Genomic DNA, 56641 nt, shown 5'->3' on the forward strand with positions numbered 1-56641 from the left:
AGAGGCGCTGCGAGAGGGCTCAGAGGCCCAGCAGGCGCGCGCGCGTGAGATGATTGCACGCCTGTCCTGAGGACTTCTCACTTTGCCGCCGCAGGGCCCCGGCTCCGCGGCGGCAAGGGGGTCAACACCCATGCACTCCGGATTTCTACTCTTGCTATGGTTCGCTGGCGTGGCGTCGGTGCAGTTTCTTGCGCCTGTCGCGCTCGCGTGCGCTGTGCTTGCCAGTCTCCTTCTGGCGCTGGTGTGCGCGCGTTCGAGGGCGCTGCGCCTGCTGCGGCGGGTGAGGGTGCTGATGCTCGCGATCCTCATCCTGTTCGGCTGGTTCACTCCTGGCGAAGCCTTGCTTGTGCACTGGCCGCAATGGTCGCCAAGCCGTGAGGGTATCGTGCTCGCCGCGCTCCATGGCGGGCGTCTGCTGGTGGTGGTGTCGGCCGTGGCGCTGTTGCTCGAGCGCTTGTCACTGGAGCGCCTTGTGGGTGGGTTCTACAGCCTGTGCCGTCCGTTTTCCCTGATCGGCCTGCGTGCGAGCGAACTTGCGCTGCGTCTGATGCTGGTCTTGCGCTTTGTCGATGCTTCGCCGCGCGGGCAGGGGGCGGTGCACTGGAAGGACTGGTTGCGCGATGATGAGCACGGCGTCGAGCTGCAGCCGATCGTGCTCATGCGTGAGCGCCTGGGGGCAAGGGATGTGGTGGTCGCGCTCGGTGTGCTCCTTGTGGTGCTGAGCTGGAGCCTGTCATGACGCGCATCGCGATGGGTGTGGAGTACGCCGGTGATGCCTTTTGCGGCTGGCAAAGCCAGGCTCACGGGCGTACGGTGCAGGATGTGCTGGAGAAGGCCCTGGCGCAGATTGCTGCTCATCCGGTCAGGCTGCATTGTGCCGGGCGTACCGACACCGGGGTGCATGCGAGTGCTCAGGTCGCCCATTTCGACACCATGGCGGATCGGCCCTTGACCGCCTGGGTGCGCGGCGTGAACGCACTGTTGCCGTCCGCCGTTGTCGTGCGCTGGGCCGCGCCGGTCGATGATGCGTTTCATGCGCGCTTTCTTGCTTATGAGCGTCAGTATCGCTACATCCTGCACAACGCGCCCACCCGCCCGGCGATGCTGGCGGGACGTGTTGGATGGTTCCATGTGCGGCTGGACGAGTTGCGCATGGCCGAAGCAGTGGCCTGTCTGGTCGGGACGCACGATTTCTCGTCCTTCCGCGCCGCCGGCTGTCAGTCCAAAACCCCGGTCAGGATCATGCGCGAGGCCCGCGTCATGCGCCAGGGTGACTATCTGCTGTTCGACTTTCGCGCCAATGGTTTTCTGCACCACATGATTCGCAAGCTCGTGGGTGCGCTCGTTTATATCGGCAAGGGGCGCTGTCCGGTAGGCTGGATGCAGGAGGTGCTCGAGGCGCGCGATCGCAGCGGGGCGGCACCGACCTTTTCACCGGACGGCCTTTATCTGTGCGGTGTCAGCTACCCATCGCGCTGGTCGCTCCCCAACGATGGGCGTATCATCGCGCTGCCCCAGCTACCCCTCGTCTGAATGTCCCGTACCCGAATCAAGATCTGCGGCCTGACCCGGGCGCAAGATGTGCGTGCGGCTGTCGCCCATGGTGCCGACGCGATCGGCTTTGTCTTCTATGCGTCCAGCCCACGTGCGGTGAGCATCGCGCAGGCCGCCGAGCTCGTTGCCTTGCTGCCCCCTTTCGTCGCTTCCGTGGGCCTGTTCGTGAACGCCACCGCAGACGAAGTAAATTGCGTTCTCGAACGCGTACCCCTGCAACTATTGCAGTTTCACGGTGACGAAGTGGAGGCTGATTGCGCCCGCTTTGGCCGACCCTGGATCAAGGCGGCGCGAATGCGTGCCGGAGTCGATCTGGTAGAATTCGCGTCCTTACATCCTGGCGCCAGTGGCATCCTCGTCGACGCCTTTGTCGAGGGCTATGGCGGCGGCGGAAAGACCTTTGACTGGTCGCTGATCCCGCGGGGGTTCGGGCGGCCGCTCGTGCTTTCCGGCGGGCTCGATGCAGACAATGTGGTCGATGCCGTGCGACGCATCCGCCCGTGGGCGGTCGATGTGTCGAGTGGTGTCGAAAGTGACAAGGGAATCAAGGACACGGCGAAGATCGCCGCGTTCATAGCCGGAGTTCGAGATGCAGATGGCTGACACGCCTTACCAGTTCCCCGATCCAAGTGGGCATTTCGGCCCCTATGGTGGCGTCTTCGTTGCCGAAACCCTGATGCCGGCGCTGACCGAGCTGAGGGAAGCCTACGCGGCCTGCCAGGCCGATGCAGCGTTCGTCGCCGAGTTCGAGCACGAACTCAAGCATTACGTTGGCCGCCCTAGCCCGATCTATCACGCCAGGCGGTGGTCGACCTTGCTCGGCGGCGCGCAGATCTACCTCAAGCGCGAAGACCTGAACCATACGGGCGCGCACAAGATAAACAACTGCATCGGCCAGGCCATGGTCGCCCGCCGCATGGGCAAGCCGCGTGTGATCGCGGAGACCGGTGCCGGCCAGCACGGCGTCGCCACCGCGACCGTCGCCGCGCGCTACGGCATGGAGTGCGTCGTGTACATGGGGGCCGAGGACGTCAAGCGCCAGGCCGCCAACGTCTACCGCATGAAGCTGCTGGGCGCTACCGTGGTGCCGGTCGAATCCGGCTCGCGTACGCTCAAGGACGCGCTCAACGAAGCGATGCGCGACTGGGTGACGAACGTCGCGGATACCTTCTACATCATCGGAACGGTGGCTGGCCCGCACCCCTATCCGATGATGGTGCGCGACTTCCAGACCGTGATCGGCAAGGAGTGTCTGGTGCAGATGCCCGAAATGGCCGGGCGGCAGCCGGACTACGTGCTGGCCTGCGTGGGCGGCGGTTCGAACGCGATGGGCATCTTCCATCCCTACATCGGCATGCCGGGTGTGAAGCTGGTCGGTGTCGAGGCGGCGGGAGAGGGCCTGGAGACCGGGCGCCACTCCGCCTCGCTGACCGCGGGCCGCGCCGGCGTACTGCACGGCAACCGCACCTATCTGCTGCAGGACGAGGACGGCCAGATCATCGAGACGCACTCGATTTCTGCCGGTCTCGACTACCCTGGCGTCGGCCCCGAGCACGCCTGGCTCAAGGACACTGCGCTGGCCGACTACGTTGGCATCACCGACGCCGAAGCGCTGCAGGCCTTTCATGATCTGTGCCGTCTTGAGGGCATCATCCCGGCGCTTGAGTCCGCCCATGCGCTGGCCTACGCCGCCAAGCTGGCGCCGACCCTGCCTGCGGACAAGATCCTGCTGGTCAACCTCTCCGGCCGTGGCGACAAGGATATGCATACCGTCGCCGAGCGCTCCGGCCTTCAGTTCTGAACCTGCCCCGGGCCGCTTTGCGGCCCGCAGTGTGATCGAGACATGTCAAGAATCCAGACCGTTTTCCAGCACCTCAAGGCCGATTCGCGCAAGGCGCTGATCCCCTTCATTACTGCCGGTTTTCCCGCGCCGGAGATGACGCTGCCGCTGATGCGTGCCCTCGTCGACGGCGGGGCGGACATCATCGAGCTCGGCGTCCCGTTCTCCGATCCGATGGCCGATGGGCCCACCATCCAGCGTGCCTCCGAGACCGCGCTCGCGCAGGGCATGAGCCTGCGCAAGGTGCTCGACATCGTGCGCAGCTTCCGTAGCGAAAATACGGACACCCCGGTGGTGCTGATGGGCTACGCCAACCCGATCGAGGCCATGGGGGTCGATACCTTTGCCGCGGCTGCACAGGCCGCCGGCGTGGATGGCGTGCTGGTGGTCGACTACCCGCCCGAAGAGTGCGTCAACTTTGCCCGCGCGGCCAAGGCCGCAGACCTGGATCCGATCTTCCTGCTGGCACCGACATCGACCGAGCAGCGTTTTACCGACGTGGCCGCGGTGGGCAGTGGTTATATCTACTACGTTTCGCTCAAGGGTGTGACCGGCAGCGCCAAGATCGATATCGATGAGGTGGCGCGCCGCATACCGCGCATTCGTGAGGCGGTCGGCATGCCCGTCGGCGTCGGTTTCGGTATCCGCGATGCGCAAAGCGCGCAGCGCGTGGGCGCGGTTGCCGACGCGGTGGTCATCGGCAGCCGGATCATCGAGGAGATCGAGCTCAGCCCGCGCGGAGAAGAGGCGGCGCGGGTCGCGGCCTTCATGCGTGAGATCCGTGCTGCGCTTGATGCGATCCCGAAAACTGGAGTGAACTCATGAGCTGGTTGGAGAAACTGCTGCCGCCGAAGATCAAGCGCAGCGACAGCAACGGACGCGGCAAGTCGTCCATTCCCGAAGGGCTCTGGAGCAAGTGCGGGGCCTGCGAAGCGGTGCTCTATCGCTCCGACCTGGACAGCAACCAGGGTGTCTGCCCCAAGTGTGGCCATCATCATCGCCTGCGTGCGCGCCAGCGCCTCGACCTCCTGCTCGATGCCGAACGCCGGTTCGAGATCGGCGCCGAGGTGGTGCCAGTCGATGCGCTCAAGTTCAAGGATTCACGCAAATACACCGAGCGCCTGTCGGCTGCCGCATCGGACACCGGTGAGGCCGATGCGATGGTGGTGATGCAGGGCTCGATCCAGGGCGTGCCGGTCGTGGTGGCCTGCTTCGAGTTCGAGTTTCTGGGCGGTTCGATGGGCTCGGTCGTTGGCGAGCGTTTCGTGCGCGGCGCCAAGGCCGCCTACGAGCAACGCGTGCCCTTCATCTGCATCACCGCCTCGGGCGGGGCGCGCATGCAGGAGGGTCTGTTCTCGCTGATGCAGATGGCCAAGACCACGGCGGCGATCACGCGCCTGGCCGAGCGTCGCCTGCCTTTCGTCACCGTGCTCACCGACCCGACCATGGGCGGCGTGTCGGCGAGCTTCGCCTTCATGGGCGACGTCGTGATTGCCGAACCCGGTGCGCTGATTGGGTTCGCCGGACCGCGCGTGATCGAGCAGACCGTGCGCGAGAAGTTGCCTGAAGGTTTTCAGCGCGCCGAGTTCCTGCTCGAAAAAGGCGCCATCGACATGATCGTTGATCGTCGCGAGCTGGGTCAGGAGCTCGCCCGCCTGCTCAACCTTCTGCTGCGCCAACCCGCCGCGTCTACCGCCTGATGGACTCATCGAACCCCGCTTTGCCGCTCACCCTCGAGGGGTGGCTGGAACTGCTCGAGCAGCGTCACACGCAAACCATTCAGCTCGGACTCGAGCGTGTCGCCGAAGTGCGCACAAGACTTGGACCCGACCCCGAAGCCGTCGTGATCACGGTCGGCGGCACCAATGGCAAGGGTTCGTGCTGCGCGATGCTCGAGGCCATCCTGCTCGCCGAAGGCTATCGAGTCGGCTGCTACACCTCTCCCCATCTGTTGCACTACAACGAACGGGTCCGCCTTGACGGCAAGGACGTCGCAGACGACGCGCTGATCGCCGGCTTTGCTGCGGTCGAGGCCGCGCGTGGTGACACGCCGCTGACCTACTTCGAGCACGGCACGCTGGCCGCATGGTCGATATTTTGCACGGCAAAGCCTGAGGTCATCATCCTCGAAGTCGGCCTCGGTGGGCGTCTCGATGCGGTCAATGTGTTCGACGCGGATTGCGCGCTGGTGACCAGCATTGCGCTTGATCACATGGATTATCTCGGCAGCACGCGCGACGCCATCGGCTTCGAGAAGGCGGGAATCTTCCGTGCCGGCCGGCCGGCGGTGTGTGGTGACCCGCAACCCCCTGCGACCCTGCTCGCTCATGCTGCGGCCGTCGGCGCGCAGTTGTGGGTGAGCGGGCGCGACTTCGGTTTTGGCGGTGACCGCCAGCAATGGGGCTACTGGCGCTACCCGGCACCGTCGGTGCACGGCGCGCTGGTCAAGCGCGGTGGCCTGGCCTATCCGGCGCTGCGCGGGGCCAACCAGCTGCTCAACGCAGCGGCGGTCATGACCGTGCTCGACAGCTTGCGTGACCGCGTTCCGGTATCGATGCAAGCCATTCGCGAAGGGTTGATGCTGGTCGATGCGCCCGGACGCTTCCAGACCCTGGCCGGTCGACCCGTGGTCGTGCTGGATGTGGCGCACAACCCGCAGGCGGCGGGTGTGCTCGCGGAGAACCTGGGCAACATGGGCTTCCATCCCGAAACCTGGGCGGTGTTCGGCATGCTCGAGGACAAGGATGTTGAAGGTGTTGTGGCGTTGATGAAGAATCGGGTTGATCACTGGTTGCTCGCAGCTCTGCCCGCGCCGCGTGGCCTGGGTGCGGAGGCGTTGGCAGGGCGCATGCGCGCAGCCGGCATCGAGGGCGACATACGCTGCCACGCGTCGCCTATGGAAGCGTATGTTGCGGCGCAGCAAGGCGCGCAAGAGGGTGATAGAATCGTCGTCTTCGGATCCTTCATGACGGTGGCTGATGTGCTTGCCGCGGTGAAGGCAGCCCGGCACTGACGAGACCTTTCCGTGAGCGACGCAGAACATCTCGAAATCAAGAAGCGCGCCCGACGCCGCCTGGTGGGGGCGATTGCGCTTGCGCTGCTGGCTGCGATCGTATTGCCGGTGATGATGGAGCAGGAACCGCGCCCGACCACGGCCGACATCCAGATCACCATTCCAGACCGCAATGCGGGCGCAGAGCCGTCGCGCCCAGCCACCGCCTTGCCCGATGGGACGAGCTTTCCAACGGTGGTTCCCGGCCCTGAGGAGCAGATGCCTGGGGCCGTGGCCGAGCCTGCGCCTGCGCCGGCTGAGCTCGTGCCGCCCACGGCGGCGACGCCAGCCCCCGACGCCGAACCGCCCAGCAAGACCGCCAGGCCCGAAGCCGGAAAGGCCGAAGCCGCCCGCGCCGAGAGTGCGGCGGCCGAGGCGGCGCGTGCGCGGGCGATCCTTGAAGGCAAGGAAGTTCCACGCGGCGACAGCTTTGTGCTGCAGATCGGGGCGTTCTCCGATGCGGACAAGGCCGAACGTCTTGCTGCCGAACTGAAGAAGCAAGGCTTTGCCGCCTACACCGAGCCCGCCGGCAAGGTCGTGCGTGTTCGTGTCGGTCCCGTCGCGGGCCGATCGGCGGCGGACAAGGCGGCGGTGCAGTTGAAGGCCCTGGGCTTCAGCACCGTCATCACGGCGCGCTGATCATTGGCCATGACGGTTTTCGACTACGTCTTCCTCGCCATCCTGGGACTCTCCGCGCTTGTCGGTCTGTGGCGTGGCTTGATCAGTGAAGTGATGGCCGTGATCGCATGGGTGGTCGCGCTTTTTGCCGCCTGGCGCTATAACGAACAGGCGGCCGAGGCCTTTGTCGGGCTCATCGCCGAGCCGCTGTGGCGGCAACTGGCGGGTGCCGCGCTGGTGGTGGTCGGTGTGCTGATTCTCGCTGGCCTCATCCGTTACCTGCTGCGCCAGTTGTTACAGGCGGCAGGCTTGGGCGCCACCGACCGTTTCTTTGGTGCGCTTTTTGGTGTCGCACGTGGTCTGCTTGTGGCCGTGGTAGTGGTCTTGATCGGTGGTGTCGCCGGTCTGTCCCGGGCGCCCTGGTGGACGCAGGCGCTGTTCTCTCCTCCGCTTGAAATGGCGGTCGTTGCCGCTAAACCCTGGCTGCCCGCTGTGGTGGCCGACAAGATTCGATTCAGATAGGCGAAATTTCCATGTGTGGAATTCTCGGGGTCGTTGCCACCTCTCCGGTCAACCAGTTGTTGTACGACGGGCTGCAGGTGCTGCAGCACCGTGGCCAGGACGCGGCGGGCATTGCCACCTCCGAAGGCGGACGCTTTCACATGCACAAGGGCTCCGGCCTGGTGCGAGACGTGTTCCGAACGCGCAACATGCGCAGCCTCGAGGGTAACTGGGGCATCGGTCACGTCCGTTATCCCACTGCGGGTTCGGCCAGCCATGCTGCCGAGGCGCAGCCTTTCTACGTCAACTCGCCCTTCGGCCTGCTTTTGGCGCACAACGGCAACCTGACCAATTCGGAAGCGCTCAAGCGTGAGATGTTCCTGTCGGACCTGCGCCACATCAACACCGGCAGCGACTCGGAGGTGCTGCTCAACGTGCTGGCGCACGAATTGCAGGCCTCCTGTAACGGGCTCAAGCTCGACGAGGACGCGGTGTTTCGCGCGGTGGCCGGTGTGCACCGCCGTTGCCGCGGTGCCTATGCCGTGGTGGCGATGATCGCGGGATACGGCTTGCTCGGCTTTCGTGATCCCTACGGCATTCGGCCGATGGTGATCGGGCGCAAGGACACCGCGGACGGCACCGAATGGCTGGTGGCGTCCGAGTCGGTGGCGCTCGATGTGCTGGGTTTCAAGCTCTTGCGTGACGTGGCGCCGGGCGAGGCGGTGCTGATCGACACCCAGGGCAATTTCCACAGCCGCCAGTGCGCGAGCAAGACCGTGCAGGCGCCGTGCATGTTCGAGTTCGTCTATCTGGCGCGGCCCGACTCGATCATCGACGGGGTGTCGGTGTACGAGTCGCGCATGAAGATGGGTGAATATCTTGCGGACAGGATGAAGCGGATGATGCCGCAGGTCGAGATCGACGTCGTCATCCCGATCCCCGACTCGAGCCGGCCGTCGGCCATGCAGATGGCAGAGCGCCTCGGTTTGCCCTTCCGCGAGGGCTTCGTCAAGAATCGCTACATCGGCCGCACCTTCATCATGCCGGGGCAGGCCACGCGCAAGAAGTCGGTGCGCCAGAAGCTCAATACCATCCACCAGGAGTTCAGGGGCAAGAGCGTGTTGCTGGTCGATGACTCCATCGTGCGCGGCACGACCAGCAAGGAGATCGTGAACATGGCGCGCGAGGCGGGTGCGGCCAAGGTCTATCTGGCCTCCGCAGCGCCCCCTGTACGCTATGCCAACGTGTATGGCATCGACATGCCGACGCGCGGGGAGTTGATCGCCTCGGGCCGCACCGAGGACGAGATCTGCCGCGAGATCGGTGCCGACGGCCTGATCTACCAGGACCTGGATGACCTCAAGGCCTCGGTGCGGGCCTTGAATCCGGCGATCAGCCTGTTCGAGACCTCGTGTTTCGACGGCTCCTACGTGACCGGCGACATCACGACCGAGTACCTCAATGGGGTCGAGAACCAGCGCGGGGAACTGAAGCCCTCCAGGGGCGACCTGCATGACGATGAGGACGGCCAGCTCGATCTCAACCTCGCCTCGGACACCGACAACTGATCGGCGCTTGTGCCCACCTGTATGGACGCTCAGACTGCAATGAACCTCCCCGAAGACCCGGTCTTCCATGCTGATACGCTCGCGATCCGTTCCGGTATCGAACGCAGTCAGTTTGGTGAGCACAGCGAAGCGATGTACCTCACCTCAAGCTTCGTGTTTGATAGTGCGGCCCAGGCTGCGGCCCGATTTTCGGGTGCGGAGGAGGGCAATGTGTATGCGCGTTTCTCCAATCCGACGGTGAGCGCGATGCAGACGCGGCTGGCGGCACTTGAGGGCGCCGAAGCCTGCGTGGCCACCGCCTCGGGCATGTCGGCCATCCTGTCGCTGGCGATGGCGGTGCTGCAGACGGGCGACCATATTGTGGCGTCTACCGGCCTGTTCGGCGCCACCCAGCAGCTGTTTGGCAACATCCTGTCGAAGTTCGGCATAGCGACCAGCTTCGTTCCTGCGACCGACCTCAACGCCTATCGCGAAGCGATCAGGCCGCGGACCAGGCTGTTCTTCGTCGAGACGCCCTCCAACCCGCTTACCGAAGTGGTCGACATCGCGGGGGTGGCTGCGATTGCGCACGAGGCCGGGGCGCTGCTGGCGGTGGACAACTGCTTCTGTTCGCCGGCCTTGCAGCGTCCGCTGGAGTTTGGCGCCGATGTGGTAGTGCATTCGGCAACCAAGTACCTCGACGGCCAGGGCCGTGTACTGGGGGGAGCGGTCGCCGGCAACAAGGTCGTCACCGACGAAGTGTTCAAGTTCCTGCGCACCGCAGGGCCTAGTCTGTCACCCTTCAACGCCTGGGTCATCCTCAAGGGCCTGGAGACCTTGCGTATTCGCATGGATGCGCAGTCAGCCGCTGCGCTCGAACTCGCGCGCTGGCTCGAGGCTCAGCCGGGAGTGGCGAGGGTGTATTACCCCGGTCTGTCCTCACATCCACAGCATGCATTGGCGATGCGCCAGCAGAAGTCGGGCGGCGCCATCGTCAGCTTCGATGTCGAAGGTGGGCGCGAGGCGGCGTGGAGGGTGATCGATTCGACGCGGCTGCTCTCGATCACCGCCAACCTGGGCGACACCAAGACCACGATCACCCATCCCGCCACCACCACGCATGGGCGCATCTCGCCTGAAGCCCGTGCCGCCGCCGGCATCGGTGAGAGCCTGCTGCGCATCGCCGTGGGGCTGGAGTCGGTCGAGGATCTGAAGGCCGACCTGGCGCGCGGACTGGCGCTCAGTAAGAGTCAAGCCATACCTGAATGCCGCTCGTAATATTCGCCTGCTGCGTCCTCGTCGTCACCACCACGATCCTGCACTACGAGGTCTTGAGGTCGCTGAACACGCGCTTGCCGACTCTCAGAGTTCCTGACCGCTCGAAGCTCGTCGTTGTCATCCTCGCTGCGTTTGTCGCTCACGCGATGGAGATGGCTTTTTACGGTGCTACCCTTTATATGCTCGTTCAATGGCTCGGCGTGGGCAGTCTCACCGGCAGCACGAGCTTTTCACTGGCGAATTGCCTGTATTTCTCCGCGGAGACATACACCTCCTTGGGCTTCGGTGATCTCACTCCCATCGGCCCCGTCAGACTGCTGGCGGGCGTGGAGGCCCTGAACGGGCTGCTGCTCATCGGCTGGTCAGCGTCCTTCACCTATATCTCAATGGAGCGGTTCTGGCGTCCTGGCGCGGCGCCATGATCGATTGCGGCTCTCGGTAATGAACAATGAAGCCGAATTCAAGCATGCGGCTGACGTCATCGCCGCCTGATGGCAGCCACAAGCAGAAAGTCGCCGCATGATCGAGGCTGGACTGGCTCCACAGGAGAAGGCGTGAATCCGTTCAACCGACGCGCAGCCTTCCGGATCGCGGCAGTCAGTGTGCTGCTGGCAGCGATTGCCAGCCCACTTGCCTGGATGGTCGCGCACGAAGCGGCAGAGGCCAATACCGTGTCGATGGCGGTGGAGGAGTCGCAGCGGCTGGCGCGCCACTTCGACGCCACTGCACTGCGCGGGCCAGAAGCGAGTGTGCACGCTCAAAGCGCTGCGAATGCGATCGTCGGCGGGCTGTTCGACGTTGCCGAAATCTATGATCAGGAGGGCAGCCGGCTTGCCACCGCGATGACCAGCGTGGGCGCCGAGATCGAAAGGCTTTTGCCCACTCACCGTCCCCCGGATTACACCGTTGAAACGCACAGGGATCTGGGGCACACGAACGGGCGCTGGGTGATCCGTGTCTTCGTGCCGCTGAAAAACCCTGAGGGTGTTTCCGCGGACGAGATAGCCGGATATTTCGAGGGTGTGCGTGCGATTCCGGACTGGCAGCTGGAGCAGATGTTTCAGCACGGCTTGCGCGCAGCCCTGATGGCGGGGCTCGCCTCTCTCCTGTGTGGCGCTGCGATCTATCCAGTCGTTGTCCGGCTTGCGGCCGACAACGAACGCAAGGCCTCTGAAGTGCTCGCGTCCCACCTCTCCTTGATGGAGGCCCTCGGTCAGGCGATCGCAAAACGCGACTCCGATACCGGCGCACACAATTACCGCGTTGCCTGGATTGCTGCGCGCATTGCCGAGCGCATGGGGCTGCAGGGTAAGGCGATGCAATCCATGATCGTGGGCAGCCTGCTGCACGACATCGGGAAGATCGGGATCCCGGATGCCATCCTCTACAAGCCCGCCGCACTGGACGACGATGAACTGGAGATCATGCGTAGCCATGTGCAGCAGGGCGAAGAAATCGTCGCCGGCATCCGCTGGCTTGATGAAGCCCATGACATCGTCTCTGCTCACCATGAGAAGTGGGATGGCACGGGCTATCCACGTCAGCTTGCAGGAGAGAATATTCCTCTTTCAGCCCGTGTGTTCGCGCTTGCCGACGTGTTCGATGCCCTCTGCTCGAAGCGACCTTACAAGGCTGAACTCGGTTTCGATGCCGCCATGGAGATTCTGGAAAGAGGGGTTGGGAGCCACTTCGACCCGGCGGTGATGGCCGCCTTTCGCCCGCTCGCGAGGGATGTGTTCGATACCCTTGCCGAGAGCGACGAAGCGGGCGCGCGTGGATTGCTGGAGAAACGTGTTCGACGTCATTTCGGGATAGGGGAAGGCTGACTTCCATCTCGAATCCCAAGTCTGCGTCCAACGCCATGCTTGGAGCCGGCCCACGCATGGAGAGAAGCCCGGAATTTCAACAAATCAAGAGCTTGAGCATTGTTCTCAGGCGCCCGGAATGAGCTGATGGGTGCCGAATTGAGGGTCATGCAGGGTGACATCAGCCCCTGGCAGTGTCGCCCGATCCGCTTGTGAATACCCGCCCGTCGTAGTGCAGCCAGCTGGCCTGACCGCGCCAGTCCGATAGAACGTGACGTGTGCAGCTGTGACCATCGACTTCGGCGAGGTGGCAGGCAGGCCGATGGGTGTGGCCGTGAATCAAGCTCGGGTAGCCGTGCGTGCGCAGCAGCGCAGCGACTGCATCGGCGTTGACGTCCATGATTTCGATGGCCTTCTCAGCCTTGGCGGTTTCGCTCTGCTGGCGCAACGAGGCGATGAAGGCCTTGCGTGCAGCCAGCGGCTGAGCCAGGAAGCCGGTCTGCCAGGCGGGGTCGCGCACCTGGCGGCGGAAGGCCTGGTAAGCGAGATCGTCGGTGCACAGCGCGTCGCCATGTGAGAGCAGCAAGGGCGGGGCGTCTGCGTCCTTATCGAACCGGACTCGCGTCGGGTCTTCGAGCAGGCGCGCGCCTATGGCCTCGGCGAAGGTGGGGCCGGCGAGCAGGTCGCGGTTGCCTCTCATGAAGAACACGGCTGTTCCGGCGTCGGCGAGGGCACGGATCGCGGCGGCGGCGCGCGCGTTGAAGGGGGTGGCGAGGTCGTCGTCGCCCGCCCAGTATTCGAACAGGTCGCCGAGGATGAAGAGGCTCGCCGCCTCGCGTGCCTTGCCCTGCAAGAAATCGAGGAAGGCGGCGACGTTGGCGGGCTCCTCAGCGCTGAGGTGCAGGTCCGAAATGAACAATGCCGGAAGCGTCGCTTGCAGCGCTTCCGGCATGGGCTCGATGGGCTGAGGACCCTCGCCGGGGGCGAGGGCCGTGCCGCGCGTGTGCGCAGCGTCAGGGGCAGAGTCAGACAACTTCAGCGCGCTCGATGATCACGTCTTCCTTCGGTACGTCCTGATGGAAGCCGCTCGAGCCGGTCTTGACCTTGCGGATGGCCTCGATCACGTCCTCACCCTCACTGACCCTGCCGAACACGCAATAACCCCAGCCCTGCAGGTCGGGTGAGCGGTAGTTGAGGAAGTCGTTATTGGCGACGTTGATGAAGAACTGTGCGGTCGCCGAGTGCGGGTCCTGCGTGCGTGCCATGGCGACCGTGCCGCGCTCGTTCTTGAGGCCGTTATCGGCTTCGTTCTTGATCTGCTCGCCGGTGGGCTTTTGCGTCATGCCGGGCTCGAAGCCGCCGCCCTGGATCATGAAGCCGTCGATGACACGGTGAAAGACAGTGTTGTTGTAGTGGCCCGACTCGACGTAGGCGAGAAAGTTTGCCACCGTGAGCGGCGCCTTGTCGGCGTCGAGTTCAAGGGTGATCACGCCGTGGTTGGTGTGCAGTTTGACTGCCATGAGTGTTTCTCCTGGGGAAAGTTGAATGGGGGCTGCGGGGGCTTACTTTGCGCCGCGTTTTTCTGCACTGGCTTCAAGTACGCGCGCGCTGTTGACGATGACGGCCTCGACCGGCACGTTCTGGTGAAATCCACGGTTGGCCGTGGGTTGCTTGGCGATTGACTCGACCACCTCCAGGCCCTTGACGACCTTGCCGAACACCGCATAGCCCCAGCCGTCGCGCGACGGATAGTCGAGGGCGGTGTTGGCTACGAGGTTGATGAAGAACTGCGAGCTTGCCGAGTGCGGGTCGGCGGTGCGCGCCATCGCCAGCGTACCCACTTCGTTGCGCAGGCCGTTCCTGGCCTCGTTCTCGATCGGCGCGCGTGTGCTCTTCTGCTTCATGTCGGCATCAAAGCCACCGCCCTGGATCATGAAGCCGTCGATGACACGGTGGAACACGGTGCGATTGTAAAAGCCATCCTTGACGTACTGGATGAAGTTGTCGGCCGATTTGGGCGCCTTGTCGGCAAACACCTCGACGACGATGTCGCCCTGGTTGGTCTTCAGTTCGACCATGGGGTTGGCGGCGAGGGCGCTCAGTGCGCTCGAGGCCAGCAGGGCAAAGGCGATCAGGTGTTTTTTCATGAAATCTCCGGGTGTGGCCGCGCGTCTGCCTTTGTGGCGGGTGTTGGGGTGGGTGTTTCGAGGGCGTCGGCGGGGGTGAGGACAAGGCCGAAATGGCGGGCGGGCAGTGCTTGCCGAGTCTGCCAACAGGCCTGCCAGCGCCTGCCAACGTGCCCGCCACGAGTCTCACCAGTCGGCCCACAAAGGGGCACGGGGGCGACCGTGGTATATTTGCGCCCTTGTCAGCGTTCGTCCCTGAGCCGCAGGGCACGCAGGATTCTAGCAACAAGCCCCACCCCTCACAATCGCGCATCCCGCCCCGCCCATGCTCTCCATCTACAATACCCTCTCGCGTACCAAGGAAGTCTTCACCCCGATCGAGCCTGGCAAGGTTCGCATGTATGTATGTGGCATGACGGTGTACGACTTCTGTCACCTCGGCCACGCGCGCGTGATGGTGGTGTTCGACATGGTGACGCGCTGGCTGCGTGCCAGCGGGCTGGACGTGACCTACGTGCGCAACATCACCGACATTGATGACAAGATCATTCGTCGTGCCGCGGAAAATGGCGAGCCGATCCGCGCCTTGACTGACCGTTTCATTGCCGCCATGAACGAGGATGCCGCAGCGCTCGGTGTGTTGCCTCCCGACCATGAGCCGCGCGCCACTGATTACGTCCCGCACATGCAGAGCCTGATTGCACGCCTGGAGCAGAAGGGCCTGGCCTATGTGGCGGCCAATCGTGACGTGTGCTACGCCGTGCGCAAGTTCGAAGCCTACGGCAAGCTGTCGGGCAAGTCGGTGGACGAGTTGCGTGCCGGTGAGCGCGTGGATGTCGCGCAGGGCAAGAATGACCCGCTCGATTTCGTGCTGTGGAAGCACGCCAAGGCCGAAGAGCCGGGCGAGGTGAAATGGGATTCGCCCTGGGGTGCAGGCCGTCCGGGCTGGCATATCGAATGCTCGGCGATGAGCTCAGCGCTGCTGGGGCAGCATTTCGACATCCATGGCGGTGGCATGGACCTGCAGTTTCCGCATCATGAAAATGAAATTGCCCAGTCCGAAGGTGCGCACGACCACGCTTTCGTGAATTACTGGATGCATAACGGTTTTGTGCGCATCGACGACGAAAAGATGTCGAAGTCACTCGGCAACTTCTTCACCATTCGTGAGGTGTTGCAGAAATACGATGCGGAGGTGGTGCGCTTCTTCATCCTGCGCGCTCATTACCGCAGCGCCCTGAACTACTCCGACGTCCACCTCGAGGACGCACGCAGCGCACTGACGCGCCTGTACACGGCCTTGAAGAGCGTGCCCATCGAAGGCGAGGCCAGCGTCGACTGGGACGAAGCCCACGGCAGACGTTTCCGCGCGGCGATGAACGACGACTTCAATACCGCGGAAGCGGTGGCGGTGCTGTTCGAACTGGCAAACGAGGTCAATCGCAGTGCGTCGCCGGGGCTGGCGCGACAGCTCAAGGCCCTGGGCGCGGTGCTCGGATTGCTTGAGCGCGACCCGGTGGTGTTTCTGCAAGCAGGCCTGCCGACGGCCGCGGGGCTCGATGGCGCGGCGATCGAGGCCCGCATCGCGCTGCGCGATGCGGCCAAGAAGGCGCGTGACTATGCCGAGGCCGACCGTATCCGTGCCGAACTGACGGCGGCGGGCGTTGCGCTGGAAGATGGCCCGGCGGGTACGAGCTGGCGTCGGGCCTGAGCCGCTGGCTGCCTCGACTGGGCAGGGTGGCGCGTCGTGACCAAACCGTAGTTGAATCCACACCAAACGCCTGAGGACAAGGAGCTTCACGCATGAACATCACCGACTTTCAAAGCCTTCTTGAAGCCGCCCGCCAGCAAACCGAGCAGCAGCGCTTGCTGCTCGTATTCACTCGCGCCGAACTGCCTGACGACGCCACCGCTGAACAGCGCGCTGGCTTCGAGCAGGGCGAGGGCGGGGCGCTGGTGCCGGTGATGTACGTCGACAAGGAACCCGAGGAAGTACGCTCCTTCGAGGAACTGGTCGAGGAGTCGCGCCATACCGGGCAGCACTGGGACATGATGTTCGTCGGCTGCCTGAGCGGGCAGGGCGGACGTGGGCTGGACGACAACACCGTGCAGAAGGCGCTCGAGACCATGATCATGTCGATCCAGGGTGGCATCGTCGCCCACCTGCTCGCCTATCGCCCCAACGGCGAGCAGGTGCAGCTGGCGGGCGCGGTCGAGGGTCTGAACTGAGGCCCTGAGCTGAGGCCTGAGCCTGGCGTGATCGCCTCAAGACGCTCAGCATGAAACACCGCGGCCCGCGATTCATTGTGAATCGCGGGCCGCTTGCCGTGGATGCCCCGCGCGGGGGCGCCGAGAGCACTCAGGCGGCGAAGAAGTTCTTCACCTTGTCCATCCACGACTTCGCCTTCGGGTTGTGACGGTCGGCGTTACCGCTGGAGATTTCCTCGAACTCGCGCAGGAGCTCCTTCTGGCGCTCGGTGAGGCTGACCGGTGTCTCCACCACGACGTGGCACAGGAGGTCGCCATTGGCATGGCTGCGCACATTCTTGATGCCCTTGCCACGCAGGCGGAAGACCTTTCCACTCTGCGTTTCCGCCGGAATCTTCAGGCGGGCCATGCCATCCAGGGTCGGAATCTCGATCTCGCCGCCGAGCGCGGCGGTGGAGAAGCTGACCGGCATCTCGCAGTGCAGGTCATCATGCTCACGCTCGAACACGGCGTGCTTGCGGATGTGGATCTCGACGTACAGGTCGCCCGCCGGGCCGCCATTGACACCGGGTTCGCCGTGGCCGCCATGGCGCAGGCGCATGCCTTCGTCGATGCCCGCCGGGATCTTCACTTCCAGCGTCTTGTGCTTCTTCACCCGCCCGGCGCCGCCGCAATCGCGGCAGGGGTCGGGGATGATCTTGCCGCTGCCATGGCACTTGGGGCAGGTCTGCTGGATGGAGAAGAAACCCTGTTGTACGCGCACCTGACCCTGGCCGCTGCAGGTGGGGCAGGTCTTGGGCTGGGTGCCGGGCTTGGCGCCGCTGCCGTGGCAGCTGCCGCACTCCTCGACGGTCGGGATGCGGATCGTCTTTTCCGCACCGCGCGCGGCTTCCTCGAGCGTGATCTCGAGGTTGTAACGCAGGTCTGCGCCGCGGTACACGTTCGAGCGCCCGCCGCGACCGCCACCACCGAACAGATCGCCAAAGATGTCGCCGAAGGCATCGGCAAAGCCGCCCTCGAAGCCTTGCCCGTTGCCGCCCATTGAAGGGTCGACGCCGGCATGGCCGTAGCGGTCGTAGGCGGCCTTCTTCTGTGCATCGGAGAGCACTTCGTAGGCCTGCTTGGCCTCCTTGAACTTCTCCTCGGAATCCTTGTTGTCCGGGTTGCGGTCCGGATGGTGCTTCATGGCCAGCTTGCGGTAGGCCTTCTTGATGTCGTCATCGCCGGCGTCGCGATTGACGCCGAGGACTTCGTAGTAATCCCTTTTGGACATATGGTGCTTCGCTCAGTCTGGTATCAAGCAAAGGCCGAGCCTGCGCCAGAGCAGGGCTCCGGCGGGGCTCGGCCGCAAAGAGTTCGCCAGAGTGACGATTACTTCTTGTCCTTCACTTCGGTGAATTCGGCATCCACCACATCGGGGTCCTCGGCCTTGCTGTCCGCGGACGGGCCGCCTGCACCCTGGGCGCCGCCTTCGGACTGAGCGTACATCTGCTCGCCGAGCTTCTGTGCGGCGGTCGCCAGGGCCTGGCTCTTGGCTTCGATGCTGTCCTTGTCACCGCTCTTGATCGCCTCTTCAGCCTCCTTGATCGCAGCCTCGATCTTGGACTTCTCGTCCTCGGACAACTTGTCGCCGTACTCGGTCAGCGCCTTTCTGGTCGAGTGGATCAGGGCGTCGCACTGGTTGCGGGCATCGACCAGCGCGTGCGCCTTCTTGTCGTCCTCGGCATGAACCTCAGCGTCGCGCACCATGCGCTCGACCTCATCATCCGACAAGCCGGAGTTGGCCTGGATCTTGATCTTGTTTTCCTTGCCGGTGGCCTTGTCCTTGGCCGATACGTGCAGGATGCCGTTGGCGTCGATGTCGAAAGTGACCTCGATCTGCGGCATGCCGCGCGGCGCCGGCGGGATGTCGGAGAGGTTGAACTGACCCAGGCTCTTGTTGCCCGCGGCCATTTCGCGTTCGCCCTGCAAGACGTGGATGGTGACTGCGTTCTGGTTGTCGTCGGCGGTCGAGAACACCTGCGAAGCCTTGGTCGGGATCGTGGTGTTCTTCTGGATCAGCTTGGTCATCACGCCGCCCAGGGTCTCGATGCCCAGCGACAGCGGGGTGACGTCGAGCAAGAGCACGTCCTTGACTTCACCTTGCAGCACGCCGCCCTGGATGGAGGCGCCGACGGCCACTGCTTCGTCCGGGTTGACGTCCTTGCGCGGCTCCTTGCCGAAGAAGGCCTTGACCTTGTCCTGCACCATCGGCATGCGGCTCTGGCCACCGACCAGGATCACGTCGTCGATGTCGGACACCTTCAGGCCGGCATCCTTGAGCGCGACACGGCAGGGCTCGATCGAGCGCTCGACCAGGTCCTCGACCAGCGCTTCGAACTTGGCGCGCGTGATCTTGACCGCCAGGTGCTTGGGGCCGGAGGCGTCGGCGGTGATGTAGGGCAGGTTGACTTCAGTCTGCTGGCCGGACGAGAGCTCGATCTTGGCCTTTTCGGCCGCTTCCTTCAGGCGCTGCAGGGCGAGCACGTCCTTCTTCAGATCTACGCCCTGATCCTTCTTGAACTCGGTGACGATGTAATCGATCAGGCGCTGGTCGAAGTCCTCGCCGCCGAGGAAGGTGTCGCCGTTGGTGGCCAGCACTTCGAACTGGTGCTCACCTTCGAGGTCGGCGATCTCGATGATGGAGACGTCGAAGGTGCCGCCGCCCAGGTCATACACGGCGATCTTGGAGTCGCCCGGCTTCTTGTCCATGCCGAAGGCGAGCGCAGCCGCGGTGGGCTCGTTGATGATGCGCTTGACTTCCAGGCCGGCGATACGGCCGGCGTCCTTGGTGGCCTGGCGCTGGCTGTCGTTGAAGTAGGCCGGCACGGTGATGACGGCCTCGGTCACTTCCTCGCCGAGGTAGTCTTCGGCGGTCTTCTTCATCTTGCGCAGCACCTCGGCGGAGACCTGCGGCGGCGCGATCTTCTTGCCGCGCACTTCCACCCAGGCGTCACCGTTGTCGGCCTTGACGATGGTGAAGGGCATCATCGCGATGTCCTTCTGCACTTCCTTTTCCTCGAAGCGACGGCCGATCAGGCGCTTGATCGCGAACAAGGTGTTCTTGGCGTTAGTGACCGCCTGGCGCTTGGCCGGCGCACCGCACAGGATTTCGCCGTCTTCGGCGTAGGCGACGATCGACGGGGTCGTGCGTGCGCCTTCGGAGTTTTCGATGACCTTCGGCTTGCCGCCTTCCATCACGGAGACGCAGCTATTGGTGGTGCCGAGGTCGATACCGATGATCTTGCCCATGAGTGTTCCTCTTCAAGTCTGAATTCGTTGGCGGAGCAGTGTGGCTGTCCGGTCTGATTCGAATATGGGGTGTTGCGGCGCGCTTTCAAGCCGTGGCGCGCAGATTCCTTACGTGTTCTTCGCTTTTGCGACCATCACCATCGCCGGGCGGATGACGCGCTCGTTGAGCAGATAACCCTTCTGCAACACGGTGACGACGGTGTTGGGTTCGGCGTCCGAGTCGACGGTGCTGATGGCCTGATGCTTGTTGGGATCGAATTTTTCTCCGAGCGGGTTCTCCTCGCTCAGGCTGGCGCTTTCGAAGGCTGCCACCAGTTGCTTCAAAGTCAGGGCAACGCCCTCGCGCAGCGCTTCGGCGGTCTGCTTGTCGATGGCGAGCGCCGCCTCCAGGCTGTCCTTCACCGGCAGCATGGCACTGGCGAATTTTTCGGCGGCAAATTTGCTGGCCTTGGTGACCTCTTCCTGCGCGCGGCGGCGGACATTTTCGGTCTCGGCCTTGGCGCGCAGCCAGGCATCGTGATGCTCGGAAGCTTTCAGTTCAGCCTGGCGCAGGCTTTCTTCCAGGCTTGGCATGCTGTCTACATGCGCTGCTGCGGGATTCGTGCCAGCCTGTGCGCGCTGCTGCTCAAGCTCTTCGGCGGGTGGCGTGGAGGGGGTCTGTTCCTGCATGGATTTGCTCTCCCGTTGATCTCTGATGACACGATTTTGGGGCGGTCAAACGGGATTTCAAGGGGGGAGGCCTTGCTTTGTCGATGATGGTGCGCGCGCGCTGCCACATCTTGTCGTGCGCGGGCCGATGCCGGGGAGGGTGATCGCAGCGGCTCGGGGGTCACAGCCCGGAGCGGCTGAGGGTGGCACATGTTAATATTGCGCGTTTCGGTAAACGCGGCCTGTCCGCCCCCAGCATGACTCAGTTCGCCAAGGAAACCCTGCCGATCAGCCTCGAAGAGGAGATGCGGCACTCCTACCTCGATTACGCGATGAGCGTGATCGTGGGACGTGCTCTCCCCGATGCACGCGACGGCCTCAAGCCTGTCCATCGTCGTGTGCTGTTCGCGATGCATGAGCTGTCCAATGACTGGAATCGCGCCTACAAGAAGTCGGCGCGCATCGTCGGCGACGTCATCGGCAAGTACCACCCGCACGGCGACACCGCGGTGTACGACACCATCGTGCGCATGGCGCAGCACTTTTCGCTGCGCTACATGCTGGTCGATGGTCAGGGCAACTTCGGCTCGGTGGATGGCGACAATGCGGCCGCGATGCGTTACACCGAAATCCGCATGGCGCGTATCGGCCACGAACTGCTGGCCGACCTGGACAAGGAAACGGTCGATTTCGGGCCGAACTACGACGGCTCCGAGAAAGAGCCGCTGGTCATGCCGGCGCGCATCCCCAATCTGCTCATCAATGGCTCGTCGGGCATCGCGGTCGGCATGGCGACCAACATTCCGCCGCACAACCTGGGCGAAGTCGTCGATGCCTGCTTTGCGCTGCTGGCCGATCCCGACATCGACATCGAGGCCCTGATCGACATCGTCCAGGCGCCCGACTTCCCGACTGCCGCCCTGATCTATGGCCTGCATGGCGTGCGTGAGGGTTATCGCACCGGCCGTGGTCGCGTGATCATGCGCGCGCGCACCCATTTCGAACCCATCGGCAAGAGCGATCGCCAGGCCATCATCGTCGACGAGCTGCCCTACCAGGTGAACAAGCGCACCTTGCAGGAGCGCATGGCCGAGCTGGTCAACGAGAAGAAGATCGAGGGCATCAGCGAGATCCGCGACGAGTCGGACAAGTCCGGCATGCGTCTGGTGGTCGAGCTCAAGCGCGGCGAGATGCCCGAGGTGGTGCTGAACAAGCTGTTCAAGCACACCCAACTGCAGGATAGCTTCGGCATGAACATGGTGGCGCTGGTCGACGGCAAGCCGCGCCTGCTCAACCTGAAGCAGATGCTGGTGTGTTTCCTCGAACACCGGCGCGAGGTCGTCACCCGGCGCACCATCTTCGAGCTGCGCAAGGCGCGCGACCGTGGCCACATTCTGGAAGGCCTGGCGGTGGCCTTGTCGAACGTCGACGAGGTGATCGCGCTCATCAAGGCCGCGCCCACCCCGGCCGACGCCAAGCGCGAGCTGATGGTGCGTGAATGGCGCTCGACCATGGTCGAGGAGATGCTCTCGCGTGCGCTCGCCGACAGCTACCGGCCCGAGGGTCTGGATCCGCAGTTTGGCCTGTCTGCCCAGGGTTACCGCCTGTCCGATACTCAGGCCCAGGCCATCCTCGAGTTGCGCCTGCAGCGCCTGACCGGGCTCGAACAGGACAAGATCGTCGGCGAATACCGCGAGGTGATGGACGTCATCACCGACCTGCTCGACATCCTGGCGCGCCCCGAGCGCATCACCGCGATCATCGTCGAAGAGTTGACCGCGATCCGCAACCAGTTTGGCGACCCGCGTCGCTCCGAACTGGTGATGAACACCGCCGAGATCAACATCGAGGACCTGATCACGCCCGAAGACATGGTCGTGACCCTGTCGCACACCGGTTACTTCAAGCGCCAGCCGCTCGCCGATTATCGTGCCCAGCACCGTGGCGGGCGGGGCAAGCAGGCGACCTCGATGAAGGACGAAGATTTCATCGACCACCTCTTCGTCGCCAACACGCACGACACCGTGCTGTGCTTCTCCAGTCGCGGCCGTTGCTACTGGCTGAAGGTGTACGAGGTCCCGGAAGGCACGCGCAACTCGCGCGGCAAGCCGATCGTGAATCTGTTCCCGCTCAACGAGGGCGAGAAGATCACCGCCGTGCTGCCGATCAAGGAGTTCGACGATGAGCACTTCGTGTTCATGGCCACCTCCGAGGGCACGGTCAAGAAGACGGCCTTGAGCGCGTTCTCCAACCCGCGCAAGGCCGGCATCATCGCGGTCAATCTCGACGACGGCGATCATCTCATCGGCGTCGCCATCACCGGGGGTGAATGCGACGTGATGCTGTTCTCCGATGCGGGCAAGGCGGTGCGTTTTGCCGAGACCGATGTGCGCCCGATGGGGCGCGAGGCGCGCGGCGTGCGCGGCATGATGCTGGAAGACGGTCAGGCGGTGATTGCCATGCTGGTGGCCGAGGATGAGTTGCTGTCGGTGCTGACCGCGACCGAAAATGGTTACGGCAAGCGCACCCCGGTAGCCGAATACACCCGCCATGGGCGGGGCACCAAGGGCATGATCGCGATCCAGACTTCCGATCGCAACGGCAAGCTCGTCGGCGCGGTGCTGGTTGAGCCGAGCGACGAGGTGATGCTGATTTCGACCGGCGGCGTACTGATCCGCACCAGCGTCGAGAGCATTCGCGAAATGGGCCGTGCCACCCAGGGCGTGACCCTGATCAACCTCGATGAAGGCACTTTCCTCGCCAGCATCGAGAAGGTGGCCGAATCGGATGCGGATGCAAGCATGCTGATTGATGAGGACAGCGACGTGGTCGCGGACGCCAACGGCCCTGAAGCCGCAGCGCCGCAGGCAGACGCTGATGTTGATGCGGACGCTGGCAGCAGCGACGAGCAAGGGGAGGTTTGATGAGTCGCGTGTGGAATTTCAGCGCTGGTCCTGCGGCGCTGCCCGAGGAGGTGCTGCAGCAGGCCGCCGCCGAGATGCTGGACTGGCAGGGTGAGGGCGTGGGCGTGATGGAGATGAGCCATCGCGGCAAGGCCTTCACCACCATTGCGCAGGCCGCTGAAGCCGACCTGCGCGAGTTGCTGGCGGTGCCGGAAAACTATCGCATCCTGTTCATGCAGGGCGGGGCGATCGCCCACAATGCGCTCATCCCGATGAATCTGATGGGCGACCGGAAGGTGGCCGACTATGTCGTCACCGGCGCGTGGTCGACCAAGTCGCAAAAGGAAGCGAGCAGGTACGCCACGGTGAATATCGCCGCCAGCTCCGAGTCGAGTGGATTCACCACCGTGCCGGCGCTGTCGGACTGGAAGCTGTCGGCGGATCCGGCCTACGTCTTCACCTGCACCAACGAGACCATAGGCGGCGTCGAATATCCGTTCGAGCCCGATCTGGCGTGCATTGGCCGTGGTGAGGTGCCGGTGGTGGCCGACATGTCATCACACATCCTGTCGCGCGCGATCGACGTGTCGAAGTACGGCCTGATCTTTGGTGGCGCGCAAAAGAACATCGGCCCCGCGGGCCTGACCATCGTCATCGTGCGCGACGACATGCTCGGGCGCGCGATGCCGCATTGCCCGAGCGCCTTCGATTACAAGACGGTGGCCGACAACGCTTCGATGTACAACACGCCGCCGACCTACGCGATCTACATCGCCGGCCTGGTGTTCCAGTGGCTCAAGCGCCAGGGCGGCGTGGCGGCGATCGAAGCGCAGAACGTGGCCAAGGCGAAGCTGCTGTATGACTTCATCGACGCCAGCGGTTTCTACCAGAACCGCATCGACCCGGCCTGCCGCTCGCGCATGAATGTGCCCTTCTTCCTGCACGATGAGACGCACAACGAGGCCTTTCTGGCCGAATCGAGCGCGGCCGGTCTGGCGCAGCTCAAGGGTCACAAGGCGGTGGGCGGCATGCGTGCATCGATCTACAACGCGATGCCGCTGGCGGGCGTGCACGCCCTGGTGGACTTCATGCGTGACTTTGCAGCGCGCAAGGCCTGACTGGACATACCGAGCATGAGTGACGAACTGCTGAAGCTGCGCAACGAAATCGACCGTCTCGATGAAGAGATCCTCGCCCGTCTGTGTGAGCGCGCGCGCTGCGCGCAGCGCGTGGGCGAGGTGAAGCAGGGCGAGCCGCCCTTCTATCGGCCCGAGCGCGAAGCGCAGGTCTTGCGTCGCCTGGCTGAGCTCAATCCCGGGCCGCTGCCCGCCGATGCGGTCAAGACCATCTTCCGCGAAGTGATGTCGGCCTGCCTTGGCCTCGAGCATCCGCAGCGCATTGCCTATCTGGGGCCGGCGGGCACCTTCTCCGAGAGCGCCAGCCGCAAGCAGTTCGGATCCGCGCCGGGCTTCCTCGCCATGGCGACGATCGAGGATGTGTTTCGCGCCGTCGAGGCGAACAATGTCGATTACGGCGTGGTGCCGGTCGAGAATTCGACCGAAGGTGGGGTCAGTGTCACGCTCGACCTGCTGCTGGCCAGCCCGGTCAAGGTCTGCGGCGAGGTCAATCTGCGCATCCACCAGCAGCTGATGTCGCAGGCTGACGGCATCGGCGCGGCCAGGCGCATCTACTCGCATGCACAGTCGCTGGCGCAGTGTCACGAATGGCTCAATCGCAATCTGCCTCACCTGCCGCGTATCCCGGTCGCGAGCAATGCCGAGGCCGCGCGTCTGGCGGCGGAAGACGCGGAGTCCTGTGCCATTGCGGGTGAAGCGGCGGCGCAGCTTTACGGGCTGAACATCCTCGCGCCCAATATCGAGGACGACCCCAACAACACCACGCGCTTTCTCGTCATCGCCGACCATGACGCCGGGCCTTCGGGCAAGGATCGCACCTCCTTGGTGTTTTCGGCCTTGAACCGGCCGGGCGCGATTCATACCCTGCTCGAGCCGCTTGCCCGTCATGGCGTGGACATGACCAAGCTGCAGTCGCGCCCGGCGCAGTCCGGGCTGTGGGAATATGTCTTCTATGCCGACATCAACGGCCATCGCCAGGATGCTGATGTCGCCGCCGCGCTCAAGGAGCTTGCCGAGCGCGCGGCCTTTGTCAAAGTGTTGGGCTCGTATCCGGTCGCGGCGATCTGAATCCGGTTCGAGCTCAGCTCACACCCTCCCAGCGGGCATTTGCGGCCCGCTCCGAAACCAGAACGAACGCGGCCGCGTGCCAGCAGGAGAACGTCATGAGCGTTGCCAGCCACTCCCCGGAATACATCCGCGCCATCATGCCCTACCAGCCTGGCATGCCGATCTCCGAGCTGGCGCGGGAAATGGGGCTTGCCGAGGCCAGCATCGTCAAGCTCGCCTCCAACGAAAATCCCCTGGGCATGAGCCTGCGTGCGCGTGACGCTGCGCGCGCGGCCTTGTCCGAAGTTGCGCGCTATCCGGACGGCAGCGCGTTTGCGCTGAAGGCGGCGCTGTGCCGCAAGTTTGGCGTCAAGCCCGAGCAGCTGGTGGTTGGCAACGGCTCCAACGACATTCTTGAAATCGCTAGTCAGGCTTTCCTCGGGCCCGGCGCTTCGGCGGTGTATGCACAACACGCCTTTGCTGTCTATCCGCTGGCGACGCACGCACGTGGCGCACGCGGCATCGAAGTGCCAGCGAAGCACTTCGGCCATGATCTCGAGGCCATGGCTGCGGCGATCTCCGTCGACACGCGCATCGTCTTCATCGCCAACCCGAACAATCCGACCGGCACCTTCCTGCCCGGCGAGGCTATCGAAGCCTTCCTGCGCGCGGTGTCGCCCGACGTGCTGGTGGTGCTGGACGAGGCCTATACCGAATACCTGGCACCGGCGCAGCGTTACGACGCCATCGCCTGGGTCGAGCGCTTCCCCAATCTGCTCGTGTCTCGCACCTTCTCCAAGGCCTATGGTCTTGCCGGGCTGCGCGTGGGGTATGCGATTGCCCATCCCGAGGTCGCCGATCTGATGAACCGTGTGCGTCAGCCCTTCAATGTCTCCAGCGTGGCGCTGGCTGCGGCCGAGGCAGCGCTGGGCGACGACGAGTTCCTCGCGCAATCGGCCGAGCTCAACCGCCGCGGCATGGAGCAGCTCACCACGGCGTTTGCAGCCCTGGGCCTGGAGTGGATTGAGTCGGCGGGTAATTTCGTCACCTTCAAGATCGGTGACGCCGCCGCTATCAACCGCGCCTTGCTGCGACAAGGCGTGATCGTGCGCCCGATCGCGGGCTACGGCATGCCGCACTGGCTGCGGGTGTCGATCGGGCTGCCCGAAGACAACGCGCGCTTCATCGCCGCGCTGCGCCAGGCGCAGGGCTGATGATGAGCGCTGCAACCAGGCCCCTGATTGGCAAGCTTGTGATCTGCGGCGTTGGCCTCATCGGTGGCTCGTTTGCGCTCGGACTGCGGCGCGCGGCGGCGGTGGGCCATGTGGTTGGCATCGGTCGCCGTCGACAAGCGCTCGAGCGCGCCCGTGCGCTGGGCGTCATCGACGAGATCGCCACCGACTGGGCGCAGGCCCTGGCAGGCGCGGATCTGGTGCTGCTGGCCGCGCCCGTGGGACAGATGGACGTGATCATGGCGGCGATGGCGCCGCACCTGGGCCCGCATACGGTCGTGACCGATGCCGGCAGCACCAAGCGGGACGTGGTCGCCGCCATCCATCGTCACCTCGGTCAGCATCTGGCGCAGGTGGTGCCGGCGCATCCGATCGCGGGTGCGGAGAAAAGCGGGGTTGAGGCCGCGTTCGCCGAGCTTTACTGCGGGCGCAAGGTGGTGTTGACGCCGCTCGCGCAAAGCCGCCCCGAAGCCGTCGAGCGCGTGCGTGCCGCCTGGCAGGCGTGCGGCGCGACCGTGGTTGACATGACGCCGCAGGAACACGACCACGTGTTTGCTGCGGTCAGTCATTTGCCCCATCTGCTGGCCTTTGGCCTGGTGGACGAGCTGGCGCGTCGTGACAATGCCAGCGTGCTGTTCTCGCATGCGGCCAGCGGTTTCCGTGATTTCACCCGCATCGCCGGCAGTCACCCGGAGATGTGGCGCGACATCTGCACTGCCAATCGGGTGGCCTTGCTGGCCGAGCTCGACGCCTATCGCGACGAGCTGTCGCGCTTGCGCGCCATGCTCGAGGCGGCCGATGGCGATGCGCTCGAGGCCGTGTTCGAGCGCGCCCGCCGCGCCCGCAACGCCTGGGCGGAAGGTCTGCCGGTACACACCCAGGCCGCTGAATGATTGATCGACCGGGCCGCGCCATGCGCGTTCGCCCATGGATTCGTCCCGCCTGCGGCGGGGCCCGCTTCTAGAGGCAAGAATGGAATTTCTCGACCTGTCCCCCATGCTGGGTGCCGTCGGCACGGTGCGTCTGCCCGGCTCCAAGAGCATCTCCAACCGTGTTCTGCTGCTCGCCGCGCTGGCCGAGGGCAGCACCGAGATTCGTGATCTGCTCGCGTCCGACGACGTCGAGCGCATGCTGGAGGCGCTGCAGGCGCTGGGGGTGCGCTGGACGCGCAAGGGGGAGTCGCTCGACTACGTCGTGGAGGGTGCGGGCGGCCCCTTCCCGGTCAAGACCGCAGAGCTGTTTCTGGGCAATGCGGGCACCGCCTTTCGGCCGCTCACCGCAGCGCTGGCGCTTTCGGGCGGCGATTACCGGCTGTCCGGTGTGGCGCGCATGCACGAGCGCCCCATCGGTGATCTGGTCGAGGCCCTGCGCCAGCTCGGAGCAGACATCACTTGCACGCTGAACGAAGGCTTCCCGCCGCTGCATGTCAAGCCTGCCCGCATCCGTGCAGGCGGGGTGGTCCAGGTGCGTGGTGATGTTTCCAGTCAGTTCCTCACGGCCTTGCTGATGGCCTTGCCGCTGAGCGGCGCGCAGACCACGATCGAGGTCGTCGGCGAGCTGATCTCCAAGCCCTATATCGCGATCACCCTCGAACTGATGGCGCGCTTCGGTGTGCGGGTCGAGCAACAGGGCTGGGCACGTTTTGTGGTGCCGGGCGGCGCGCGTTATCGCAGCCCGGGTACGGTGTTCGTTGAGGGTGATGCCTCGTCCGCGTCCTACTTTCTCGCCGCCGGCGCGATCGGTGGCGGGCCGGTGCGGGTGGAAGGGGTGGGTCGCAGCAGCATTCAGGGTGATGTGCGCTTTGCCGAAGCGCTCGAGCAGTTGGGCGCCCGCGTCACCATGGGCGACAACTGGATCGAGGCGGCAGCGCCGGCGGGGGGCGTGTTGAAGGCCTTCGATCTCGACCTCAACCACATCCCGGATGCGGCGATGACGCTCGCGATCGCCGCGCTTTTTGCCGATGGTCCGTGCCGTCTGCGCAACATCGCCAGCTGGCGCGTCAAGGAGACCGACCGTATCGCGGCGATGGCGACCGAGTTGCGCAAGCTGGGCGCCGAGGTGGAGGAGGGCGCGGACTACCTGTGCGTGACCGCGCCCGCACAGCTGCAGGCTGCGGCCATCGACACCTATGACGATCACCGTATGGCGATGTGCTTCTCCCTCGTCAGCCTTGGTGGCTGTCGGGTGCGCATCAATGACCCGAAGTGCGTCAACAAGACTTTTCCAGGCTATTTCGACGCCTTCGCACAGCTTGTTCGAGCCGTGCCGGTGATCGCCATTGACGGTCCGTCCGCATCGGGCAAGGGCAGTGTGGCCGAGCGCGTCGCTGCGCAACTGGGCTGGGAGGTGCTCGACAGCGGTGCGCTGTACCGCATCGTGGCGCTGGCGGCGGTGCGCGCGGGCGTGGCGCTAGACGACGAGGCCGGCGTGGCGGCGATCGCTGCGCGCCTGCCGGCGCGCTTCGATGCGGGGCGGGTGTGGCTGGGAGGCGATGAGGTCAGCACCGAGATCCGCAGTGAGGCCTGCTCCTCGGGAGCGTCGCAGGTTGCCGCCCTGCCCGCGGTGCGCGAGGCCTTGCTGGCGCGTCAGCGCGACTACCGGACAAGGCCAGGTCTGGTGGCGGATGGGCGCGACATGGGATCGGTGGTGTTCCCTGATGCGGGGCTCAAGATCTTCCTCACGGCGTCGGCCGAGGCGCGCGCTGAACGTCGCTATAAGCAGTTGATGGCAAAGGGATTGCCTGCTAACATGCACGACCTTCTGAGTGACCTGCAGGAACGTGACGCGCGCGATGCGATGCGTGCTGTGGCGCCGCTTCAGAAGTTGCCGGACGCCGTGCTGCTCGATACAACCGACCTGGACATCGATGGCGCCGTGGCTTTCATCGTGGATCTCGTGCGGGATCGAGGATTGGCCGCCGGTTGAAGTGCTGTGTGCAAGGGTGAGTGCCCGGGCACGCTTTTCTCAAATTAACCTTTTTGCCGTCGCACGACGGTTCCGGATTTTTCCCTCTATGTCTAACGCCACCCCCGCCTTTGAAGAAAGCTTTGCCGCTCTTTTCGAGGAAAGCCTTGCCCTGCAGGAAATGCGCACCGGTGAAGTCATCACCGCTGAAGTCGTGCGCATCGATCAGAACTTCGTTGTCGTCAACGCCGGCCTGAAGTCCGAGAGCTACGTTCCCGTCGATGAGTTCCACAATGATCGCGGTGAACTCGAAGTCAGCGTCGGTGACTTCGTTCACGTCGCAATCGATGCACTGGAAGACGGTTTCGGCGAAACCCGTCTGTCGCGCGAGAAGGCCAAGCGCATCGCCGCCTGGAACGATCTCGAGAAGGCCCTCAACGAAGGCTTGCTGGTCAACGGGGTCATCACCGGCCGCGTCAAGGGTGGCCTGACCGTCATGACCAACAGCATCCGCGCCTTCCTGCCGGGTTCGCTGGTCGACATGCGTCCGGTCAAGGACACCACGCCGTATGAAGGCAAGGAATACGAGTTCAAGGTCATCAAGCTCGACCGCAAGCGCAACAACGTCGTGGTGTCGCGCCGCGCGGTGCTGGAAGAGTCGATGGGTGAAGAGCGCGAGAAGCTGCTCGCCAACCTGAAGGAAGGCACCGTCATCAAGGGTATCGTCAAGAACATCACCGACTACGGTGCGTTCGTCGACCTCGGTGGCATCGATGGCCTGCTGCACATCACTGACCTGGCCTGGCGCCGCGTCCGTCACCCGAGCGAAGTGCTCAACGTCGGTGACGAGATCGAAGCCAAGGTGCTCAAGTTCGACCAGGAAAAGAACCGCGTCTCGCTGGGCCTCAAGCAGCTCGGCGAAGACCCGTGGGTGGGCATCTCGCGCCGTTACCCGCAGGGCACGCGCCTGTTCGGCAAGGTCACCAACATCACCGACTACGGCGCCTTTGTCGAAGTCGAGCAGGGCATCGAAGGCCTGGTGCACGTGTCCGAGATGGACTGGACCAACAAGAACATCCACCCGACCAAGGTTGTCCAGCTGGGCGATGAAGTCGAGGTGATGATCCTCGAGATCGACGAAGACCGTCGCCGCATCTCGCTGGGCATGAAGCAGTGCCTGTCCAATCCGTGGGACGACTTCGCCATCAACCAGAAGAAGGGCGACAAGGTCCGTGGCCAGATCAAGTCGATCACCGACTTCGGTGTGTTCATCGGTCTGGAAGGCGGCATCGATGGTCTGGTGCACCTGTCCGATCTGTCGTGGAGCGAGCAGGGCGACGACGCCGTGCGCCGCTTCAAGAAGGGCGACGAAGTCGAGGCCGTGGTGCTCGCCATCGACGTCGAGCGCGAGCGTATCTCGCTTGGCATCAAGCAACTCGAAGGCGATCCCTACACCAACTTCATCGCCACCCACGAGAAGAACACCCTCGTGCGCGGTACGGTGAAGTCGGTTGATGCGCGTGGCGCCGTGATCGCGCTGGGTGACGACGTCGAAGCCTACCTGCGTGCGTCCGAAGCGGCCGCTCATCGCGTCGATGACCTGACCACGATGCTCAAGGAAGGTGACACCGTCGAGGCCATGGTGATCAACGTCGATCGCAAGACGCGCTCGATCAATCTGTCGATTCGCCAGAAAGATCAGGCCGATCAGACCGAGGTCATGAGCAAGCTTGCCTCCGATAGCTCCGCTGCTTCGGGCACGACCAACCTCGGTGCGCTGCTGAAGGCCAAGCTGAACGAGCAGAAGCAGTAATCAAGCCGACCATGACCAAGTCGGAACTGATCGCCCAGCTTGCGGAGCGTTTTCCGCAGCTGGTCGCGAAGGATGCCGATTACGCGGTCAAGATGATCCTCGATGCGATGACCGACGCGCTTGCGCGCGGGGATCGCATCGAGATCCGCGGGTTTGGCAGCTTTGCGCTGAACTACCGTCCGCCGCGTGTCGGGCGTAACCCCAAGTCGGGCGAGAAGGTGCATGTGCCGGAGAAGTACGTGCCGCACTTCAAGGCCGGCAAGGAATTGCGTGAACGGGTGGATCTTGGCGGCTGACCGCGCGGCGATTGGTTACATGCTGGACTGGTAATTCCACAAGGCGGCCTCGGCCGCCTTTCTTTTTTGTCGTGAGCTCGGTGATAATGCGGTTATGCGCGCAATCATGTGGTTCATCCGACTCCTGCTGTTCATCCTGCTGTTCGGGTTCGCGATCAAGAACGATCATCTCGCGACCCTGAATTTTTACTTTGGCGGGCAATGGCAGCTACCCCTGGTGTTCGTCATCCTCATCAGCTTTGCTGCGGGGGCGCTGCTCGGCGTCACGGCCACCTTCGCCTCACTGCTGCGCCAGCGCCGCGAGATTTCCCAGCTGCGGCGCCAACTCGAGCGCGCCGAACGTGAGAAACCCGGCCCTGCGCCTGCCGTCGCCGCGGCCGACATCCAGATCTCTGCTCATCCCTGAGCGCCACGGCCTTCAATGGAAATTGAGTTCTGGTGGCTGCTCGCCCTTCCGCTGTTCTTCGCGCTGGGCTGGCTTGCCGCACGCATCGACATTCGCCAGGTGGTGCAGGAGTCACGCGCCCTGCCGCGCTCCTACCTCTCCGGTCTCAACTTCCTGCTCAATGAGCAGCCCGACAAGGCGATTGATTCCTTCGTCGAGGCGGTCCGCATCGATCCGCAAACGATCGAGCTGCACTTTGCCCTCGGCAGCCTGTTTCGCCGCCGTGGTGAAACCGAGCGCGCCATCCGTATTCACCAGTTGCTGGTTGATCGTGAAGACATCACCGCGGAGCAGCGTCTGCAGGCGCTCGGCGAGCTGGGTCAGGATTTTCTGAAAGCGGGCTTGCTCGATCGCGCCGAAGCGGTGTTCGTCCGTCTGCGTGGTTCGCGTGCTGACGCGTTGGCACTGCGTTATCTGCTCGAGATCTATCAGCAGGAGAAGGACTGGGCGAAGGCGATCGAAGCCGCGGGCGCCCTGCCTGACCATGAGAGCCTGATGTGGCGAACCGAGGTGGCGAACTTTCACTGCGAGCTTGCCGCGGGTGCGCTCGCCAGTTCTGCCCTGGGCGAGGCCGAAGCTCACGTCGCTGCGGCGCTCGCGGTCAATCCGCGCTGCGTGCGCGCCAGCCTGATCAGGGGCGACATCTGTGTGGCGCAGGGAAGGGACCAGGACGCCCTGGCGGCCTGGAAGCGCATCGAAAACCAGGATCCGGTCTACCTCGCGCTCGCCGCCGAGCGCATCATGGAAGCCTGCGCCCGGCTGGGGCGTCTCGATGAAGGGCAGCAGCTGCTGAGGGCGTGGCTCGACAGCCATGCCTCGATCGACCTCCTTGACGAGCTCTTTCGCTGGGAAATGGATCAGCAGGGGCCGAAGGCAGCCTACGAGCTCGTGCGCGAGGAACTGAGGCGCAACCCGACCCTGCTCGGTCTGGACAAGCTGCTGGAGGCCGCCGTGCTGACGGTGCCCAGCGAGCAGCGCAGCGACATCGAACTGGTCAAGCAGCTCATTCATGGGCATACGCGCAAGGTCGCGCGCTACCGCTGCAACACCTGCGGCTTCAAGGCGCGCCAGTTTCACTGGCGCTGCCCGGCCTGTGGTGGCTGGGAGACCTATCCGCCGCGACGCACGGAAGAGTTCGACCTCACCCCCTGATGCGCGCGCTGACGCCAGATCGGCTGAATCGGTCTCAATGGCTGCAGCTCAGCCCTTGCATTTCCCACCTCCCTTTTGATTCACTCACTTTGTTGCGCGAGCCTTTTCATGCAATTCAAGACGCTGGAAGACTATGTCGGTCACACCCCGCTTGTGCGCCTGAAGCGCATCAACGCGGGCCGTAACAACATCATTCTCGCCAAACTCGAAGGCAACAATCCGGCGGGTTCGGTCAAGGACAGGCCCGCGTTGGCGATGGTGATGCAGGCCGAGGCGCGGGGGCAGATCAAGCCGGGTGACACCCTGATCGAGGCCACCAGCGGCAACACCGGCATCGCGCTCGCAATGGCGGCCGCGATGCGTGGTTATCGCATGATCCTGGTGATGCCGGAGAACCAGACCGTGGAGCGCAGGCAGACGATGCGCGCGTTCGGCGCAGAGTTGGTCCTGATCCCGACTTCGGGTGGCATGGAGATGGCGCGCGACATCGCCCAGCGCATGTGCAGCGAGGGCAAGGGCATCATTCTTGACCAGTTCGCCAATGCCGATAATCCGCTCGCCCACTATGAGGGCACGGGCCCGGAGATCTGGGAGCAGACTGAAGGGCGTGTGACCCACTTCGTGAGCTCGATGGGCACCACCGGCACCATCATGGGGACTTCCCGCTTTCTCAAGGAAAAATCGCCGACGATCCAGATCATCGGCTGCGAGCCGGCACCAGGGGCGCAGATTCCGGGGATCCGCAAGTGGCCGCAAGCCTATCTGCCGAAGATCTTCGAGCGTGAGCGCGTCGATCGGGTGGAGCCGGTGAGCCAGGCGGAGGCCGAGGAGATGACAAGACGACTGGCACGCGAGGAGGGCATTTTTGCCGGCATTTCATCGGGCGGCTCAATGCATGTTGCGCTGCGTCTGGCGGCAGAGCTCGAAGATGCGGTCATTGTGTCCATCGTGTGTGATCGAGGTGACCGTTACCTGTCGACGGGTGTGTTCCCAGCCTGAGTCCTTCTGGCGGCGCGAGACCCTGGGCAGGGCGCTCGCGTTCGCCTTGCTGGCGCTGATCGCGCTGTTTGCACCACGCGCGCATGCGGTCGAAGGCCTGCGCCTGGCGATCGGCGACATCAGCCATCCGGCGCTGTCCGCGAATGACATTCAGCTCGAGTTTTCGGCTGCGCGTTCGACGCTTGAGGTGCACATTGCGCGCTTGCGCCTCGGTGATCGAAGCTGGCGCGAACTCCATCTCTCCTGCCCGCAGGCCAGTCTGAGTGCGCAAGGCGTGCACTGCAGCGGTGCTCAACTCGGTGTACATGGGCGCCGGCTGCCCTTGGTGCTTGATTTTCATGCTGATCCCGCGGCTTCGCGCGTGGCCGTCGAGCTACGTCTGTCCTCGGGCGCGCAAGTGCGCCTGAGCCTTGATGATGAGGGGCGTTTTGAAGCCGTGCTGGCGCGATTGGGGCTTGAGGACCTGAGCGTGCTGGCCTCGCTTCTGTCTCCCCCCGGTGCGGGCGAGTTGCTGCGATACCTGACCCGGGGTCAGGTAAATGCGCGGCTGGTGTGGGAACCGGAGGGCGCCGGTCGCGCGCGCGACAGCCTGACCTTAACAGCCCGCTTCAGCGAGCTCGCATTCGGCACGGATGATGGCCTGCGTGCCGGGGAAGGCTTGGGCCTGGCCGTCGAGCTTGCGGCCCACCCCACGCCCGCGGGGTGGGGCTGGCAGGCGCAAGTGGCGTGGGAGCAGGGTGAGGCCTACCTGCATCCGCTCTACCTTCAGGCGGGGCCGGTGCTCGATGCGGCAGGGGTTTTTCACGCCGAGCAGATCGAGATTCACAAGGCCACGCTCGCGCTTGAGGGGGTGGCACAGCTCGCCTTCACGGCGCGTATCGGGCGCGCGGACCTGAGCCTTGACGATCTGGCGCTCTCGCTCAGCGGCGGCGATCTCGCCATTCTCGGTCCGCGCTGGATTACCCCCTTGCTGGCGCCGGCGCTGGTTGAGCGCCTGCACTTTGGCGGACAGATCGGCGCTGGCCTGGAAATTGAGGACGGGCGGGTGCAGGCCTTCAATGTGGTGTTTGATGCGGCCGAGCTCAGCCTTGCCGCCGCTGACGGCGGGCGTGGGTTCGGCTTCGGGCCGCTGACGGGGCATCTGCCGTGGTTGGCCGGGTCGAGCTCGCGCGCCCGGTTGCAGGTGCAAGGCGGGTACTGGGAGGCGCTCGCGCTGGGTGCTTTCGATGTGAACGCAATGCTCCAGGGACAGCAGGCCAGCTTCGAGACCATGCGCATCCCCTTGCTCGATGGCATGCTGGTGCTGGACGAGGTCGAACTCGGACGCGAATCCGAGGGCTGGCTGGGGCGCGCCAGCGTGGCGGTGGAGCCGGTGTCGATGCGGCTGTTGACCCAGGCCCTCGGCTTGCCGTCGATGGCGGGGCTGTTGTCGGCGTCCCTGCCGGGTGTGCGCGTGAGCCCGGCGGAGATCACTTTTGACGGCGCCCTGGTGATGTCGGTGTTCGATGGCTATGTGCAGGCAACTCAGCTGCACGTGCGTGAGCCCTTCGGCGTGGCCTCGCATGTGCGCGCCGACCTCGAGGCGCGTCACCTGGACCTCGCGCAACTCACCGAGACCTTCAGCTTCGGCAGCATCACCGGTTTTGTGGACGCGGATGTGCGTGGCCTGGAGCTGGTGCGCTGGCGCCCCACGAGCTTTGACGCCAGGCTCGTCAGCAGCGCGGGCGATTATCGTCGCCGCATCAGTCAGCGCGCGGTGCAGAACATCAGCGCGCTGGGCGGGGCGGGGGCGATGGCTGTCCTGCAACGAGGTCTGCTCGGGCTGTTCGACACCTTCGGTTACCGCGAGCTGGGTTTTCAGTGCGTGCTTGCGGGCGGCGTATGCCTGATGCGCGGCATCGACGGCAGCGAACGTGCCGATGGCAGCTTTCAGATCGTTCGTGGAGGCGGCATTCCGGCGCTGGATGTCATCGGCTACAATCGCCGCGTCGATTGGGACGAACTCGTCGGCCGAATCCAGCGCGTGATCGACGACAACGTCACGCCCGAGTTGCACTGATGCCCGGCCTGCGTACGTCGGGCCTGCCTGAGGCACCCATGTCATTTTCCCCCTTGCGCACGCTGGTCCTTGTGTGCGGCGTCGCTGCCACGGCATCGGCTTGCGTCACGATAAACATCTATTTTCCGGCGGCGGCGGCGGAGAAGGCCGCGGACCGCATCATTGATGAGGTCTGGCAACTGCGGGATGCGGGCAGTCCTGCACCGCGATCGAACTCAGTCCCGGACGCGCCCCACAGCCCAAGCGAGAAAGGAGCCGAGCAATGAAGGCACTCACGAAGCTCACCCGCTGGCTGGCCGCGATGGCGCTGGGCTGCATGCTGGCGTTTGCCGTGCACGCGCAAGGCAATCTCGAGGTCGATAGTCCGGCCATTTCCGCCCTCAAGGCGTCGATGCAAAAACGCCATGCACAGCTCGCCCCCTTGTATGCATCGGGTGCAATCGGATTTGCCACCGATGGCAGCATCGCCCTGCGCGATGCCTCGCTGCTGCCCTTGGCACAACGCGGCGGCGCGAGTGCGCTGGTGGCCGCGGAGAACGCCGATCGCAGCGCGCTGTATCGGGAGATTGCGCGCGCCAACCAGCATCCGGAGTGGGAAGTCGATATCCGCAACACCTTTGCCCAGCGCTGGATCGACCGCGCGCAGGCGGGCTGGTGGGTGCAGCGTGGTGGCGCCTGGGTGAAGAAGTGATGCCCGTACTCGTCTTCGACATCGAAACCGTTCCGGATGTGGCCGGCATTCGCAAGCTGTACGATTTGCCCGCAGCACTGTCCGACACCGAGGCCGCGGAGTGGGCGTTTCAGCAGCGACGGGCGAGTCATGGCACGGACTTTTTGCCGCACCATCTGCAGCGCGTGGTGACGATTTCCTGTGTGCTGCGTGACGCCCAGCATTTCCGCGTGTTTTCCCTGGCTGAGCCGGATGTTGACGAAGCTCAGATCATCCAGCGCTTCTTCGATGGTGTTGAGCGCTACACGCCACAGATCATTTCCTGGAATGGTGGGGGGTTCGATCTGCCGGTGCTGCACTATCGTGGCATGTTGCATGGGGTGTCGGCGCCGCGCTACTGGGACCAGGGCGAGGGCGATTATCAGGATTCGCGCGATTTCAAATGGAACAACTACATCAGTCGCTATCACAACCGTCATCTTGATCTGATGGACCTGCTCGCGATGTATCAGCCGCGCGCCAACGCGCCGCTTGATGAGCTCGCCAAGCTCATGGGCTACCCGGGCAAGCTCGGCATGGACGGCTCGGCCGTATGGCAGGCCTGGCAGGAGGGGCGCATCGCTGAGATTCGCGATTACTGCGAGACCGACGTCGTCAACACCTACCTCGTGTACCTTCGCTTCGAGCGCATGCGCGGACATCTCGATGCCCAGGCCTGGGCCGCTGAGGTGGAGGTGGTGAGGGATGCGCTTGCCCGGCTCGATGCTCCGCATTGGCAACAGTTCCTTGCGGCCTGGCCCCAAGCCTAGACCAGAGCAGCAAACCGCAAACTACAACAGGAGAGGCGCTCATGGGCATCATCGCCACCATCTTCATCGGCCTCATCGTTGGTCTCGTCGCGCGTCTGCTGCATTCGGGCAAGGACGAGCTTGGTCTCATCATGACCGCCTTGCTCGGCATCGCAGGGTCGGTACTGGCAAGCTACGGCGGGCAGTTTCTTGGCATCTATCAAGCGGGTGAAGTCGCCGGCTTCGTCGGTGCGGTTGTCGGTGCCGTGCTCATCCTTTTTGTCGTCGGCCGACTGCGAAAATAGTTTTTGTGTGTGCACTGCAAAAAAACTTTGACAAGGTTTTTTGAGTGCCTATAATGCGTGACTTCAGCAGGCGCGTAGCTCAGTTGGTTAGAGCACCACCTTGACATGGTGGGGGTCGTTGGTTCGAATCCAATCGCGCCTACCAGGATTTTGGAGTTGATCATCATGTTCCGAACTACCACTCAGGCCGGAAACTGAACAGGTCGGCTCCGCTTGTCTGCTAGAGGAAAAAGCGCGCCTAGACCGCGCTTTTTTTTCGTTCACGATTTTTGACTCACCTATCTGTCCCGCTGTAAAGATCGGGACTGAATCCTTCAGAGGCCACCTTCATGCCCAATATCACCCTTCCCGATGGTTCGGTACGCAGCTTCGAGCAGGCGGTGACGGTGGCCGAGGTCGCAGCCTCGATCGGCGCCGGGCTTGCCAAGGCAGCGCTCGCGGGTCGTGTCGACGGCAAGATGGTCGATCTGTCCCATCGCATCGAGACCGATGCGGCGCTGGCGATCGTCACCGACAAGGGTGACGATGGGCTGGAGATCATCCGCCATTCGACCGCTCACCTGCTGGCACACGCGGTGAAGGAGCTGTTCCCGGAGGCGCAGGTGACGATAGGCCCGGTCATCGACAATGGCTTCTACTACGACTTTTCGTACACGCGGCCGTTCACGCCCGAGGACATTGCGGCGATCGAGGCGCGCATGAACGAGATCGCCAGGCGCGAGATCCCGGTCAGCCGCGAGGTCTGGGCGCGTGACCAGGCGGTCGAATTCTTCAAGGGCATCGGTGAGCACTACAAGGCGGAGATCATCGCCTCGATTCCGTCGGCCGAGGATGTGTCGCTCTACCGTCAGGGTGACTTCATCGATCTGTGTCGTGGCCCGCACGTGCCCTCGACCGGCAAGCTCAAGGTGTTCAAGCTCACCAAGCTGGCGGGGGCCTATTGGCGCGGTGATTCCAAGAACGAGATGCTGCAGCGCATCTATGGCACGGCCTGGGCCAGGAAGGACGAACTCGACGCCTATCTGCACATGATCGAGGAGGCGGAGAAGCGCGACCACCGCAAGCTCGGGCGCCAGCTCGATCTCTTTCACCTCCAGGATGAGGCCCCGGGCATGGTGTTCTGGCACGCCAAGGGCTGGACGCTGTGGCAGCAGATCGAGCAATACATGCGCAAGACGCTGGACGAGCACGGCTACGAAGAGGTGAAGACACCACAGATCGTCGATCGCTCGCTGTGGGAAAAATCGGGCCATTGGGGCATGTACGCCGACCTCATGTTCACCACCCAGTCCGAGAAGCGCGACTACGCGGTGAAGCCGATGAACTGCCCGTGCCACATCCAGATCTTCAATCAGGGCCTCAAGAGCTACCGTGATCTGCCCTTGCGCATGGCGGAGTTCGGCTCCTGTCATCGCAACGAGCCGTCGGGTTCACTGCACGGCATCATGCGCGTGCGCAATTTCGTGCAGGACGATGCACACATCTTCTGTGCGGAGAATCAGGTCCAGGCCGAGTCCGCCGCCTTCATCCGCCTGTTGCAGCAGGTTTATGCCGACTTTGGCTTCACCGACGTGCTGGTGAAGCTGTCCACGCGCCCCGAAAAGCGCGTGGGCACCGACGAGCAGTGGAGTGCTGCCGAAGCCGCGCTGGCCGCTGCGCTCGATGCGCAGGGGCTGGAGTACGAAGTGCAGCCCGGCGAGGGTGCTTTCTACGGACCGAAGATCGAGTTTTCGCTGAAGGACAGCCTGGGGCGCGTGTGGCAGTGCGGTACGCTCCAGCTCGACTTCAATCTGCCGGTGCGTCTCGGCGCCGAGTACGTCGATGAAGATAACTCGAAAAAGGTTCCGGTGATGCTGCACCGCGCGGTGCTGGGCTCGCTGGAGCGCTTCATCGGCATCCTCATCGAGAACCACGCGGGTGCCATGCCCTTGTGGCTGGCGCCGGTGCAGGCGGTGGTGATGAACATCTCCGAAGGGCAGTCGGACTACGCAGTCGAGGTGCTGGCGCGCCTGAAGAAGGCGGGCTTCCGTGTCGAGGCTGATTTGCGCAATGAGAAGATAAACTATAAAATTCGCGAACATAGCGTGCAGAAGCTGCCCTACCAGATCGTCATCGGCGACAAGGAAAAAGCAGCAGGCCTTGTGGCCGTACGTGTACGAGGGGGTCAGGATCTTGGCCAAATGTCCCTCGATTCGCTGGTCGAACGCTGGAATCGCGAAGTTGAAGCGAAGGCCAGGGCGATCTGATTTTTGGTTTTCGTGGAGAGTTGAACCATCGCTCAAGATAAGAAGCAGCGCGTAAATAGGGAGATCAACGCGCCCGAAGTCCGGCTAGTTGGCGAAGAAGGCGAACAGCTAGGAATCGTGTCCCTGAACGCAGCCCTGAATTTGGCCGAAGAAGGCGGGCTGGATCTGGTCGAAATCGCACCGATGGCCGCGCCACCGGTTTGCAAACTGATGGATTTCGGCAAGTTCAAGTATCAGGAACAGAAAAAGGCCCACGAAGCCCGAAGCAAGCAAAAGCAGGTGCAGGTGAAGGAAGTCAAGCTTCGCCCCGGCACCGACGAGAATGACTACCAGATCAAGTTGCGCAATCTGAAGCGCTTCCTGGACGAAGGCGACAAGTGCAAGGTGACCTTGCGCTTCCGTGGCCGCGAGATGGCGCATCAGGAGTTCGGTCTGCGCCAGCTTGAGCGCGTCAAGGCCGACCTGGACGAGATTGGTCAGGTCGAGCAGATGCCGAAGATGGAAGGGCGCCAGATGATCATGGTCATCGCGCCGAAAAAGAACCGCTAAGGTTCAAGGAATTTGCCCTGCCAGGGCAAAACCGGCGGACGGGAACAGTCGTGCGGCGGAAAACAAGTGGTGCCGGGTAATGAAATGCGTCGGGGCTTATCGGCGCTACCTGGTGCCATCCAAAAACATGGAGTCTCAGCAATGCCCAAGATGAAGACGAAGAGCGGCGCCAAAAAGCGCTTCAAGCTCCGCGCCGGTGGTGGGATCAAGCGGTCCCAGGCGTTCAAGCGCCACATCCTTACCAAGAAAACGACCAAGGCGAAGCGTCAGCTGCGCGGCATGATTGAAGTTCATCCTGCCGACGAAAAGCAGATTCGCGCCATGCTTCCTTACGCTTGATAGGAGTCCACAATGCCTCGCGTTAAACGTGGTGTAACAGCCCGCGCTCGTCACAAGAAAGTTCTCGTTCAGGCCAAGGGTTATCGCGGCCGTCGTAAAAACGTCTATCGCATCGCCAAACAGGCGGTGATGAAGGCGGGTCAGTATGCTTACCGCGACCGTCGTCAGCGCAAGCGTCAGTTCCGCACCCTGTGGATCGCCCGTATCAACGCCGCCGCGCGTGAGCTGGGTCTGACCTACAGCACCTTCATGAACGGCCTGCGCAAGGCCGCGATCGAAGTGGACCGCAAGGTTCTGGCCGACCTGGCCGTGTTCGACAAGCCCGCTTTTGCGGCGATCGCCGAGCAAGCCCGGGCCAAGCTCGCGGCGTGATTCGACGCAGCCCGAAAAAAGGAGGCCTGGCCTCCTTTTTTTTATCTGAATTCAGCTCGATCGGCAGTAGCTCAGAGCGTTCGCAGTAAATCGACACCGGTAGGGCACGGACATGGAACACCTGGATCAATTGGTTCAACAAGCGGCTGCCGATTTTGCAGCGGCGACAGACGGGGCCCAGCTTGAGCATGCCAAGGCGCGCTATGTAGGCAAGAGTGGCCTGCTCACCGAGCGCCTCAAGGCGCTGGGCAAGCTCGACCCTGACGCGCGCCGTGAAGCGGGTGCCGCAATCAACGCCGTCAAGACCGCAATCGAAGCCGAACTCGAGGGCAGACGCCGCGCTTTGCGCGAAGCCGCCTTGCAGGCCCAGCTCGCCGCCGAAGCGCTCGACGTCAGCTTGCCCGGACGTGGCGCAAGCCTGGGTGGCTTGCATCCGGTCAGCCGTACGCTAGAGCGCATCGAACAGTTGTTTGCGTCGATTGGCTTCATTGTGGCCGATGGCCCCGAGATCGAAACCGACTGGCACAACTTCACCGCACTCAACACGCCCGAGAATCACCCCGCGCGTTCGATGCACGACACGTTTTATCTTGAAGGCCATGAGGATGTGCTGCTGCGCACCCACACCAGCCCGGTGCAGATTCGTGCCATGCAGGCACACGTCGAGCGCTACCAGCATTGTGACAGCCTGCCCGAACTGCGCCTGATCGCGCCCGGCCGCGTGTTCCGCGTCGACTCCGATGCCACGCATGCGCCGATGTTCCATCAGGTCGAGGGCCTGTGGGTGGGCGAGAATGTCAGCTTCGCGGATCTCAAGGGTGTGATTGCCGACTTCCTGCGCAAGTTCTTCGAAACTGACGATCTGCAGGTGCGCTTCCGCCCATCATTCTTCCCATTTACCGAGCCCAGCGCCGAGATCGACGTTGCGTTCATGAGCGGCAAGCTCGAGGGGCGCTGGCTGGAGATCGCCGGCTGCGGCATGGTGCATCCGAACGTGCTGCAGTGCGCGGGCATCGATCCCGAGCGCTACACCGGCTTTGCCTTTGGCATGGGGCCTGACCGCCTGACGATGCTGCGTTACGGCGTCAACGACCTGAGGCTGTTCTTCGAAGGCGATCTGCGCTTCCTGAGCCAGTTCCGCTGAGCCGTTCCGGGCGGGCGCACGCTGGTGGCGCCCACCTCATCGAATTCATCCGGGTAATCGAATCATGCAATTCTCCGAACAGTGGCTGCGGACCTTCGTCGATCCGCAGCTCGATAGTGACGCGCTGGGCCATCTGCTGACGATGGCTGGCCTCGAGGTGGAAGAGGCCACAGCTGCCGTGCCCTTCTTTTCCGGTGTGGTCGTGGCCCGGATCGTCGCCGCCGACAAGCACCCCAATGCCGACAAGCTCAAGCTATGCAAGGTGGACGCCGGTACGGGCGAACTGTTGCAGATCGTGTGCGGCGCGCCCAATGCGGCACTCGGCATGAAGGTGCCGTGCGCGAAGGTGGGTGCCATGTTGCCAGGCGAGTTCGCGATCAAGCCCGCCAAGCTGCGTGGTGTCGAGTCCTTTGGCATGCTGTGCTCGGCGCGCGAACTCGGGCTGTCGGAAGACCATGGCGGTCTGTACGCCTTGCCCGAGGACGCGCCCCTCGGCGCTGATATTCGCGATTATCTCGGCCTTGATGACACCCTGTTTACGGTCAAGCTGACGCCGAACCGTGCCGATTGCCTGAGCCTGGAAGGGGTCGCACGCGAAGTGGCGGCGATCACCGGCGCTGCGTTGCGCCCGACCGAAGTGACGCCGGTAGCTGCGCGCATCGACGCCCGTCGCGCCATCGTCCTGGATGCACCGCAGGCCTGCCCGCGCTACTGCGGCCGCGTCTTGCGCGGCGTGGATGCGCGTGCACCCACGCCTGACTGGATGGTGCGGCGTCTCGCGCGCAGCGGCATCCGCTCGATCAGTGCGCTGGTCGATGTCACCAACTACGTCATGCTCGAGCTCGGGCAGCCCCTGCACGCCTTCGATAACACCAAGCTGCAGGGTGCGATCCACGTGCGCTACCCGCAGGAAGGCGAGCAGGTGCTGCTGCTCAACGAGCAAACCGTGACCCCGGCCGCAGATACCCTGCTGATCGCCGACGAGGCGCGCGCGCTGGCGCTGGCAGGCATCATGGGTGGCGAGGACAGCGGCATCACGCTGGAGACCACCGAAGTTTTCCTCGAGAGCGCCTTCTTTGCCCCGGATGCGATCGCAGGGCGCGCGCGTACCTACGGTTTCGGCTCCGACGCCTCGCACCGCTTCGAGCGTGGGGTCGATTTCGAGCTCGCGCCGCGTGCGCTCGAGCGCGCCACCCAGCTCATTCTCGATATCTGCGGCGGCGCGGCGGGCGCGGTGGAAGAGGCGCTTGCCGCGGATGAACTGCCGCAGCGCAAGGCGGTGCGGCTGCGCACTGCACGTGCGCGCCGCGTGCTCGGCATCACCCTGGACGATGCCGCCATCAGGTCCTTGCTCGAGCGCGTGCATCTGCAGGTGCAAGTCGACGGCGACGACTTTCTGGTCACGCCTCCGTCGTGGCGCTTTGACATCGAGATCGAGGTTGATCTGGTCGAGGAGATCGCCCGCCTGCACGGCTATGACAACATCCCGGCGGTAGCGCCGCAGGGCAGCCTGATGATGCTGCCGAGTACCGAGCATGCGCGCCCGGTGTGGGCAGTACGCCATCTGCTGGCTGCGCTGGGTTACCAGGAGGTGGTCAACTTCGCCTTTGTCGAAGAGGCCTGGGAGCGCGATTTCTGCGCCAACGCAGACCCCATCCGGCTCGCCAATCCGATCGCCAGCCAGCTGAGCGTGATGCGCTCTAGCCTGATTGCGGGCCTGGTCGCGACCCTGGCCGTCAACCGCAAGCGTCAGATCGATCGCGTGCGCGTGTTCGAGATCGCGCGCGTGTTCGAGCGCAGGGCCGAGGGCGAGCCGGTTGCCGGCTTCCATCAGCCGATGCGAGTTGCCGGCTTGGGTGCCGGCTCGGTTCGGCCTGAGCAATGGGCTGAGCGCGGCCGTACGCTCGATTTCTACGATGTCAAGGCCGATCTGGAGGCCTTGTTCGCACCGCGTGCGCTGCAGTTCGAGTGCCTCTCGCACCCCGCCCTGCATCCCGGGCGTGCCGCAAGCGTGCGCCTGGACGGTCGCGCCATCGGCGTCATTGGTGAACTGCATCCGGTGTGGGTGCAGCGCTACGACCTGGGTACGGCGCCAGTGGTGTTCGAAGTGGAGCTTGACGCCGTCCTCAGTGCGCGCATGCCTGCCCATGGCGACATCTCGCGCATGCCCGCCGTGGTGCGTGATCTGGCGCTGGTGGTGGGGCTGGAGGTGAGCGCGGCGCGCGTCATCGACGCCTTGCGCGCGGTGGCGCCTACGCTCGTGAAGGAGATCGCGCTGTTTGATGTGTACCACGGCAAGGGTGTGGACCCGGACAAGAAGAGCCTTGCGCTCAGGATATTGATGCAAGATACTCAGCGCACACTTGAAGATGCCGAGGTCGACGCTGCTGTCGCCGTTCTGGTGCAACAAGCCGAATCTGCGCTGGGCGCACGTCTGCGCGGATCAGGAGGCTGACATGGGCACGCTGACCAAGGCGGAACTCGCAGATCTGCTGTTCGAGCAGGTGGGACTCAACAAGCGTGAAGCCAAGGACATGGTCGAGGGCTTTTTCGAGGAAATCCGCACGGCGCTGGAGTGCGGCGACAGCGTGAAGCTGTCTGGCTTTGGCAACTTCCAGTTGCGCGACAAGCCGCAGCGCCCCGGACGCAACCCCAAGACAGGCGAGGAAATTCCGATCACCGCACGGCGCGTGGTCACTTTTCACGCCAGTCAGAAACTGAAGGCCGCGGTGGAGCAACTCAGCGATGCAAGCAAGCAACCCTGAAATCGACAGCGAGCGCCTGCCGGCCATTCCGGCAAAGCGTTACTTCACGATCGGTGAGGTCAGCGAGTTGTGTGGCGTGAAGCCACACGTGCTGCGCTACTGGGAGCAGGAATTCACTCAGCTCAAGCCGGTCAAGCGGCGCGGTAACCGGCGCTACTATCAGCACCATGAGGTGCTGCTCATCCGTCGCATCCGGGGCCTGCTTTATCAGGAGGGCTTCACCATTTCCGGCGCGCGCAACCGCCTGGGTGAAAGCGCGATTGAGGAGCAGGAGAGCAAGCTCGAGGTCGATCAGTACCGTGCCGTGGTGGCCGAGGTGCGGGCGGATCTGCGGGCGCTGCTGGCTTTGCTGCGTGAATGATGGGGTGAGTGCCGGGTTTTCTCTCATCAGCATTAAAAACTGGTAAATCCTCAATTAGCTGCTACAATGGCGGCTTGTGTCGGGGCGTAGCGCAGCCTGGTAGCGCACTTGCATGGGGTGCAAGGGGTCGCGAGTTCGAATCCCGCCGCCCCGACCAATCAAACAAACCGGCCTCGGCCGGTTTTTTGTTTTCCGGGCCCACGCGGTGGCCCGCTGGGGCGCTGTGCTAACATTTTGTGTCTTCGGGCCGCGACTGCGGCTTTTCCCATGGGTTTCAAATGCGCATTCTGGTCAGTAACGACGACGGTTATTTTGCTCCTGGAATCGCGGCGCTTGCGGAGGCGCTCGCCACCCTCGGAGACGTCACCGTGGTGGCCCCCGAGCGCGATCGCAGCGGTGCCAGCAATTCGCTGACGCTGGATCGTCCGCTTTCCCTGCGCCAGACTGCAAATGGTTTCTATCATGTCAATGGCACGCCGACCGACTGCGTACACCTGGCGGTCACCGGCATGTTCGATCACCTCCCCGACATGGTGGTGTCGGGGGTCAATCATGGCGCCAACATGGGCGATGACACCGTTTATTCGGGCACGGTCGCGGCTGCAACCGAAGGTTTCTTTCTGGGTGTGCCGTCGATTGCGGTGTCGCTGGTGAGCAAATCCGCAGCCGACTTCACCGCTGCCGCGCGTGTTGCCCGTGATCTGGCTGAACGCTTCATGCGCGAACCTTTTCCGCAACCGGTGCTGCTCAACGTCAATGTCCCGGATGTCGCCTACGATCGGCTGCAAGGCGTCAAGGTCACGCGCCTGGGCAAGCGTCACAAGGCCGAGCCGGTGGTGCGCAGCGTGACGCCGCGCAACGAGACGGTGTACTGGGTTGGCGCCGCAGGCGGTGCCGCCGATGCGGGTGAGGGAACGGACTTTCACGCGGTGGCCAATGGCTATGTGTCGGTCACGCCCTTGCAGCTCGATCTGACCCATACCGGACAGCTGTCGCCGGTTTTCGATTGGCTGCGGCGGTGAATATGCGCACGGGCGACGCCGGTCAGGCCGTGCGCGCGCGTGCGCGCATGGTCGAGCGTCTGCGCGCGCAGGGCATCCGTGACGAGCGCGTGCTGGGCGCGATGCAGAGCGTGCCACGACACATGTTCGTGGACGAAGGCCTGGCCTACAGCGCCTACGACGACACCCCCTTGCCGATCGGCTTTCAGCAGACCATCTCGCAGCCCTTCATTGTTGCGCGCATGATCGAGCTGCTGCGTGCCGGTCGCGAGCTGGGCCGCACCCTGGAGGTCGGCGCAGGTTGCGGCTATCAGGCTGCGGTCTTGAGCCAGCTCGCAACCGAAGTCTATGCCGTGGAGCGCATCCGCCCCTTGCTCGACCGTGCACGCGCGAATCTTCGTCCTCTGCGTCTGCCCAACGTCAGGCTGAAACTTGCAGACGGTAATCTGGGTCTTCCTGAGGCTGCCCCGTTTGACAGTATCATCGTCGCAGCGGCGGCCATTGGCTTGCCGCCCGCACTCAAGACGCAGCTCGCGCCCGGTGGTCGCCTGATCGTGCCCGTAGGTGGGGCCGACCAGCGCCTGCTGCTGCTTGAGCGGCAGGGTAATGTTTTCCGGGAAAGCTGGCATGAGGCTGTGCGCTTTGTACCCCTTCTCGCAGGTATTGAATGAACCACCTAATTTGCATGCAGATTCGTCCCAAGCTGATATTGGCCGTGCTCGCCAGTTCGTTGCTGGCCGGGTGCGCCTCGACCGTCACCGCGCCTGTACGTGACGTCGGTGGCGCGGCCGCCGTGGCCGAGCCCCTGGCGCGGCCGGGCGTGCACGTCGTCAGGCCGGGCGACACCTTGCTCGGCATCGCGCGCCAATATGGCGTGACGCTGCCGGACCTGGTGAGCTGGAATGATCTCACTGACCCCAACCAGATCCAGGTTGGTCAGTCCCTGCGAGTCGGGCCGGCGGATGCCTCGGGCGGCGTGGCTGTGGGGGTGATTACGCCAGGGGAGGGCGCGGTTGCGCTGCCGATTCCAGCGCCCAGCAGTGCCGAGGCCACCCAGGCACCCTTCAAGCAAGGCCCGCTTGGCGGACGCAAGCCGTATTCGGATGAGGCTTGGTCCAGAGAGGCGCCAGGTGCTGCGCCTGCAGCGACGCCGCCCACTGCTGCGACCGAGGCACCCACGCCCGCGGCAGCGGCCGGTTCAGGAGAGTGGCAGTGGCCTGCGGCCGGGCGTCTATTGTCCGCCTATAACGAAGCCTCGAACAAGGGGGTGGACATTGGCGGCAACGTCGGCGACCCTGTGCTGGCGGCAGCGGCAGGCAAGGTTGTGTATGCCGGCAGCGGGCTGCGAGGTTACGGCAAGCTGGTTGTGATCAAACACAACCAGGAGTACAACTCGGTCTATGCCCACAATGACAAACTGCTGGTGAAGGAAGACGATCAGGTTGTTCAGGGGCAGAAGATTGCCGAGTTGGGTAGTTCCGAATCTGATCGCTCGAAGCTGCATTTCGAGATCCGCAAGCAGGGCAAGGCGGTAGACCCGATGAAGTATCTGCCAGCACGCTGAAAAGGGGGGGAGCATGGAGGAGCCGGTAAGCCTTGATGACATCGAAAGTCACGAACCGGATCTTCCCCCTGAGGTGGAGGTATTCGCCAGTGCGCGCACGCCGGCGAAAGGGACTGACTTTTTCAGTGATGTCACCCAGCTTTATCTCAACGAGATCGGTGCCAATCCGCTGTTGACTGCCGAGGAGGAGCTCAGGCTCACGCGTCAGGTGCGTGCGGGTGATTTCGGCGCCCGTCAGACGATGATCGAGCGCAATCTGCGCCTTGTCGTCAATATTGCCAAGCACTATCTCAATCGCGGCATTCCCCTGCTTGACCTGATCGAGGAAGGCAATCTCGGGCTCATGCATGCGCTCGATAAATTCGACCCTGAGCGTGGGTTTCGCTTTTCCACTTACGCGACCTGGTGGATTCGACAGAACATCGAGCGCGCAATCATGAACCAGTCGCGCACCATCCGTTTGCCGGTGCACGTGGTCAAGGAGCTCAACCAGGTCCTGCGCGCGCAGCGCAACATCGAGGCTTCCAGCGATGGAGAATCCTCGCTGGAAGCCATCGCGGGGCGCCTGAACAAGACCATCGACGAGGTGCGCAAGCTCCTTCAGCTCAGCGAACACACAGCCTCACTCGATGCGCCGCTCGATATCGATCCTGGCCTGTCCATCGGCGAATCGCTGGCCGACGAGCACGCCGTCGCGCCCGAAATGCAGATCCATATGGCGGAGGTCGAAGGCCTGGTGCGTGACTGGATCCAGATGCTCGGTGTCAAGCAACGTCTTGTCATTCGCCACCGCTATGGCATCGATGAGTGCGAACTGCTGACGCTCGAGGAGCTGGCGCAACGTCTCGAACTGACGCGCGAGCGTGTGCGTCAGATTCAGCTTGAAGCCCTCGGCTGCCTGAGCCGCATTCTCAAGCGCCACGGTATTTCGCGCGACGCCCTGCTGTAAGCCGCGAACGCCCGCAGCACCGGTGCTCGGGTGTTCGCGTGTTCGTGGCTCAGGCTGGTGGATAAACCCGGAAGTAGAGCTCGCGGCTGGCGTAGGCCATCACCGGCAGCGTCACCAGCAACAAGGGCAGGATGATGGCGCTGGTGATCGTCACCGTGGCCAGCAGGCAGGCCCAGGTCATGATCACCCCGAAGCGGCTGAACACGGCCCTTACGCTGGCCACCACGCCCAACACCAGATCGGCGCGGCGATCGTAGATCAGCGGGATGGAAAAAGCGGATACGGCGAACAGAATGAAGGCCAGCACTGCTCCCGCGATCGAGCTGAAGAAGACGAAGCGCTGCAGTGCTGCATCGGCCTGTAAAAGCTGTGCCAGCTGAGTCGGCTCGCGACCGACCATGAAGCCGTAGAGCGTGCTGGCGTCGGTGATCCAGATCAGGAACAGCAGCGCACACACGAATGACACCACCCAGCCGCCGCGCGGCATCTGCCTGAAACCTTTCCAGATGTCGGCGGCCACCGGCTTCTGTTGCGCCCGCAGGCGGTCCGAAAGGGCAAAGAAGCCAGCCAGCAGGGTAGGGCCGACAAGCATGAAACCGCCCGCGAAGGACAGGCTGATGGGGGACAGGGAAAGCGACTCCAGAACCACGAACAGGATGGCGCCCAGCACCACGAAGAGCGCCGCATAAGCCATGCTCAGCCCTGGCATGGCGGAAAACTGACGCCAGCCGCTAGACAGGGAGGCGCCGATGTCTGCGAAGCGCAGGGCGGCAGGCTTGAGGGGTGGCAGGGAGGCGCGGTTGGGGGCGGACATTGCGGTGTGGGCTCCTTCAGGTGAGGGTGATGCCTGATGTGTGGGCGCGATCAGTCCGGCCCTGTGCCTGTGTCGTTGCGCTGAGCATCTGCTCTTATGGCGTCGACCAGACGGCGCTGGCGTAGTGCCTGGGCCAATTCGAACACCGACATGGCATAGAAGCTGCTGCGGTTGTAGCGTGTGATCACGTAGAAGTTGCGATAGCCCAGCCAGTACTCGGTTTCAGCGCCCGGTGTCTCCAGGTCCACCAGGGTGGCACGCTGGGCGGCCAGCTCGCCGCGCCGCGTCGTCACCCCCGCCTTCATCAGCGGCGCGGGCTCCAGCACTGGCTCGATACCAGCTGCCACCAGGGTGGCGAGGTCTGCACCGGCTTCGATGCGGGCTGGTTCGGCGATCGGCGCGTCGGCCTGCCAGCCATGTACGTGCAGATAGTTGGCCACGCTGCCGATGGCGTCAATCGGGTCGAGGTCGAAATCGATCCGGCCATTGCCATCGAAGTCCACCGCATAGGCGCGCACGCTGCTGGGCAGAAATTGCGGGTAACCGAGGGCGCCGGCGAAGGAGCCGCTGTATTCGCCCGGGTCGCGCCCCTGTTCGCGCGCGAGCAGGAACAAGGCTTCGAGTTCGCGCCGGAACAGCTCAGCGCGTGGTGGGTAGTCAAAGGCGAGGGTGGCGAGAGCGGAGAGGGTCTCGAAGTTGCCGGTGTGACGACCGTACACGGTCTCGACGCCGATGATGGCGACGATGACCTCGGCGGGAACGCCGAACTGGCGCTCGGCGCGCTCCAGGTCGATGGCGTATTCGTCCCAGAACGCGATGCCGCCGTTGATGCGGCTGTGGTCGAGGAAGCGCGCGCGATAATCCCGCCACGAACGTGCGCCCTTGCGGGTCGGGGGGGTGATCAGCCTGATCACCGCGGCTTCGTGCTGGGCGCGCGCCAAGGTCGCGCTGACGGCGGCTGGATCGAAACCGTGACGCGTTGCCAGTTCTTGCGCAAAGCTGCTCACATCGTCGCGCCCGGCAAAGGATGCGAACGTGCTGCCCGCCTGCAGCGCCGTGATCATGGCGATGCAGGCGACGAGGACGCGAGCTCGGCCAGCGCGTTCTGGTTGTTCACCGCGCGCCCGGGAGCGGCGGCGGCGGAAAAGGCTGGGTGGCAGTGTCATGGCAGTCGAAGGGTCTTGATCTTTCGTATCAGTGCCTGCACCTGCGCGGCGTCGGGCTCAGGCCCGTAGCGCAGGCGTGCGTAGTTGTCGCCAATGGTGCGCATTGCGGCCTCGAGTTCGGGAATGGCCAGCGCGACGCGCCGCGCGTAGTCATGCGCTCCCTCCCAGGGCTGGCGCTCCAGCCCACGGCGGGCGAGGCGCTTGCTCAGCCGCCGCCAGGCCCGATCGAGCGCATCTTCAGCCTTGCGCTTGCGGCTCGCCCAGATGAAAAGAGCGAGCATCAAGGCGCTCGCGCAGGCCATCAGCGTGCCCGCCAGAACCCACACATCGTCGCCCTGGATGCCGAGACCGGCAAGCAGCTCACGCTGCCTGTCCGGATTGTAGCCAAGAACGCGCTGGTTCCAGGCGTTCGATAGCGCCTCCCAGCGTAAACGCACGCTGCGCGCCCAGTTGTTCTGGCTCCCGAGGCTGAAAGCCAGGGACTCGCCGGCGGGTAGTGCGGCCGCAAGCCCCTCCTCGATGCGGCGCGGGGCCGAAACGTAGGTCGGGTCGACGCGCACCCAGCCGCGTCCGGCCAGCCAGACCTCGCTCCAGGCGTGGGCGTCGAGCTGGCGCACGACGAGGTTGCCGTCGATGGGGTTGATCTCGCCACCCTGATAGCCGGTGACCACACGCGCCGGTACGCCCGCCGCGCGCATCAACACGGTGAAGGCCGACGCAAAGTGCTCGCAGAACCCGCGCTTGGTGTCGAAGAGGAATTCGTCCACGCTGTCCGTGCCAAGCAGGGGCGGGTCAAGGGTGTAGATGAGCTCGGCGTCGCGCAGGTGATCGATGGCGCGCTGCAGTATCTGTGCGTCCGAGCTGGCGCCTGCGGCGAGTTCGATGGCAAGCGCCTGGGTGCGTGCGTTGAAGCCGGGTGGCAGCTGGCGGGCAGCGGCCAGGATCGCCGCGCTTTGCTCCCGACCGACGACGGTGTCGGGGTAGGCATTGAGCGGGTAGCGTGCGCGCACGTGCACGGGCTGACGGTCGAGCAGTTGATAGTCGCTTGTGTAGCGCAGCGCTCCACTGCCCGATTCCCGTCCCGCCGCCGGGTCCGGCTCGGCGCTGGCCGTGCCCGGGAAGTCGAGCGCCAGCAGCCAGCGCCTGGCGTGTGCTTCCAGCGTCAGGGTGTAGTCGATGCGCTCGCCGCCCGGGCTGTAGAAGGGGGTGGCAGCCTCCTGGACGCGACCTGCGTGCCAGCTGCGGCCGTCGAACTGGCTCAGCACCGGACCCCGCCAGTAGCGCTGCACCGGCGCTGGTGCGCTGCCCGCGAAGCTGGCCCTGAAGGCGATCGCGCCTGAGGTGCTGAGTGCGCTGATCGACCCCGGGCTCATGGTCTCGGAAAGCCCGGTGCGTGCGCTGAACGCATCCGCGGGCAGTCCCCACAAGGGACCTTCAATGCGTGGAAACAACACGAACAGCGCCAGCATGAACGGCAATCCCTGGGCCATCAGCGTGGCTGCGGTACGCACATGCCCGGTCTCGTGTCCGCGCGGATCGATGAGCGTCACCAGGCTGACGAGGGCGAGCAGCGTCGCACACAGCGCGAGCGCGGCGATGGGCAGGGACTGATCCTCGAAGAAGATCGCCAGCTGCAGGAAGAAGCACAGCATCACCGTGGCGCGGACGTCGCGTGCGCTCCTCACTTCGAGCAGCTTGAGGCCCAGCAGCAAGGCCAGCAGCGCCACCCCGGGGTCCTTGCCGAAGAAATGCCCGAATTCGGCGCGCACGCCGGCTGCCGCCGCCACGGTCAGCAACAGCAGCAGCAGATGCGGCGGTGCCTGCTTGCCGCGCCACAGCAAAAGTCCGCGCCAGCTCAGCAGCGCCGCGCACAGCGCGATGATCCATGGTGGCAGCCAGCTCACATGCGGAGCCAGGGTCAGCAGCGCGGTGCCGAGCAGCCAGCTGCCCTGCCGGCGCCCGAGCAAGACCTCGGCGGACGGCTTCTGGCGTTTCCCTGAGTGAGCGCGCAGGCGATCGAGAATCATGATGGAAGGCGCTGAGCGCGCTCGCCGAAATGAGCCAGCGCGCTCAGACAGCGATGCAGGTGATCACGCCCGTTCGCCAAGGGGATGCGGTGCCCGACGAGCGTCAAGGAGTAGGCACGTCCGCTGCGCTCGGCGGCGAGCAGCCACGCGCTCAGGCGCGACAGACGCTGCTCGACATCGAGCTGCGCGGGCAGGCTGGCCCAGTCCAGCGCCAGCTCGCGCCCTTGTTCGCCCGCGAACTGTTTGGTCAGCAGCGGGCCGCCGCGGGCCAGCACCTTCCAGGCGACATGGCGCGGAGAGTCGGCTGTCTGGTAATTGCGCAGGCTGGAGAAATCCTCGTGCCCGGGCTGCGCACAGGGCTCACCGCCGCCGTTCGCGCTCAGGCTGTCGGGCAGGGGCGGCGCGTTGCGTTCCGGTGCCGGATAGACGGTGCAGCTGAGCGCAGGGATGAACACGCTCCAGGCGCGCACCAGGCCCAGTGGCCAGCAGGTCTCGAGCACGCTGCGACCGGCGTCAAGGCGGCCGCGCCGTGTGCTGGCGCAAGTCAATTCGACGACTCGGGTCTCGCCCGCCTTGAGCTCGAAGCGGGCGCTCGCTTCGCGCAGCCTGAGCCCTAGCGCCGGCAAGCGCGTGGCACGTGAATTGTCGAGCGCGATGCAAAAGGTAGCGGCTTCGCCGGCGAACACCGGCTCGCAGCGTCCGGGCCGGATACGGATGCCGAGAAGGTTGCGGTAGGCATGGAAGATGCTGGCCAGGCCGGCGCCAGCAAGCACGAACACCAGTCCATAGCCCAGACTCAAGCTGTAGTTGATCGACGCAATCAGCATCACGAGCAAGGCAGCGGCGAACACCAGCCCGCTGCCCGATGGCAGCACGTAGATGCGGCGGTGGGTGAGCTCGATCGGCCTGGACTCAGGGTGGCCGCGACGCAGCAGCCAGTGCTCCAGCACGCGACGCAGCGCACCTGCGCCCGGCAAGGCGGACGTGATCGTCTGTCGCGGCGAGGCCTTTCGTTTTGCCGCCACGTTCAGGGCAGGGCCACCGCATGCAGCAGGCGCATCAGCGTCGCGCCCGTCACCGGGCGGCCATCGCCAGCGAGGTGCAGCCGATGGCCGGCAAGGTGGGGGAACAGGCCTTGCACGTCCTCCGGCAGCACGTGGTCGCGGCCCTGCATCAAGGCCCAGGCGCGCGCCACCGACAGCAGCCCCAGCCCGGCGCGTGGGCTGAGGCCGGCGCTGAGTTCGGCATCGTGACGGGTGGCCGACAGCAAGGCCTGGACATAATCGATGAGGCGCTCGGCGACATGCACCGAACGAGCCGCGTGCTGCAAGGCGATCAGGTCATCGGCCTCAAGGGCCGGCGTGTGTCGCTCCAGAAGGCTGCGCCGGTCTTCGCCCATGAGCAGGGCACGCTCTGCGAGTGGGTCGGGGTAGCCGAGCCTGATACGCAGCAGAAAACGGTCAAGCTGGCTTTCCGGCAAGGGAAAGGTGCCGACCTGGTGTGCCGGATTCTGCGTGGCGATGACGAAGAAGGGCTCAGGCAGATCGAAGGTGTTGCCGTCAGCGGTGACCTGACGCTCTCCCATGGCCTCGAGCAGGGCGCTTTGGGTCTTGGGTGAAGCGCGATTGATCTCATCGGCCAGCACCAGTTGCGCGAACACGGGCCCGGGGTGAAAGCGGAAAGCGCTGGTGTCGCGATCGAATATCGACACGCCGATGATGTCGGCCGGCAGCAAGTCGCTGGTGAACTGGATGCGCTGGAATTGCAAGCCCATCAATTGTGCGAGGGTGTGGGCGAGGGTGGTCTTGCCCACTCCGGGTACGTCCTCGATCAGCAGGTGGCCGCGTGCGATCACGCAGGCGAGGGCGAGGCGGATCTCGTGATCCTTGCCGAGAATGATCTGATTTGCTGCTTCGAGCAGGCGATTGAGGCGGGCTGTGGGCATCCAGACGACACTGTGAAATTGATCGTGAAGCGGTGATAATAGGCGACAAAGATCGTCATTCCGCGCGGTCGCTTGATGCGGAGCAGGCGAAAAATGAAAGGTATCCCGTTGGAGGGATCACCGCTTCGAATGTTCAATACAGGAGAGGGAGGAGTATGACGACCACGGCATTCATCACGCATCGCGACTGTTGGCTGCATGACATGGGGTCGATGCACCCCGAATGCCCTGACCGCCTCGCCGCGATCAACGATCGATTGATTGCGGCCGGGCTGGACATGTACATCTCCTTTTACGATGCACCTGTCGCCACCCACGAACAGATCACGCGCGCCCACTCCCAGAGCTACCTCGACGAACTGCTGAGCAGCGTGCCCGAGCACGGCATACGCCACCTTGACCCGGATACGGCGATGAGCCCGGGAACCATGAAAGCGGCTCTGCGCTCCGCCGGTGCGGGGGTGCTGGCGACCGACATGGTGATCGCGGGTGAAATCGAGAACGCGTTCTGTGCGGTGCGCCCGCCCGGACACCATGCCGAGCGCGGGAAGGCCATGGGCTTCTGTTTCATCAACAACGTCGCCGTGGCCGCGCGCCATGCCCTTGAGGTGCATGGGCTCGAGCGCGTGGCGATCGTGGACTTCGACGTGCATCACGGCAACGGCACCGCGGACATCTTCAGCGACGATCCACGCGTGATGATGGCGGGCATCTTCCAGCATCCCTTCTATCCCTACAGCGGTGCCGATCGTCAGCCGGCCCACATGTGCAACGTGCCCTTGCCAGCGGGCACGCGTGGTGATGGCTTCCGCCAGGTGTTCAGCGACATCATCGTTCCCGCGTTGCGCAGCCACAATCCGCAGATGATCTTCATCTCGGCCGGTTTCGATGCGCACTACGAGGACGACATGGGTTCGATGGGCTTGCTCGAGGCCGACTACATCTGGGCAACGGACCAGCTCAAGGGCGTTGCCGAGGACTGCGGTCACACGCGCATCGTGTCGGTGCTTGAAGGCGGTTACTCGCTGTCTGCGCTGGGGCGTTCGGTCGTCGCCCACGTCAAGGCACTGGCAGGTCTTTGAGCCCGAAATATCCGCAAACGTTCTTGTGTCCCGCGTGCGCGCTTAAAAATACGCGCCGCGCTGGTCGCGAGACGGTGATCGGTTAGAATCCGCCTTTTAA

The 56641-nt window shown here is 64.1% G+C and carries 56 protein-coding genes and 2 tRNA genes (1 of these 58 cut by a window edge); 47 read left to right on the forward strand and 11 right to left on the reverse strand.

The genetic code is table 11. From position 1 onward, the window contains the following. The 14 genes from M622_RS38805 to M622_RS38870 all read left to right on the forward strand — a co-directional run. Positions 1–70, forward strand: the final stretch of a protein-coding gene (locus M622_RS38805; protein WP_245543117.1) for a type IV pilus assembly protein FimV. Its footprint begins 3137 nt before the window's first position; only the last 70 of its 3207 coding nucleotides appear in the window; its start codon lies beyond the left edge, outside the window; the stop codon is at positions 68–70. 60 nt (positions 71–130) lie between these two features. Next, positions 131–739, forward strand: a complete 609-nt coding sequence (locus M622_RS38810; protein ID WP_031347640.1) for a CbiQ family ECF transporter T component — start codon at positions 131–133, stop codon at positions 737–739. Continuing rightward, a complete protein-coding gene (gene truA, locus M622_RS38815; RefSeq protein ID WP_021251139.1) occupies positions 736–1533 on the forward strand; it encodes a tRNA pseudouridine(38-40) synthase TruA in 798 nt (265 codons plus the stop codon). Before M622_RS38810 ends, truA begins: the two co-directional genes overlap by 4 nt. Beyond that, positions 1534–2157 carry a phosphoribosylanthranilate isomerase gene (locus M622_RS38820; protein WP_021251140.1) on the forward strand — a complete coding sequence of 208 codons (624 nt, stop codon included), beginning with the start codon at positions 1534–1536 and terminating at the stop codon, positions 2155–2157. Then, positions 2144–3355: a tryptophan synthase subunit beta gene (trpB, locus tag M622_RS38825; protein ID WP_021251141.1), complete on the forward strand. Its 1212-nt coding sequence runs from the start codon at positions 2144–2146 to the stop codon at positions 3353–3355. The genes M622_RS38820 and trpB overlap by 14 nt, the downstream gene beginning before the upstream one ends. A 42-nt stretch (positions 3356–3397) precedes the next feature. Beyond that, entirely contained in the window at positions 3398–4219 is an 822-nt protein-coding gene (gene trpA, locus M622_RS38830) for a tryptophan synthase subunit alpha (protein WP_021251142.1), read from the forward strand. Further along, entirely contained in the window at positions 4216–5094 is an 879-nt protein-coding gene (accD, locus tag M622_RS38835; RefSeq protein WP_021251143.1) for an acetyl-CoA carboxylase, carboxyltransferase subunit beta, read from the forward strand. The genes trpA and accD overlap by 4 nt, the downstream gene beginning before the upstream one ends. Then, positions 5094–6407, forward strand: coding sequence for a bifunctional tetrahydrofolate synthase/dihydrofolate synthase (folC, locus tag M622_RS38840; RefSeq protein ID WP_031347642.1), 1314 nt, complete (start codon positions 5094–5096; stop codon positions 6405–6407). The genes accD and folC overlap by 1 nt, the downstream gene beginning before the upstream one ends. A 12-nt stretch (positions 6408–6419) precedes the next feature. Continuing rightward, positions 6420–7085, forward strand: coding sequence for an SPOR domain-containing protein (locus M622_RS38845; RefSeq protein WP_021251145.1), 666 nt, complete (start codon positions 6420–6422; stop codon positions 7083–7085). 9 nt (positions 7086–7094) lie between these two features. Beyond that, entirely contained in the window at positions 7095–7586 is a 492-nt protein-coding gene (locus M622_RS38850; protein WP_021251146.1) for a CvpA family protein, read from the forward strand. Positions 7587–7597: 11 nt separating this feature from the next. Further along, the gene (purF, locus tag M622_RS38855; protein WP_021251147.1) at positions 7598–9133 is read left to right on the forward strand and encodes an amidophosphoribosyltransferase; all 1536 of its coding nucleotides are present in this window, start codon (positions 7598–7600) and stop codon (positions 9131–9133) included. 39 nt (positions 9134–9172) lie between these two features. Next, on the forward strand, positions 9173–10390 hold the full coding sequence (locus tag M622_RS38860) for an O-succinylhomoserine sulfhydrylase (protein ID WP_021251148.1): 1218 nt from the start codon (positions 9173–9175) through the stop codon (positions 10388–10390). Continuing rightward, positions 10378–10812, forward strand: coding sequence for a potassium channel family protein (locus M622_RS38865; protein ID WP_021251149.1), 435 nt, complete (start codon positions 10378–10380; stop codon positions 10810–10812). The genes M622_RS38860 and M622_RS38865 overlap by 13 nt, the downstream gene beginning before the upstream one ends. Positions 10813–10992: 180 nt before the next feature. Beyond that, positions 10993–12216 carry an HD-GYP domain-containing protein gene (locus M622_RS38870; RefSeq protein ID WP_245543118.1) on the forward strand — a complete coding sequence of 408 codons (1224 nt, stop codon included), beginning with the start codon at positions 10993–10995 and terminating at the stop codon, positions 12214–12216. A gap of 160 nt (positions 12217–12376) precedes the next feature. On the opposite strand, the gene M622_RS38875 is transcribed toward M622_RS38870, so the two are convergent. From M622_RS38875 to M622_RS38885, 3 genes are all read right to left on the reverse strand, one after another. Next, positions 12377–13147 carry a UDP-2,3-diacylglucosamine diphosphatase gene (locus M622_RS38875; protein ID WP_031347645.1) on the reverse strand — a complete coding sequence of 257 codons (771 nt, stop codon included), beginning with the start codon at positions 13145–13147 and terminating at the stop codon, positions 12377–12379. 73 nt (positions 13148–13220) lie between these two features. Further along, positions 13221–13715 (reverse strand): peptidylprolyl isomerase, encoded by a 495-nt coding sequence (locus M622_RS38880; RefSeq protein ID WP_021251152.1) that lies wholly within the window; start codon positions 13713–13715, stop codon positions 13221–13223. Positions 13716–13757: 42 nt separating this feature from the next. Further along, positions 13758–14342 carry a peptidylprolyl isomerase gene (locus M622_RS38885; protein WP_021251153.1) on the reverse strand — a complete coding sequence of 195 codons (585 nt, stop codon included), beginning with the start codon at positions 14340–14342 and terminating at the stop codon, positions 13758–13760. A gap of 304 nt (positions 14343–14646) precedes the next feature. Here M622_RS38885 and cysS point away from each other — a divergent pair, with 304 nt between their 5' ends. Next, on the forward strand, positions 14647–16032 hold the full coding sequence (gene cysS, locus M622_RS38890; RefSeq protein ID WP_021251154.1) for a cysteine--tRNA ligase: 1386 nt from the start codon (positions 14647–14649) through the stop codon (positions 16030–16032). Positions 16033–16124: 92 nt separating this feature from the next. Then, positions 16125–16550 (forward strand): hypothetical protein, encoded by a 426-nt coding sequence (locus tag M622_RS38895; RefSeq protein WP_021251155.1) that lies wholly within the window; start codon positions 16125–16127, stop codon positions 16548–16550. 130 nt (positions 16551–16680) lie between these two features. Here the strand turns inward: M622_RS38895 and dnaJ are convergent, their stop codons facing one another. The 3 genes from dnaJ to grpE form a co-directional block, all read right to left on the reverse strand. Next, a complete protein-coding gene (dnaJ, locus tag M622_RS38900) occupies positions 16681–17802 on the reverse strand; it encodes a molecular chaperone DnaJ (RefSeq protein WP_021251156.1) in 1122 nt (373 codons plus the stop codon). A gap of 98 nt (positions 17803–17900) precedes the next feature. Next, positions 17901–19820 carry a molecular chaperone DnaK gene (gene dnaK, locus M622_RS38905; RefSeq protein ID WP_021251157.1) on the reverse strand — a complete coding sequence of 640 codons (1920 nt, stop codon included), beginning with the start codon at positions 19818–19820 and terminating at the stop codon, positions 17901–17903. Between the two features lie 108 nt (positions 19821–19928). Continuing rightward, positions 19929–20489 carry a nucleotide exchange factor GrpE gene (gene grpE / locus M622_RS38910; RefSeq protein WP_021251158.1) on the reverse strand — a complete coding sequence of 187 codons (561 nt, stop codon included), beginning with the start codon at positions 20487–20489 and terminating at the stop codon, positions 19929–19931. 236 nt (positions 20490–20725) lie between these two features. On the opposite strand from grpE, the gene gyrA reads away from it, so the two are divergent. The 30 genes from gyrA to rpoS all read left to right on the forward strand — a co-directional run bounded on the left by gyrA (position 20726) and on the right by rpoS (position 49507). Continuing rightward, on the forward strand, positions 20726–23392 hold the full coding sequence (gyrA, locus tag M622_RS38915; protein ID WP_021251159.1) for a DNA gyrase subunit A: 2667 nt from the start codon (positions 20726–20728) through the stop codon (positions 23390–23392). Further along, entirely contained in the window at positions 23392–24489 is a 1098-nt protein-coding gene (gene serC / locus M622_RS38920; RefSeq protein ID WP_021251160.1) for a 3-phosphoserine/phosphohydroxythreonine transaminase, read from the forward strand. Before gyrA ends, serC begins: the two co-directional genes overlap by 1 nt. 15 nt (positions 24490–24504) lie before the next feature. Beyond that, the gene (gene pheA, locus M622_RS38925) at positions 24505–25575 is read left to right on the forward strand and encodes a prephenate dehydratase (protein WP_021251161.1); all 1071 of its coding nucleotides are present in this window, start codon (positions 24505–24507) and stop codon (positions 25573–25575) included. A gap of 95 nt (positions 25576–25670) precedes the next feature. Beyond that, positions 25671–26768, forward strand: coding sequence for a histidinol-phosphate transaminase (hisC, locus tag M622_RS38930; protein WP_021251162.1), 1098 nt, complete (start codon positions 25671–25673; stop codon positions 26766–26768). Beyond that, complete coding sequence (locus M622_RS38935) at positions 26768–27679, forward strand: prephenate dehydrogenase (RefSeq protein WP_021251163.1); 912 nt, start codon at positions 26768–26770, stop codon at positions 27677–27679. Before hisC ends, M622_RS38935 begins: the two co-directional genes overlap by 1 nt. Before the next feature lie 79 nt (positions 27680–27758). Continuing rightward, the gene (locus M622_RS38940; RefSeq protein ID WP_031347649.1) at positions 27759–29711 is read left to right on the forward strand and encodes a bifunctional 3-phosphoshikimate 1-carboxyvinyltransferase/cytidylate kinase; all 1953 of its coding nucleotides are present in this window, start codon (positions 27759–27761) and stop codon (positions 29709–29711) included. Positions 29712–29799: 88 nt separating this feature from the next. Further along, positions 29800–31503 carry a 30S ribosomal protein S1 gene (gene rpsA, locus M622_RS38945; RefSeq protein ID WP_021251165.1) on the forward strand — a complete coding sequence of 568 codons (1704 nt, stop codon included), beginning with the start codon at positions 29800–29802 and terminating at the stop codon, positions 31501–31503. Positions 31504–31514: 11 nt separating this feature from the next. Then, positions 31515–31799, forward strand: a complete 285-nt coding sequence (locus M622_RS38950; protein WP_021251166.1) for an integration host factor subunit beta — start codon at positions 31515–31517, stop codon at positions 31797–31799. A gap of 94 nt (positions 31800–31893) precedes the next feature. Continuing rightward, positions 31894–32205, forward strand: a complete 312-nt coding sequence (locus tag M622_RS38955; RefSeq protein WP_021251167.1) for a LapA family protein — start codon at positions 31894–31896, stop codon at positions 32203–32205. 15 nt (positions 32206–32220) lie between these two features. After that, positions 32221–33396 (forward strand): lipopolysaccharide assembly protein LapB, encoded by a 1176-nt coding sequence (lapB, locus tag M622_RS38960; RefSeq protein ID WP_021251168.1) that lies wholly within the window; start codon positions 32221–32223, stop codon positions 33394–33396. A 108-nt stretch (positions 33397–33504) separates the two neighbouring features. Next, positions 33505–34395, forward strand: coding sequence for a cysteine synthase CysM (cysM, locus tag M622_RS38965; RefSeq protein ID WP_021251169.1), 891 nt, complete (start codon positions 33505–33507; stop codon positions 34393–34395). Beyond that, the gene (locus tag M622_RS38970; RefSeq protein ID WP_245543119.1) at positions 34358–36454 is read left to right on the forward strand and encodes a hypothetical protein; all 2097 of its coding nucleotides are present in this window, start codon (positions 34358–34360) and stop codon (positions 36452–36454) included. Before cysM ends, M622_RS38970 begins: the two co-directional genes overlap by 38 nt. A gap of 38 nt (positions 36455–36492) precedes the next feature. Then, a complete protein-coding gene (locus M622_RS38975) occupies positions 36493–36720 on the forward strand; it encodes a hypothetical protein (protein WP_021251171.1) in 228 nt (75 codons plus the stop codon). Beyond that, the gene (locus tag M622_RS38980; RefSeq protein ID WP_021251172.1) at positions 36717–37145 is read left to right on the forward strand and encodes a YdbL family probable chaperone protein; all 429 of its coding nucleotides are present in this window, start codon (positions 36717–36719) and stop codon (positions 37143–37145) included. The genes M622_RS38975 and M622_RS38980 overlap by 4 nt, the downstream gene beginning before the upstream one ends. Then, positions 37145–37933, forward strand: coding sequence for a 3'-5' exonuclease (locus tag M622_RS38985; protein ID WP_021251173.1), 789 nt, complete (start codon positions 37145–37147; stop codon positions 37931–37933). Before M622_RS38980 ends, M622_RS38985 begins: the two co-directional genes overlap by 1 nt. A 41-nt stretch (positions 37934–37974) precedes the next feature. Further along, entirely contained in the window at positions 37975–38217 is a 243-nt protein-coding gene (locus tag M622_RS38990; protein WP_021251174.1) for a GlsB/YeaQ/YmgE family stress response membrane protein, read from the forward strand. 68 nt (positions 38218–38285) lie between these two features. Continuing rightward, positions 38286–38362, forward strand: a tRNA-Val gene (locus tag M622_RS38995). Between the two features lie 184 nt (positions 38363–38546). After that, positions 38547–40463 carry a threonine--tRNA ligase gene (gene thrS / locus M622_RS39000; RefSeq protein ID WP_021251175.1) on the forward strand — a complete coding sequence of 639 codons (1917 nt, stop codon included), beginning with the start codon at positions 38547–38549 and terminating at the stop codon, positions 40461–40463. A gap of 27 nt (positions 40464–40490) precedes the next feature. Further along, on the forward strand, positions 40491–41012 hold the full coding sequence (infC, locus tag M622_RS39005) for a translation initiation factor IF-3 (protein ID WP_084520826.1): 522 nt from the start codon (positions 40491–40493) through the stop codon (positions 41010–41012). Between the two features lie 141 nt (positions 41013–41153). Further along, a complete protein-coding gene (gene rpmI, locus M622_RS39010) occupies positions 41154–41351 on the forward strand; it encodes a 50S ribosomal protein L35 (RefSeq protein WP_021251177.1) in 198 nt (65 codons plus the stop codon). 12 nt (positions 41352–41363) lie between these two features. Further along, on the forward strand, positions 41364–41723 hold the full coding sequence (gene rplT / locus M622_RS0120810) for a 50S ribosomal protein L20 (RefSeq protein ID WP_031347651.1): 360 nt from the start codon (positions 41364–41366) through the stop codon (positions 41721–41723). 112 nt (positions 41724–41835) lie between these two features. After that, positions 41836–42867: a phenylalanine--tRNA ligase subunit alpha gene (pheS, locus tag M622_RS39015; protein WP_021251179.1), complete on the forward strand. Its 1032-nt coding sequence runs from the start codon at positions 41836–41838 to the stop codon at positions 42865–42867. Positions 42868–42931: 64 nt separating this feature from the next. Next, a complete protein-coding gene (gene pheT, locus M622_RS39020; RefSeq protein WP_021251180.1) occupies positions 42932–45322 on the forward strand; it encodes a phenylalanine--tRNA ligase subunit beta in 2391 nt (796 codons plus the stop codon). A 1-nt stretch (position 45323) separates the two neighbouring features. Continuing rightward, entirely contained in the window at positions 45324–45632 is a 309-nt protein-coding gene (locus M622_RS39025; protein ID WP_021251181.1) for an integration host factor subunit alpha, read from the forward strand. After that, positions 45613–45993, forward strand: coding sequence for a MerR family transcriptional regulator (locus M622_RS39030; protein ID WP_021251182.1), 381 nt, complete (start codon positions 45613–45615; stop codon positions 45991–45993). Before M622_RS39025 ends, M622_RS39030 begins: the two co-directional genes overlap by 20 nt. A gap of 80 nt (positions 45994–46073) precedes the next feature. Further along, positions 46074–46150 (forward strand) — tRNA-Pro (locus M622_RS39035). Positions 46151–46271: 121 nt separating this feature from the next. Continuing rightward, positions 46272–47015, forward strand: a complete 744-nt coding sequence (gene surE, locus M622_RS39040; protein ID WP_021251183.1) for a 5'/3'-nucleotidase SurE — start codon at positions 46272–46274, stop codon at positions 47013–47015. Between the two features lie 2 nt (positions 47016–47017). Further along, positions 47018–47665 carry a protein-L-isoaspartate(D-aspartate) O-methyltransferase gene (locus M622_RS39045; RefSeq protein WP_174377423.1) on the forward strand — a complete coding sequence of 216 codons (648 nt, stop codon included), beginning with the start codon at positions 47018–47020 and terminating at the stop codon, positions 47663–47665. Next, positions 47662–48558 carry a peptidoglycan DD-metalloendopeptidase family protein gene (locus M622_RS39050; protein WP_245543120.1) on the forward strand — a complete coding sequence of 299 codons (897 nt, stop codon included), beginning with the start codon at positions 47662–47664 and terminating at the stop codon, positions 48556–48558. The genes M622_RS39045 and M622_RS39050 overlap by 4 nt, the downstream gene beginning before the upstream one ends. 13 nt (positions 48559–48571) lie before the next feature. Next, on the forward strand, positions 48572–49507 hold the full coding sequence (rpoS, locus tag M622_RS39055) for an RNA polymerase sigma factor RpoS (protein WP_021251186.1): 936 nt from the start codon (positions 48572–48574) through the stop codon (positions 49505–49507). A gap of 49 nt (positions 49508–49556) precedes the next feature. Here the strand turns inward: rpoS and M622_RS39060 are convergent, their stop codons facing one another. The 5 genes from M622_RS39060 to M622_RS39080 form a co-directional block, all read right to left on the reverse strand. Further along, positions 49557–50321, reverse strand: a complete 765-nt coding sequence (locus tag M622_RS39060) for a DUF2189 domain-containing protein (protein WP_021251187.1) — start codon at positions 50319–50321, stop codon at positions 49557–49559. 50 nt (positions 50322–50371) lie between these two features. Continuing rightward, the gene (gene mltB / locus M622_RS39065; protein ID WP_021251188.1) at positions 50372–51385 is read right to left on the reverse strand and encodes a lytic murein transglycosylase B; all 1014 of its coding nucleotides are present in this window, start codon (positions 51383–51385) and stop codon (positions 50372–50374) included. A 98-nt stretch (positions 51386–51483) separates the two neighbouring features. Then, positions 51484–53514, reverse strand: coding sequence for a transglutaminase TgpA family protein (locus tag M622_RS39070; RefSeq protein ID WP_021251189.1), 2031 nt, complete (start codon positions 53512–53514; stop codon positions 51484–51486). Next, complete coding sequence (locus M622_RS39075; protein WP_021251190.1) at positions 53511–54539, reverse strand: DUF58 domain-containing protein; 1029 nt, start codon at positions 54537–54539, stop codon at positions 53511–53513. The genes M622_RS39070 and M622_RS39075 overlap by 4 nt, the downstream gene beginning before the upstream one ends. Positions 54540–54541: 2 nt before the next feature. Beyond that, a complete protein-coding gene (locus M622_RS39080; protein ID WP_021251191.1) occupies positions 54542–55459 on the reverse strand; it encodes an AAA family ATPase in 918 nt (305 codons plus the stop codon). A gap of 155 nt (positions 55460–55614) precedes the next feature. Here M622_RS39080 and M622_RS39085 point away from each other — a divergent pair, with 155 nt between their 5' ends. Next, complete coding sequence (locus M622_RS39085; protein WP_021251192.1) at positions 55615–56541, forward strand: histone deacetylase family protein; 927 nt, start codon at positions 55615–55617, stop codon at positions 56539–56541. Positions 56542–56641 lie beyond the last annotated feature (100 nt).

Source organism: Thauera terpenica 58Eu (assembly GCF_000443165.1).
Lineage (GTDB): Bacteria > Pseudomonadota > Gammaproteobacteria > Burkholderiales > Rhodocyclaceae > Thauera > Thauera terpenica.

Bases quoted from the DNA above. Each gene is read 5' to 3' on its own strand.
- M622_RS38810 (WP_031347640.1), top strand. From the start codon at position 131: ATGCACTCCGGATTTCTACTCTTGCTATGGTTCGCTGGCGTGGCGTCG.
- truA (WP_021251139.1), top strand. From the start codon at position 736: ATGACGCGCATCGCGATGGGTGTGGAGTACGCCGGTGATGCCTTTTGC.
- M622_RS38820 (WP_021251140.1), top strand. From the start codon at position 1,534: ATGTCCCGTACCCGAATCAAGATCTGCGGCCTGACCCGGGCGCAAGAT.
- trpB (WP_021251141.1), top strand. From the start codon at position 2,144: ATGCAGATGGCTGACACGCCTTACCAGTTCCCCGATCCAAGTGGGCAT.
- trpA (WP_021251142.1), top strand. From the start codon at position 3,398: ATGTCAAGAATCCAGACCGTTTTCCAGCACCTCAAGGCCGATTCGCGC.
- accD (WP_021251143.1), top strand. From the start codon at position 4,216: ATGAGCTGGTTGGAGAAACTGCTGCCGCCGAAGATCAAGCGCAGCGAC.
- folC (WP_031347642.1), top strand. From the start codon at position 5,094: ATGGACTCATCGAACCCCGCTTTGCCGCTCACCCTCGAGGGGTGGCTG.
- M622_RS38850 (WP_021251146.1), top strand. From the start codon at position 7,095: ATGACGGTTTTCGACTACGTCTTCCTCGCCATCCTGGGACTCTCCGCG.
- purF (WP_021251147.1), top strand. From the start codon at position 7,598: ATGTGTGGAATTCTCGGGGTCGTTGCCACCTCTCCGGTCAACCAGTTG.
- M622_RS38860 (WP_021251148.1), top strand. From the start codon at position 9,173: ATGAACCTCCCCGAAGACCCGGTCTTCCATGCTGATACGCTCGCGATC.
- M622_RS38865 (WP_021251149.1), top strand. From the start codon at position 10,378: ATGCCGCTCGTAATATTCGCCTGCTGCGTCCTCGTCGTCACCACCACG.
- M622_RS38875 (WP_031347645.1), bottom strand. From the start codon at position 13,147: ATGCCGGAAGCGCTGCAAGCGACGCTTCCGGCATTGTTCATTTCGGAC.
- M622_RS38880 (WP_021251152.1), bottom strand. From the start codon at position 13,715: ATGGCAGTCAAACTGCACACCAACCACGGCGTGATCACCCTTGAACTC.
- M622_RS38885 (WP_021251153.1), bottom strand. From the start codon at position 14,342: ATGAAAAAACACCTGATCGCCTTTGCCCTGCTGGCCTCGAGCGCACTG.
- cysS (WP_021251154.1), top strand. From the start codon at position 14,647: ATGCTCTCCATCTACAATACCCTCTCGCGTACCAAGGAAGTCTTCACC.
- M622_RS38895 (WP_021251155.1), top strand. From the start codon at position 16,125: ATGAACATCACCGACTTTCAAAGCCTTCTTGAAGCCGCCCGCCAGCAA.
- dnaJ (WP_021251156.1), bottom strand. From the start codon at position 17,802: ATGTCCAAAAGGGATTACTACGAAGTCCTCGGCGTCAATCGCGACGCC.
- dnaK (WP_021251157.1), bottom strand. From the start codon at position 19,820: ATGGGCAAGATCATCGGTATCGACCTCGGCACCACCAATAGCTGCGTC.
- grpE (WP_021251158.1), bottom strand. From the start codon at position 20,489: ATGCAGGAACAGACCCCCTCCACGCCACCCGCCGAAGAGCTTGAGCAG.
- gyrA (WP_021251159.1), top strand. From the start codon at position 20,726: ATGACTCAGTTCGCCAAGGAAACCCTGCCGATCAGCCTCGAAGAGGAG.
- serC (WP_021251160.1), top strand. From the start codon at position 23,392: ATGAGTCGCGTGTGGAATTTCAGCGCTGGTCCTGCGGCGCTGCCCGAG.
- pheA (WP_021251161.1), top strand. From the start codon at position 24,505: ATGAGTGACGAACTGCTGAAGCTGCGCAACGAAATCGACCGTCTCGAT.
- hisC (WP_021251162.1), top strand. From the start codon at position 25,671: ATGAGCGTTGCCAGCCACTCCCCGGAATACATCCGCGCCATCATGCCC.
- M622_RS38935 (WP_021251163.1), top strand. From the start codon at position 26,768: ATGATGAGCGCTGCAACCAGGCCCCTGATTGGCAAGCTTGTGATCTGC.
- M622_RS38940 (WP_031347649.1), top strand. From the start codon at position 27,759: ATGGAATTTCTCGACCTGTCCCCCATGCTGGGTGCCGTCGGCACGGTG.
- rpsA (WP_021251165.1), top strand. From the start codon at position 29,800: ATGTCTAACGCCACCCCCGCCTTTGAAGAAAGCTTTGCCGCTCTTTTC.
- M622_RS38950 (WP_021251166.1), top strand. From the start codon at position 31,515: ATGACCAAGTCGGAACTGATCGCCCAGCTTGCGGAGCGTTTTCCGCAG.
- M622_RS38955 (WP_021251167.1), top strand. From the start codon at position 31,894: ATGCGCGCAATCATGTGGTTCATCCGACTCCTGCTGTTCATCCTGCTG.
- lapB (WP_021251168.1), top strand. From the start codon at position 32,221: ATGGAAATTGAGTTCTGGTGGCTGCTCGCCCTTCCGCTGTTCTTCGCG.
- cysM (WP_021251169.1), top strand. From the start codon at position 33,505: ATGCAATTCAAGACGCTGGAAGACTATGTCGGTCACACCCCGCTTGTG.
- M622_RS38975 (WP_021251171.1), top strand. From the start codon at position 36,493: ATGTCATTTTCCCCCTTGCGCACGCTGGTCCTTGTGTGCGGCGTCGCT.
- M622_RS38980 (WP_021251172.1), top strand. From the start codon at position 36,717: ATGAAGGCACTCACGAAGCTCACCCGCTGGCTGGCCGCGATGGCGCTG.
- M622_RS38985 (WP_021251173.1), top strand. From the start codon at position 37,145: ATGCCCGTACTCGTCTTCGACATCGAAACCGTTCCGGATGTGGCCGGC.
- M622_RS38990 (WP_021251174.1), top strand. From the start codon at position 37,975: ATGGGCATCATCGCCACCATCTTCATCGGCCTCATCGTTGGTCTCGTC.
- thrS (WP_021251175.1), top strand. From the start codon at position 38,547: ATGCCCAATATCACCCTTCCCGATGGTTCGGTACGCAGCTTCGAGCAG.
- rpmI (WP_021251177.1), top strand. From the start codon at position 41,154: ATGCCCAAGATGAAGACGAAGAGCGGCGCCAAAAAGCGCTTCAAGCTC.
- rplT (WP_031347651.1), top strand. From the start codon at position 41,364: ATGCCTCGCGTTAAACGTGGTGTAACAGCCCGCGCTCGTCACAAGAAA.
- pheS (WP_021251179.1), top strand. From the start codon at position 41,836: ATGGAACACCTGGATCAATTGGTTCAACAAGCGGCTGCCGATTTTGCA.
- pheT (WP_021251180.1), top strand. From the start codon at position 42,932: ATGCAATTCTCCGAACAGTGGCTGCGGACCTTCGTCGATCCGCAGCTC.
- M622_RS39025 (WP_021251181.1), top strand. From the start codon at position 45,324: ATGGGCACGCTGACCAAGGCGGAACTCGCAGATCTGCTGTTCGAGCAG.
- M622_RS39030 (WP_021251182.1), top strand. From the start codon at position 45,613: ATGCAAGCAAGCAACCCTGAAATCGACAGCGAGCGCCTGCCGGCCATT.
- surE (WP_021251183.1), top strand. From the start codon at position 46,272: ATGCGCATTCTGGTCAGTAACGACGACGGTTATTTTGCTCCTGGAATC.
- M622_RS39045 (WP_174377423.1), top strand. From the start codon at position 47,018: ATGCGCACGGGCGACGCCGGTCAGGCCGTGCGCGCGCGTGCGCGCATG.
- M622_RS39050 (WP_245543120.1), top strand. From the start codon at position 47,662: ATGAACCACCTAATTTGCATGCAGATTCGTCCCAAGCTGATATTGGCC.
- rpoS (WP_021251186.1), top strand. From the start codon at position 48,572: ATGGAGGAGCCGGTAAGCCTTGATGACATCGAAAGTCACGAACCGGAT.
- M622_RS39060 (WP_021251187.1), bottom strand. From the start codon at position 50,321: ATGTCCGCCCCCAACCGCGCCTCCCTGCCACCCCTCAAGCCTGCCGCC.
- mltB (WP_021251188.1), bottom strand. From the start codon at position 51,385: ATGATCACGGCGCTGCAGGCGGGCAGCACGTTCGCATCCTTTGCCGGG.
- M622_RS39070 (WP_021251189.1), bottom strand. From the start codon at position 53,514: ATGATTCTCGATCGCCTGCGCGCTCACTCAGGGAAACGCCAGAAGCCG.
- M622_RS39080 (WP_021251191.1), bottom strand. From the start codon at position 55,459: ATGCCCACAGCCCGCCTCAATCGCCTGCTCGAAGCAGCAAATCAGATC.
- M622_RS39085 (WP_021251192.1), top strand. From the start codon at position 55,615: ATGACGACCACGGCATTCATCACGCATCGCGACTGTTGGCTGCATGAC.